Origin of the sequence: Bacillus sp. ISL-39 (assembly GCF_018613295.1) — a bacterium.
GTDB lineage: Bacteria > Bacillota > Bacilli > Bacillales > Cytobacillaceae > Mesobacillus.
In genome coordinates this window covers 57,672-115,342 of record NZ_JAGGQM010000010.1, presented here as the reverse complement: position 1 = coordinate 115,342, position 57,671 = coordinate 57,672, and the positions used below count along the sequence as shown (strand labels likewise).

The 57,671-nt window shown below is 39.1% G+C and carries 61 protein-coding genes, 1 tRNA gene and 1 pseudogene (2 of these 63 cut by a window edge); 18 read left to right on the top strand and 45 right to left on the bottom strand.

The window, feature by feature from the left end; genetic code table 11:
• Positions 1-596 (top strand): annotated as a pseudogene (locus tag J7E37_RS10185) (aldo/keto reductase); it begins 323 nt to the left of the window's first position.
• A 52-nt stretch (positions 597-648) separates the two neighbouring features.
• Here J7E37_RS10185 and J7E37_RS10180 read toward each other — a convergent pair.
• The gene (locus J7E37_RS10180) at positions 649-1,248 is read right to left on the bottom strand and encodes a methyltransferase (RefSeq protein WP_215023802.1); all 600 of its coding nucleotides are present in this window, start codon (positions 1,246-1,248) and stop codon (positions 649-651) included.
• Between the two features lie 254 nt (positions 1,249-1,502).
• Here J7E37_RS10180 and J7E37_RS10175 point away from each other — a divergent pair, with 254 nt between their 5' ends.
• The 3 genes from J7E37_RS10175 (at position 1,503) to J7E37_RS10165 (ending at position 2,991) form a co-directional block, all read left to right on the top strand.
• The gene (locus tag J7E37_RS10175; RefSeq protein ID WP_215023800.1) at positions 1,503-1,640 is read left to right on the top strand and encodes a hypothetical protein; all 138 of its coding nucleotides are present in this window, start codon (positions 1,503-1,505) and stop codon (positions 1,638-1,640) included.
• Positions 1,641-1,908: 268 nt separating this feature from the next.
• Positions 1,909-2,307: a hypothetical protein gene (locus J7E37_RS10170; protein WP_215023798.1), complete on the top strand. Its 399-nt coding sequence runs from the start codon at positions 1,909-1,911 to the stop codon at positions 2,305-2,307.
• Positions 2,308-2,625: 318 nt separating this feature from the next.
• The gene (locus J7E37_RS10165; protein ID WP_214779233.1) at positions 2,626-2,991 is read left to right on the top strand and encodes a cyclic-phosphate processing receiver domain-containing protein; all 366 of its coding nucleotides are present in this window, start codon (positions 2,626-2,628) and stop codon (positions 2,989-2,991) included.
• A gap of 79 nt (positions 2,992-3,070) precedes the next feature.
• On the opposite strand, the gene J7E37_RS10160 is transcribed toward J7E37_RS10165, so the two are convergent.
• The 6 genes from J7E37_RS10160 to J7E37_RS10135 all read right to left on the bottom strand — a co-directional run bounded on the left by J7E37_RS10160 (position 3,071) and on the right by J7E37_RS10135 (position 7,872).
• Positions 3,071-3,769 carry an aspartate/glutamate racemase family protein gene (locus J7E37_RS10160; RefSeq protein ID WP_214779371.1) on the bottom strand — a complete coding sequence of 233 codons (699 nt, stop codon included), beginning with the start codon at positions 3,767-3,769 and terminating at the stop codon, positions 3,071-3,073.
• A gap of 179 nt (positions 3,770-3,948) precedes the next feature.
• Entirely contained in the window at positions 3,949-4,554 is a 606-nt protein-coding gene (locus tag J7E37_RS10155) for an alpha/beta hydrolase (RefSeq protein WP_214779235.1), read from the bottom strand.
• A gap of 52 nt (positions 4,555-4,606) precedes the next feature.
• Positions 4,607-5,548, bottom strand: coding sequence for a ring-cleaving dioxygenase (locus tag J7E37_RS10150; RefSeq protein WP_215023796.1), 942 nt, complete (start codon positions 5,546-5,548; stop codon positions 4,607-4,609).
• 181 nt (positions 5,549-5,729) lie between these two features.
• Positions 5,730-6,107 carry a DUF454 family protein gene (locus J7E37_RS10145; RefSeq protein ID WP_353050006.1) on the bottom strand — a complete coding sequence of 126 codons (378 nt, stop codon included), beginning with the start codon at positions 6,105-6,107 and terminating at the stop codon, positions 5,730-5,732.
• A 48-nt stretch (positions 6,108-6,155) separates the two neighbouring features.
• Positions 6,156-6,551, bottom strand: a complete 396-nt coding sequence (locus tag J7E37_RS10140; RefSeq protein ID WP_214779238.1) for a flavoprotein — start codon at positions 6,549-6,551, stop codon at positions 6,156-6,158.
• A gap of 637 nt (positions 6,552-7,188) precedes the next feature.
• The gene (locus J7E37_RS10135; RefSeq protein ID WP_214779239.1) at positions 7,189-7,872 is read right to left on the bottom strand and encodes a Na-translocating system protein MpsC family protein; all 684 of its coding nucleotides are present in this window, start codon (positions 7,870-7,872) and stop codon (positions 7,189-7,191) included.
• Positions 7,873-8,236: 364 nt separating this feature from the next.
• Between J7E37_RS10135 and J7E37_RS22075 the strand changes: the two genes are divergently transcribed.
• Both J7E37_RS22075 and J7E37_RS22070 read left to right on the top strand, forming a co-directional pair.
• The gene (locus J7E37_RS22075; RefSeq protein ID WP_251009598.1) at positions 8,237-8,602 is read left to right on the top strand and encodes a DUF3231 family protein; all 366 of its coding nucleotides are present in this window, start codon (positions 8,237-8,239) and stop codon (positions 8,600-8,602) included.
• A gap of 31 nt (positions 8,603-8,633) precedes the next feature.
• Positions 8,634-9,242: a DUF3231 family protein gene (locus J7E37_RS22070; RefSeq protein ID WP_251009597.1), complete on the top strand. Its 609-nt coding sequence runs from the start codon at positions 8,634-8,636 to the stop codon at positions 9,240-9,242.
• A gap of 69 nt (positions 9,243-9,311) precedes the next feature.
• Here the strand turns inward: J7E37_RS22070 and J7E37_RS10125 are convergent, their stop codons facing one another.
• The 3 genes from J7E37_RS10125 to J7E37_RS10115 all read right to left on the bottom strand — a co-directional run bounded on the left by J7E37_RS10125 (position 9,312) and on the right by J7E37_RS10115 (position 10,822).
• Positions 9,312-9,632: an MGMT family protein gene (locus J7E37_RS10125; RefSeq protein WP_214779240.1), complete on the bottom strand. Its 321-nt coding sequence runs from the start codon at positions 9,630-9,632 to the stop codon at positions 9,312-9,314.
• A gap of 244 nt (positions 9,633-9,876) precedes the next feature.
• Positions 9,877-10,482 carry a CBO0543 family protein gene (locus tag J7E37_RS10120; protein ID WP_214779242.1) on the bottom strand — a complete coding sequence of 202 codons (606 nt, stop codon included), beginning with the start codon at positions 10,480-10,482 and terminating at the stop codon, positions 9,877-9,879.
• A gap of 58 nt (positions 10,483-10,540) precedes the next feature.
• The gene (locus J7E37_RS10115) at positions 10,541-10,822 is read right to left on the bottom strand and encodes a hypothetical protein (protein WP_214779245.1); all 282 of its coding nucleotides are present in this window, start codon (positions 10,820-10,822) and stop codon (positions 10,541-10,543) included.
• A gap of 117 nt (positions 10,823-10,939) precedes the next feature.
• Between J7E37_RS10115 and J7E37_RS10110 the strand changes: the two genes are divergently transcribed.
• The gene (locus J7E37_RS10110; protein WP_214779247.1) at positions 10,940-11,401 is read left to right on the top strand and encodes a hypothetical protein; all 462 of its coding nucleotides are present in this window, start codon (positions 10,940-10,942) and stop codon (positions 11,399-11,401) included.
• A 179-nt stretch (positions 11,402-11,580) separates the two neighbouring features.
• Here J7E37_RS10110 and ppc read toward each other — a convergent pair whose 3' ends face one another.
• On the bottom strand, positions 11,581-14,343 hold the full coding sequence (gene ppc / locus J7E37_RS10105) for a phosphoenolpyruvate carboxylase (protein WP_214779249.1): 2,763 nt from the start codon (positions 14,341-14,343) through the stop codon (positions 11,581-11,583).
• A gap of 723 nt (positions 14,344-15,066) precedes the next feature.
• On the opposite strand from ppc, the gene J7E37_RS10100 reads away from it, so the two are divergent.
• Positions 15,067-16,443 carry a metallophosphoesterase family protein gene (locus J7E37_RS10100; protein WP_214779250.1) on the top strand — a complete coding sequence of 459 codons (1,377 nt, stop codon included), beginning with the start codon at positions 15,067-15,069 and terminating at the stop codon, positions 16,441-16,443.
• A 153-nt stretch (positions 16,444-16,596) separates the two neighbouring features.
• On the opposite strand, the gene J7E37_RS10095 is transcribed toward J7E37_RS10100, so the two are convergent.
• The 5 genes from J7E37_RS10095 to J7E37_RS10075 form a co-directional block, all read right to left on the bottom strand.
• Positions 16,597-17,436 (bottom strand): GNAT family N-acetyltransferase, encoded by an 840-nt coding sequence (locus J7E37_RS10095; protein ID WP_214779252.1) that lies wholly within the window; start codon positions 17,434-17,436, stop codon positions 16,597-16,599.
• 99 nt (positions 17,437-17,535) lie between these two features.
• Positions 17,536-18,501 carry a DMT family transporter gene (locus J7E37_RS10090; RefSeq protein WP_215023791.1) on the bottom strand — a complete coding sequence of 322 codons (966 nt, stop codon included), beginning with the start codon at positions 18,499-18,501 and terminating at the stop codon, positions 17,536-17,538.
• A gap of 134 nt (positions 18,502-18,635) precedes the next feature.
• A complete protein-coding gene (locus tag J7E37_RS10085; protein WP_214779256.1) occupies positions 18,636-19,049 on the bottom strand; it encodes an RDD family protein in 414 nt (137 codons plus the stop codon).
• 216 nt (positions 19,050-19,265) lie between these two features.
• Entirely contained in the window at positions 19,266-20,639 is a 1,374-nt protein-coding gene (locus tag J7E37_RS10080; protein ID WP_215023789.1) for a M48 family metallopeptidase, read from the bottom strand.
• Between the two features lie 128 nt (positions 20,640-20,767).
• A complete protein-coding gene (locus J7E37_RS10075; RefSeq protein ID WP_251009596.1) occupies positions 20,768-21,850 on the bottom strand; it encodes an FUSC family protein in 1,083 nt (360 codons plus the stop codon).
• Positions 21,851-22,034: 184 nt separating this feature from the next.
• Between J7E37_RS10075 and J7E37_RS10070 the strand changes: the two genes are divergently transcribed.
• Entirely contained in the window at positions 22,035-23,723 is a 1,689-nt protein-coding gene (locus tag J7E37_RS10070) for a glycosyl hydrolase family 28-related protein (RefSeq protein WP_215023787.1), read from the top strand.
• Between the two features lie 41 nt (positions 23,724-23,764).
• On the opposite strand, the gene J7E37_RS10065 is transcribed toward J7E37_RS10070, so the two are convergent.
• The 3 genes from J7E37_RS10065 to J7E37_RS10055 all read right to left on the bottom strand — a co-directional run bounded on the left by J7E37_RS10065 (position 23,765) and on the right by J7E37_RS10055 (position 26,381).
• The gene (locus tag J7E37_RS10065; protein ID WP_214779375.1) at positions 23,765-24,514 is read right to left on the bottom strand and encodes a Cof-type HAD-IIB family hydrolase; all 750 of its coding nucleotides are present in this window, start codon (positions 24,512-24,514) and stop codon (positions 23,765-23,767) included.
• A 9-nt stretch (positions 24,515-24,523) separates the two neighbouring features.
• Positions 24,524-25,357 carry an STAS domain-containing protein gene (locus J7E37_RS22480; RefSeq protein ID WP_353050005.1) on the bottom strand — a complete coding sequence of 278 codons (834 nt, stop codon included), beginning with the start codon at positions 25,355-25,357 and terminating at the stop codon, positions 24,524-24,526.
• Positions 25,358-25,664: 307 nt separating this feature from the next.
• The gene (locus J7E37_RS10055) at positions 25,665-26,381 is read right to left on the bottom strand and encodes a hypothetical protein (protein ID WP_215023785.1); all 717 of its coding nucleotides are present in this window, start codon (positions 26,379-26,381) and stop codon (positions 25,665-25,667) included.
• 466 nt (positions 26,382-26,847) lie between these two features.
• Here J7E37_RS10055 and J7E37_RS10050 point away from each other — a divergent pair, with 466 nt between their 5' ends.
• On the top strand, positions 26,848-27,054 hold the full coding sequence (locus J7E37_RS10050) for a YwbE family protein (RefSeq protein ID WP_214779260.1): 207 nt from the start codon (positions 26,848-26,850) through the stop codon (positions 27,052-27,054).
• A gap of 91 nt (positions 27,055-27,145) precedes the next feature.
• Here the strand turns inward: J7E37_RS10050 and J7E37_RS10045 are convergent, their stop codons facing one another.
• Positions 27,146-28,291 (bottom strand): cation:proton antiporter, encoded by a 1,146-nt coding sequence (locus tag J7E37_RS10045; protein ID WP_214779262.1) that lies wholly within the window; start codon positions 28,289-28,291, stop codon positions 27,146-27,148.
• Between the two features lie 178 nt (positions 28,292-28,469).
• On the opposite strand from J7E37_RS10045, the gene J7E37_RS10040 reads away from it, so the two are divergent.
• Positions 28,470-29,363: a YitT family protein gene (locus J7E37_RS10040; protein WP_214779264.1), complete on the top strand. Its 894-nt coding sequence runs from the start codon at positions 28,470-28,472 to the stop codon at positions 29,361-29,363.
• A gap of 121 nt (positions 29,364-29,484) precedes the next feature.
• Here the strand turns inward: J7E37_RS10040 and J7E37_RS10035 are convergent, their stop codons facing one another.
• On the bottom strand, positions 29,485-30,018 hold the full coding sequence (locus tag J7E37_RS10035; protein ID WP_214779266.1) for a GNAT family N-acetyltransferase: 534 nt from the start codon (positions 30,016-30,018) through the stop codon (positions 29,485-29,487).
• Positions 30,019-30,111: 93 nt separating this feature from the next.
• Entirely contained in the window at positions 30,112-30,396 is a 285-nt protein-coding gene (locus tag J7E37_RS10030) for a DUF1292 domain-containing protein (protein WP_251009595.1), read from the bottom strand.
• Between the two features lie 155 nt (positions 30,397-30,551).
• On the opposite strand from J7E37_RS10030, the gene J7E37_RS10025 reads away from it, so the two are divergent.
• The 3 genes from J7E37_RS10025 (at position 30,552) to J7E37_RS10015 (ending at position 32,779) form a co-directional block, all read left to right on the top strand.
• Positions 30,552-31,364, top strand: coding sequence for a YitT family protein (locus tag J7E37_RS10025; protein WP_214779268.1), 813 nt, complete (start codon positions 30,552-30,554; stop codon positions 31,362-31,364).
• A gap of 342 nt (positions 31,365-31,706) precedes the next feature.
• A tRNA-Arg gene (locus J7E37_RS10020) sits at positions 31,707-31,780 on the top strand.
• A 354-nt stretch (positions 31,781-32,134) separates the two neighbouring features.
• Positions 32,135-32,779: a phosphatase PAP2 family protein gene (locus tag J7E37_RS10015; protein ID WP_214779270.1), complete on the top strand. Its 645-nt coding sequence runs from the start codon at positions 32,135-32,137 to the stop codon at positions 32,777-32,779.
• A gap of 123 nt (positions 32,780-32,902) precedes the next feature.
• Here the strand turns inward: J7E37_RS10015 and J7E37_RS10010 are convergent, their stop codons facing one another.
• The 11 genes from J7E37_RS10010 to J7E37_RS09960 form a co-directional block, all read right to left on the bottom strand.
• Positions 32,903-33,355, bottom strand: a complete 453-nt coding sequence (locus J7E37_RS10010) for a YndM family protein (RefSeq protein WP_215023783.1) — start codon at positions 33,353-33,355, stop codon at positions 32,903-32,905.
• A gap of 32 nt (positions 33,356-33,387) precedes the next feature.
• Entirely contained in the window at positions 33,388-34,755 is a 1,368-nt protein-coding gene (locus J7E37_RS10005; RefSeq protein WP_214779274.1) for an amino acid permease, read from the bottom strand.
• Between the two features lie 113 nt (positions 34,756-34,868).
• The gene (locus tag J7E37_RS10000; protein WP_192471625.1) at positions 34,869-35,216 is read right to left on the bottom strand and encodes a hypothetical protein; all 348 of its coding nucleotides are present in this window, start codon (positions 35,214-35,216) and stop codon (positions 34,869-34,871) included.
• 134 nt (positions 35,217-35,350) lie between these two features.
• The gene (locus J7E37_RS09995; protein WP_214779276.1) at positions 35,351-36,181 is read right to left on the bottom strand and encodes an ABC transporter permease subunit; all 831 of its coding nucleotides are present in this window, start codon (positions 36,179-36,181) and stop codon (positions 35,351-35,353) included.
• Positions 36,174-37,085, bottom strand: coding sequence for an ABC transporter ATP-binding protein (locus tag J7E37_RS09990; RefSeq protein WP_214779278.1), 912 nt, complete (start codon positions 37,083-37,085; stop codon positions 36,174-36,176). The genes J7E37_RS09995 and J7E37_RS09990 overlap by 8 nt, the downstream gene beginning before the upstream one ends.
• Before the next feature lie 308 nt (positions 37,086-37,393).
• Positions 37,394-38,740 carry an ABC transporter permease gene (locus J7E37_RS09985; protein WP_215023781.1) on the bottom strand — a complete coding sequence of 449 codons (1,347 nt, stop codon included), beginning with the start codon at positions 38,738-38,740 and terminating at the stop codon, positions 37,394-37,396.
• Positions 38,730-39,428, bottom strand: coding sequence for an ABC transporter ATP-binding protein (locus J7E37_RS09980; RefSeq protein ID WP_214779282.1), 699 nt, complete (start codon positions 39,426-39,428; stop codon positions 38,730-38,732). The genes J7E37_RS09985 and J7E37_RS09980 overlap by 11 nt, the downstream gene beginning before the upstream one ends.
• Before the next feature lie 99 nt (positions 39,429-39,527).
• Complete coding sequence (locus J7E37_RS09975) at positions 39,528-40,049, bottom strand: RNA polymerase sigma factor (protein WP_251009594.1); 522 nt, start codon at positions 40,047-40,049, stop codon at positions 39,528-39,530.
• Positions 40,050-40,297: 248 nt separating this feature from the next.
• A complete protein-coding gene (locus J7E37_RS09970; RefSeq protein ID WP_215023779.1) occupies positions 40,298-42,253 on the bottom strand; it encodes a DUF6449 domain-containing protein in 1,956 nt (651 codons plus the stop codon).
• Entirely contained in the window at positions 42,228-43,127 is a 900-nt protein-coding gene (locus J7E37_RS09965; RefSeq protein ID WP_214779285.1) for an ABC transporter ATP-binding protein, read from the bottom strand. Before J7E37_RS09965 ends, J7E37_RS09970 begins: the two co-directional genes overlap by 26 nt.
• A complete protein-coding gene (locus tag J7E37_RS09960; RefSeq protein WP_214779287.1) occupies positions 43,111-43,509 on the bottom strand; it encodes a GntR family transcriptional regulator in 399 nt (132 codons plus the stop codon). Before J7E37_RS09960 ends, J7E37_RS09965 begins: the two co-directional genes overlap by 17 nt.
• A 461-nt stretch (positions 43,510-43,970) precedes the next feature.
• On the opposite strand from J7E37_RS09960, the gene J7E37_RS09955 reads away from it, so the two are divergent.
• The gene (locus tag J7E37_RS09955) at positions 43,971-44,879 is read left to right on the top strand and encodes a VanW family protein (RefSeq protein WP_251009593.1); all 909 of its coding nucleotides are present in this window, start codon (positions 43,971-43,973) and stop codon (positions 44,877-44,879) included.
• A 128-nt stretch (positions 44,880-45,007) separates the two neighbouring features.
• Positions 45,008-47,092: a peptidoglycan D,D-transpeptidase FtsI family protein gene (locus J7E37_RS09950; RefSeq protein WP_251009592.1), complete on the top strand. Its 2,085-nt coding sequence runs from the start codon at positions 45,008-45,010 to the stop codon at positions 47,090-47,092.
• A gap of 77 nt (positions 47,093-47,169) precedes the next feature.
• On the opposite strand, the gene J7E37_RS09945 is transcribed toward J7E37_RS09950, so the two are convergent.
• Complete coding sequence (locus tag J7E37_RS09945; protein WP_214779289.1) at positions 47,170-47,679, bottom strand: hypothetical protein; 510 nt, start codon at positions 47,677-47,679, stop codon at positions 47,170-47,172.
• 159 nt (positions 47,680-47,838) lie between these two features.
• Positions 47,839-48,309 carry a GNAT family N-acetyltransferase gene (locus tag J7E37_RS09940; protein WP_214779290.1) on the bottom strand — a complete coding sequence of 157 codons (471 nt, stop codon included), beginning with the start codon at positions 48,307-48,309 and terminating at the stop codon, positions 47,839-47,841.
• Positions 48,310-48,678: 369 nt separating this feature from the next.
• On the opposite strand from J7E37_RS09940, the gene J7E37_RS09935 reads away from it, so the two are divergent.
• Positions 48,679-49,242 (top strand): GNAT family N-acetyltransferase, encoded by a 564-nt coding sequence (locus J7E37_RS09935; protein WP_214779292.1) that lies wholly within the window; start codon positions 48,679-48,681, stop codon positions 49,240-49,242.
• 130 nt (positions 49,243-49,372) lie between these two features.
• Here the strand turns inward: J7E37_RS09935 and J7E37_RS09930 are convergent, their stop codons facing one another.
• The 5 genes from J7E37_RS09930 to J7E37_RS09910 form a co-directional block, all read right to left on the bottom strand.
• Positions 49,373-49,870, bottom strand: coding sequence for a GNAT family N-acetyltransferase (locus tag J7E37_RS09930; RefSeq protein ID WP_214779294.1), 498 nt, complete (start codon positions 49,868-49,870; stop codon positions 49,373-49,375).
• A gap of 65 nt (positions 49,871-49,935) precedes the next feature.
• The gene (locus tag J7E37_RS09925) at positions 49,936-50,856 is read right to left on the bottom strand and encodes a DUF1002 domain-containing protein (protein WP_214779387.1); all 921 of its coding nucleotides are present in this window, start codon (positions 50,854-50,856) and stop codon (positions 49,936-49,938) included.
• A 215-nt stretch (positions 50,857-51,071) separates the two neighbouring features.
• On the bottom strand, positions 51,072-51,812 hold the full coding sequence (locus J7E37_RS09920) for a hypothetical protein (RefSeq protein ID WP_215023775.1): 741 nt from the start codon (positions 51,810-51,812) through the stop codon (positions 51,072-51,074).
• Between the two features lie 4 nt (positions 51,813-51,816).
• Positions 51,817-52,521 (bottom strand): hypothetical protein, encoded by a 705-nt coding sequence (locus J7E37_RS09915; RefSeq protein ID WP_215023773.1) that lies wholly within the window; start codon positions 52,519-52,521, stop codon positions 51,817-51,819.
• Positions 52,522-52,554: 33 nt separating this feature from the next.
• On the bottom strand, positions 52,555-53,139 hold the full coding sequence (locus J7E37_RS09910) for a YdcF family protein (protein ID WP_215023771.1): 585 nt from the start codon (positions 53,137-53,139) through the stop codon (positions 52,555-52,557).
• A gap of 444 nt (positions 53,140-53,583) precedes the next feature.
• Between J7E37_RS09910 and J7E37_RS09905 the strand changes: the two genes are divergently transcribed.
• Positions 53,584-54,105 (top strand): MerR family transcriptional regulator, encoded by a 522-nt coding sequence (locus J7E37_RS09905; RefSeq protein WP_214779303.1) that lies wholly within the window; start codon positions 53,584-53,586, stop codon positions 54,103-54,105.
• A 252-nt stretch (positions 54,106-54,357) separates the two neighbouring features.
• Here J7E37_RS09905 and J7E37_RS09900 read toward each other — a convergent pair whose 3' ends face one another.
• The 5 genes from J7E37_RS09900 to J7E37_RS09880 form a co-directional block, all read right to left on the bottom strand.
• Positions 54,358-54,558, bottom strand: a complete 201-nt coding sequence (locus J7E37_RS09900) for a cold-shock protein (RefSeq protein WP_101641882.1) — start codon at positions 54,556-54,558, stop codon at positions 54,358-54,360.
• Positions 54,559-54,664: 106 nt separating this feature from the next.
• The gene (locus tag J7E37_RS09895; RefSeq protein WP_214779305.1) at positions 54,665-55,696 is read right to left on the bottom strand and encodes an ion channel; all 1,032 of its coding nucleotides are present in this window, start codon (positions 55,694-55,696) and stop codon (positions 54,665-54,667) included.
• A 19-nt stretch (positions 55,697-55,715) separates the two neighbouring features.
• Complete coding sequence (locus J7E37_RS09890) at positions 55,716-56,945, bottom strand: glutathionylspermidine synthase family protein (protein ID WP_214779306.1); 1,230 nt, start codon at positions 56,943-56,945, stop codon at positions 55,716-55,718.
• Positions 56,946-56,955: 10 nt separating this feature from the next.
• Positions 56,956-57,420 (bottom strand): RNA helicase, encoded by a 465-nt coding sequence (locus tag J7E37_RS09885; RefSeq protein ID WP_214779308.1) that lies wholly within the window; start codon positions 57,418-57,420, stop codon positions 56,956-56,958.
• A 15-nt stretch (positions 57,421-57,435) separates the two neighbouring features.
• Positions 57,436-57,671: the 3' portion of a DUF350 domain-containing protein gene (locus J7E37_RS09880; protein ID WP_192471644.1), read on the bottom strand. 163 nt of this gene lie beyond the right edge of the window; only the last 236 of its 399 coding nucleotides appear in the window; its start codon lies beyond the right edge, outside the window; it ends in the stop codon at positions 57,436-57,438.

Below are 57,671 nucleotides of genomic sequence, written 5' to 3'. Positions count from 1 at the left end.
TTCCTCACTAAAAGCTCTAAAAACAGATTACATAGACTTATATCAGGCCCATTCATGTACAGATGAAGAATTCAACAACGACGAGTTATGGACAATGCTCGATAAGCAAGTGGAAAAAGGAAAAAATCCGCAGCCTCGGGATCTCACTGCGATCGAATGAAGAAAGTTATCAAACGGATCACGCAACTGACGTAAACGCAGGTGCCATTCAGGTTGTATACAATCGCCTTGACCGGAAGCCAGAAGAACACATCTTCCCTTCAAGCCAAAATCAAAATCTCGGGGTACTAGCAAGGGTGCCCCTGGCAAGCGGATATTTGAGCGGTAAATATAAACCAGGTGCGTCCTTCAGCGCCGACGATGTTCGCTCAAAACATGACAGCGAGGAAACAGCGAGATTACTCAAACAGGTTGAAGAGATACAAAAAAACGAAGTCCCGGAAAATGTTTCAATGGCTACCTGGGCATTATCCTGGGTCTTAAAACACCCTGCAATAACTGCCGTCATTCCAGGCTGCAAGACACCAGAACAAGTGGAACTCAATGCAAAAGCAGCACAACTGGCCGAGGATCACCATCCTCAGAGTATAAAATAGATAATTTTTGCCCCGGCAATTACCGGGGCATTTAAAGTTGAACGATTAAATATCAATTATTCAATCTATAAACTAAAAATCTCTCATTTGGGTTATTTTCCGGCAGGTTCATTTCACTTACAAGTACAAACGGAGTCTGATTCTCCAAATAAAATATATAATCTTCAGATGGATAATATAGAATGAGGTCAATCTCCCTTTGATGTTTTTCAAAAGAAATCATAATGTTCATTATTACTCTCATTAGGATTTGAACCGTAAAAGGGTTAAAGAAATAGAACTTGTTTTCATTAGGAAAAATATCGTATTCCTCTGCCAACACACAATAAAAGTTGATCCTATCTCCCTTGTTTCGAAAGGACTTTAAGTAACTCTGTTTGTTTTCGAGGGCTTCCATGTAGAATGTTGCATTCATTTCAATACCCGTGACATTGGTATTAAAATGATGATTCAGATAAAAATTCAAACGCCCTTTTCCACATCCAAAATCAACTACATGATCATGACGGCTCAATTTGTATTCATTGAAAAATAACTCAAGAGCACTATAGGGAGTGGGTTCATACCGATGATAGTGCAAAGAAGTCAAGAATCCTTTTTGTTCACCAATTGTTCTGACATTCAGCAATTTATCAAATTGTGTTTCATTCATAATGATCGAACTCCATTCATTAACAGTTCGTGTAAAATCATATTCCATGCTCTTGGCTTAGTGATCGGAAATGATTTGCGAGACCATTTCTCTATGGCAGTCCCATGTAAATGCTTGTAACTCTTTCATTTCCCCACCTCTTTAGGTAAAATTACCGTGTTGTGCTTTCAGCATACATAAGATTATTTTAACTTATTCAATTCAACATAACTATTATTATGAGGGGAATCGGAGCAAGGATGTTTTCTAAAAAAATGAACAGAAATAGAGCTGTGGTGGTAGGTGGCAGCATTGCTGGCAAGCTGGCTGCAAGAGTGCTTTCTGAGTTTTTCAAGGAAGTGATAGTAATTGAAAAAGATAAGGTGCTGCCGCACTCCATAACCAATGGCTAAGGGACTCAGGTTACGGCATTCCAGCCAAAACAGAAATCAGGGTGAATTTATTTTATGCTAGCATGGCTTTTAAGGAACTCTCTCATGTATCAATGGATTGGCATAGTCTGCTCGCCTACCCTAATCCACCGGTAACTGATTGTGGAGGTATGATTTCTCCCGTTGAAGGAAATCGTTCGTTAGTTACCCTGATTGGATACGGATCGAAGGAAATTCCTAAAGATATAGACAGTTTTAAGGAATATGCAGAGAAACTTGAACAACCGAATTGTATGAAGCAATTACAAATGCAGTACCACTCTCCGGGAAAGTAAAAGTCTACCGATTTCCTGCCCTGCGCCGGTATCACTTTGAGAAAATGAAAGACAGCCCCTCTGGATTGCTGGTGATTGGATATGCTTTTTGCCGGATTGATCCTGTTTTTGCACAGGGGATGAGCCTTGCTGCAATGGAAGCCAAGGCATTAAGGGGTCTATTAATGAAGGGGTTAAACAAGAAACAGTTAGCAAATACCTATCATAAAAATGTAAGCAAGATTATCGAAATACCTTGGCTAATCGCTATATCAGAAGACTTTCGTTTTCAGACAACGACCGGAAGAAAACCAATAGGCCTTCCGATATTGCAATGGATATGTAAAAAAAGTTGTGGCGGCTTGCTCACATGAAGAAAATGTTTACTCCCAGTTCATCCAGGTCCTTCATCTAAAAGCACATCCAATCAGCCTGGCCCGTCCCAGTATTCTTGCTAAAGTACTTAAATCTTCTGATTGATCAAAAAAATCAAACCCCCAAACAGCTAATGTTCGGGGTGTTTTTATTTGTCCCAAATACGTATCATCGGCACTTCCGGCAGATACTTGAATAATTTCCCAAGCTGAAATTGTCCTTTTAAGTCATAATGTGTGTTAGGCTCTAGATAGTGGGAACTTAATTCGGGCGATCGACTTTTCTTAGTCACCCCCTTTTTGAAAGGAGTGCGGGAAATGGAGAAAATCAATGTTTTCCTGGATGATTACCGTAAACCCCCAGAAGGTTATGTTTTGGTAGAAACTATTGATGAGTGTCTATTCTTCCTAAATAATTATGATATTGATCATCTGTCACTGGATCATGATCTAACCAGCCATGTAAGAAATGGCTTAATGCTTGTCAAGATTATGATCAATAAACAACTTTATGCCAAACGGATCACGATTCACTCTGCAAATTCTACTGGCGGCAAGGCTATGTATCATTCTTTAAAACAAGCTCAACTTGACTACCTTATGCCTCAGTCTATTAATATTCATTTACGTCCTATGCCCTTACGTCCTTTTACTTCTCGAATGCTATCGATTTATAATAAATAAATTGCCCATCTGAATAATTTATCTTTAAATCACGGGAATCTGGGTAAGCTCAGGAGATGTCTCCTTCTGGCAGCAGAATTTATATACTGGGATCGAGCGCCTTTTCTACAGCCCCATGTGCATGTATTAAAGTGGTGTCAAACATTGGAATTGTTGTATCCTCCTGCTTTATCAATAGGCCGATCTCTGTACAGCCCAGAATGATTCCTTCTGCCCCTTCTGCAGCGAGGCCCTCAATAACCCTCTTAAAGGAATCCTTTGAGGAAGGCAAAATCGTTCCGAGACATAATTCATGGAAAATCGTTTTATTAATTAGGTCCCGATCCTTTTCGTCCGGGATCAGCACCTCAATATTTTCTGATTGTATTCTTGATTTGTAGAAATCCTGCTCCATCGTGTACTTGGTCCCAAGCAAGCCTACTTTTTTAATCCCGAGCTTTTTGATTTGTGCTGCAGTCTCCTCTGCTATATGAAGAATTGGCAGGCTTGTCTTCTGTGATATTTGGTCAATCACTTTATGCATCGTATTGGTGCATATCACGATAAAGTCCGCTCCTGCCTTTTCCAGTGAATAAGCCGCTTCGCCTAATATCTCCCCCGCGTCATCCCACCTGCCCTCTGTTTGGCATCTTTCGATTTCATTAAAATCAACACTGAAAAGAATAATTTTGGCAGAATGCAAACCTCCAAGCCGCCGCTTTACTTCCTCATTGAATATCCGGTAATACTCAGCTGATGATTCCCAGCTCATACCGCCGATCATTCCAATCGTTTTTATATTGATCAATCCTTTAATTTTATTTTTCCCGTTATGCTAATAGTTCCATGAACATATGAAAAAGACATTATAAATATGAAGTTTTTTAAAAGAGACAGAAATAATAAAAAGACTATAAACAAAATCCAATCAGAAAAGTTTGTTTACAGTCTAAAGGTATTTCCCTTTAATGTCTAAAATTAAAATCTGCCTTTATACCAGTCCCTGGCAGCCTCTACCTCACTTAGTGTCAATTGATGTCCGCTGCTCTCCCAATGCATTTCTATATTGGCATTGGCGGTAGACAATAGGATATTCAGTTCCTCTGACTCATGAGCGGAGCAAATTGGATCATTTTTGCCGGCAGCTAAAAACACCTCTGTACCTGACAAATTTGGCAGCTCAATCCCTCTTCTCGGCACCATAGGGTGGTGAAGGATTGCTCCTCTAAGGGCATTCTTATAATGGAAAAGCAGACTGGCAGCAATATTGGCACCATTTGAATAACCAATCGAAACAATGTTATCGCGGTCAAAATCATATTTTTCCGATGCTTCAGCCAAAAACTCATGCAACTCCTGCGTACGGAATATCAAGTCCTTTTCATCGAATATCCCCTCAGCAAGCCTCCTGAAAAAACGCGGCATCCCATTTTCTAGGATATTCCCACGAACACTCAACACAGATGCTTCCGGGTCAATCATATTCGCCAAAGGGAGCAGGTCATTTTCATTTCCACCTGTTCCGTGCAGCAATAATAAAGTTGGTTTGGATGTATTACTTCCTCTTTTATAAATATGTTTCATATCAACTCTCCTTACATTTTAATATGGCCAAAAGTCACTAAAGTGTACATTACTATATATCTAACTCGTTTACTTCAATTGGAACTAATGACTTTTCAAGCTCTGGACGATTTGTCTCATATTTTGGTGGAAGCATGAGCCTTTCACCCATCCTATCATGAGGTTCATCAATGGCAAAGCCTGGAGGGTCAGTGGCTATTTCGAATAGAATTTCGCCGTGCTCCCTGAAATAAATAGCATTGAAATAATTCCTGTCCTGGACTGGTGTTACTCTATAACCATGTACCTCTAAATGCTCTTTCCAAACAAGCTGATCTTTATCGTCAGCAGCTCTCCAGGCAATATGGTGTACTGTCCCGATTCCCATCAATCCACGGACGCCCGTACTTGATTTTAAGTCAATGATATTCCCGAATTCTCCTGTGGAATTAAACCTGATGAAGTCCTCTTCTTCACTTACACGTTCAAAGCCCATTACATCTTCAAGCAATGTTGCTGTTTGCTGCGGATTGGAAGAAAAAAGTACAGCGCCTCCAAACCCCTTAATCGCTTCATTTCTTGAAACTCCGTTAAACTCCCAGGTATTCTCGTGTGCGCCATCGCGTTCTACAAGCTCCAGCTTTAGACCGTGCGGATCCTCGAATCGCAAGTATTGTTCGCCAAAACGGTCCATTTTTACCCAATCAATACCGAAGGCCGTCAACCTTTTTTCCCAAAAGCCAAAAGCTCCTGAAGGCACTATATAGGTGGTGATTCCAACCTGACCATCGCCAATTCTCCCTTTATATGAACCTGACCATGGAAAGAATGTCATGATGGTTCCTGGTGTTCCATGCTCATTTCCAAAATATAAGTGATAGGTCTCAGGGTCATCGAAATTCACTGTTTTCTTCACTAAACGCAGGCCCAGTATACTCGCATAAAAATCAACATTTTCTTGTGGATTCCCTACAATTGCTGAAATATGATGGATGCCGGCAGTCATTTTCTTCATTGTGTTGTACACCAGCCTTTCTGTTAACCGCTTATGCTGACAAAATATCTCGAATTCAAGATAATTGTATAAATTAAAAGTGCTTATGTCAAGAATCTGAGATTAAGCAAGCTTGCCATACGATACAGATTTTACTTTGGTTATCTATACGATTGAAGCAAATAATACAAAAGGGTGAAGCCTATCTGCTTGAAATAGTATCAAAAGATAAAATATAGGCGCTTACCGTAACAGCAATGACAATCAGGACAGCCGCAAGCCAAAAATTGACCTCAAAAAATAATATCGTTCCCAATATGGAAATCCACATCAGGCTAAGACTTAACACCTTATTTTTTAAGGTAATTCCGTTTTTCTCCCGAAAATCCTTTATATAACCGCCTAACCATTTATTTCTGATTAGCTTTTGGTAAAGTTCGTCTGACGCCTTTACATAACAGGCTGCACCAAGCAGGATCAACGGTGTGGTCGGCAAGAGAGGAACCACGATTCCGATCACTCCCACGATTATTGAAAGTGTCCCTATGATGATAAATATAGCCTTTACTGCGATGTTCACCGTGTATCCCCCTAGAGTTTTTTCATTAAGCATTATACAAGATGTTGTCTACTCAAACTGGCTGACAGGAATTCCAGCCTCTATATAACTTCGTATAAGCTTCCATCCAAAGTCATACGTAAATGTCTGAAAAAAGAGATTACTAGTCTCCATGCTTTTCCCGTCGAGGACCAGCCTGGCAAGGATAATTGCCATTACCTCATGCTCCCTAATCTTTATGCTGTCTATAACTGTTAGGTCCCAGCTTCCCTTATTTCCTATGACAAAATTAAAACCCTGCTCCCAGCCTCTGATCGATTCATCATACCCAAAATCAGATATTTTACCATTTGTAATTTCCCTTGCCTGGTATTCACCAGAAATCATCATCTGTAATTCTGGCAAGGAAGAATTTTTCCAAACATCTAGATATTCATCAAGAAAACGATTAAATGTCTCTTCCATTTCCATCCCCCTTTAACAACAATGACAAAATTATCCTATAATATTATGATGAAAGCAATACCTCCGATTGCAAAGAACTAAAAAAGCTGCTCCCCGGGGAACAGCAGAATTATTTAAGAGTTATGGAATGTCTAGTATAGTAATGGCTATACCTATAGAAAAATTCCACAATCGTCTCTCTTCCTTCGACGGTAATGGTGTAAATAGTTTTGGTAGACTCCGACTTTTTATCGAAGTCAATTCCATGTTCTACAGCATATTCTTCTATATACGACTCGATTTCTTTCTTCTTAATAGTATTAGGAGTTTCCGAGCGGAATTGATGCTTTTTTTGTACAAAAGCATCAATATATGAACCTATTTCATGTTTGCTTGTACTCATATTAATATGATCATTCCCTTCCAATCATTTTATCCAATAATTGGCAATAAAAAAAGTCAGAAAAGGATTAATCCACGTTAATCCTTTTCTGACTTATGGTTTGGTTCTATGCCCATCCATTGCTATCAGATTTATATATTTAGTTATTCATTATAAAATACGTTCTGGTTCCGAATAAGCAAGGTTAAGAGTTTTAACCTTTACCCTATTGAGTATGATAGCATTTTATCATCAGTAAATCAATAGTCTCCTCATTCAGGACTTTAGTATAAACAAAGTGTAACTTTTGTCTTTATCAAAATTCCAGTCAACAAAGTAATCTGTTATTTTTGCGTTTAGGTACCTTTCATATGAACTTTGATGCTGGGTAATCACTTTCTTTTCCAGCTTCCTTTTTGCAATCTTCAGCGTTTCTTGAAACCCTAATTGAATAAATTCTTTTTCCAGGCTAATTAGTATGCCGTGGCGTATGATTATCAGAGTCCGCTCATTAAGCAACTTAGAGTGGGTTTCTTCTGGGGCTTTCTGAATTTCCATGCTTAATTCTATTGTTTCTTCCTCAACCAGGTTTTTATTGTCGTATACATCGAAATTATATGGCTGGTCATTTTCAAAAATGAATAATAACATTCCTGATTTTTCGTCTAGATTCCAGTCATAGTAAAATTCTTTTATTTTATCTTGTGTATTCAATTCGATATAGGATTTGATTTCTTCTTCAAGGGTTTCCATCATCAAATCTCTTGTCTTTTGGACATATACGCTTTGGTGATTAGTTAGTAGAGTATTCTCCATCGGGGACAAAAAGTTGGTAATATAGATGGATGCGAAAGGCTTCGAGATGGTACAAAACACATTACCCGGCCCACGGCCAAAATTCTCCCTTAACATCTTCCCAATATATCCGCTGATTTCTTTTTCAAGCATTGCTATTTCCATAATATACCTCACTATGTAATTTACTCCTCTTTATCTCTTCCCTAATCCAGTACTGGCAAAACCATGAATACGTCGTACTTAATTTAGAACTAAACTGCAGATTTATGTATTAAACATTAAAGGTTTATCGTTATATTCAAAGCTGGCTTCGGGCATATTATCTTTAAGTAAGGCTCTTGTCTCAAACTTTGTTGCTGTTTGACTACAAAATAGGATTGAACTTCGTAAAGTTGACTCTTTTATGAGAAAAGAGCAGACAAACTTAATACCGACCTGCAAAATGCCTTATATTACGTTAAAATCGGCCTTAGGATTTTAATAACAATCTTTAGGTAAACAGCCTAAAGTAAAGGGGCTCAATATCTTGGATAGCACTCATAATTCCATTAAGATGACAGCTGCAGAGATTTCATACCTTTGGACAACCTATCTGTCAGATACGATGTCTATTTGCGTTTTAAGGTATTTCCTACAGCATATAGACGATTCTGAAGTAAAAGGGCTGGTAAAGCATGCACTTGATTTGTCTTATCAGCATGTGGAGATTATTAAAGAATTATTTGTTCATGAGCGAATAGCGGTTCCTTATGGTTTTACTGATCAGGATGTAAATCTTAAAGCTGAGAGATTGTTTTCTGATATTCTTTACTTAAAATACATAAAAAACATGGCTGGCGGCGGTTTATCTGGTTACAGCAGGATGCTGCCAAATATATATCAAAAGACATAAAAAGCTTTTACTCAAGGCATTAACCTCCTCAATGGAGCTGGAAAATAAGGCTACATTGATCCTTCTGGACAAGGGACTGGCTACACGTCCTCCCTTCAATCCTTATCCGGATAAGGTGGAATTCATCCAAAAACAATCCTTTTTCCTTGAGAGTCTGGGCCGCAGAGGAGCATTATCTGGCACAGAAGTAACTCATCTTCACTTTAATATTGAAACGGATCAATTAGGAGCCGCACTGTCAACAGGTTTCATTCAGACAGCCCAAAACAAGCAAGCACGTAATTATTTTATTAGAGGAAAGGAAATAGCTCTAAAACACACTAAGGTCTTTAGGGATTATTTAGAAAAGCATTCCCTTCCGGCGCCTGGCGGAATTGAACCAGAAGTCACAGAATCAACTGTACCAGTTTTCTCAGATAAATTAATGATGTTTCATTTCAGCGTAATGATTTATGCTGGTATAGGCAATTATGGCGTTGCCATTTCAGAGAGTCAAAGAAGCGACCTTGTGATTGATTATTCGCGATTGAACGCAGAGATCCTTAAATATTCCGAAGACGGGATCAATATCTTGGTTGCTAATGAATGGCTTGAACAACCGCCTTTATCAATTGACAGACAAAATTTTTCAAAAAACTAATTGCAAAAAAAAACACCCAATGGATGTTTTTTCTATATATGCATTGAATAACTTATCCAATTCTTTACGTTAATAAAGCTCTGAATCTATAGGCCATAAATAGCTCTTAAGTGGCAGGGATCTTTCTGTATTAAAGTGGATTCCTTCAGATTCCAGCAACAGTTTCTGTGTAATGAACATTTCTTCATCCCGGAAGCCAATTTCGCCTTTTGAATTAATTACCCTATGCCACGGAAGACCATGTTTTTCTGACATCGAATGGAGTATTCGGACAACTTGTCTTGCGGATCTTGGGCTTCCAGCCGCTTTTGCTATTTGCCCATATGTCATAACTTTCCCATTTGGGATTGCCTGAATGATTCTTATAACGTTATTAGTAAAGCTGGTCATTATTCCACTTCCTTTTCTACAAAGGCTGTTTTCGTAAAGATTGTTTAACGTGATCAAAAGCCATTTTGCAGGTCGGTATTAAGTATGCAAGCTCTTTTCTCATAATTAGCTTTAATTTTGTGAAGAAACATAGGTTTTTCAATCCAATTTAGTATTCAATAGCAACAAAGTTTGAGAAATGAGCCTCTTCAAAACAAATATATCATAAAAATCCCTAACCTTAAGCCAGGGATTTTTATTTTTATCATATAGAAGAATAAGATTTAAATTTTTTTATGATTGCCCAGCAAATTAGTCCTATTAACCAGTAAATCGGAAATGAATAAATGTGTTTCCAGGTAATTTCTTTATAAATCCCCAGGTACACCATGAAAGGTTCTGCAACAAAAGCCAGGAAAAGGGATAACACACCTGTAGCGAAAAAAAACTTTTTAAATGACATACTGAATTTTTGATAGACCATCATAAAAGGGATTATCACGACCCCCACATCATATGGATATAGCTGCGGATTTAAATACGGAGTGAGCCTGACCGGATATGTCCATACCATAGCGTTGCTTCCGATTGAATCCAGGAAGATGGCTGTAACACCATAGAATAAGCCGTAGGCTGTATTTTCAATCAGACTCGTTTTATCAACTTGTACCCACCAGACAATTGCCGGGACGATGGAAAGAACCACCAAAAACCACCATTTATAGGTTAGGAAATTATTTTCATACCAGTACGTCCTTAATACTTTATGAAATTTCTCCTCAGCATCCAATAGTTCCTGGAGCGAGATAGAGCTTATAATCATATAATCATTCAATTGGTATCCAATTGCGCAAAAAACTAATGAAAGCATAAAATCACACCCTTTGTATATAGAGTGTGATTTTTGCTCTTTAATATGTAGATTTCAACTAATTTTGATGCTTTATTTCTTTATATAACTCGATAAACTGATCAGGCTTTGTATTCGTAAAATAGGAATACACTCCTCTTGTTGTATGCAGATAAAGAAACCCTTTCATCCCTGACATTTTCTTGAATGTAATATCTAAAATGTCATGTAGATGAAAAATGTCAGAAGCAGTGGTGATCCTGTCATGATACATCCGTATGAATTGTTCGTTTTCAATATAAACTTGCTCATTATCCTCAATTCTGCGATCCACTTTTAAGTATCTATGTGAACAGAGCATTCACAGCTTCCTCCCTTCTGATCATTTTTCTTCCTTTTTTTATTTTACTCATGTTGTTTAACAATACCAAATATATTTAACAATAATAACAGGTGTTTCATATTGAGGAGGATATTTTTGAAGTGCATCGGTGAACTTTTAGATCAGGAGAAGTACTCGGTCAATGGGAGAATTGCGATTATCGAAAATAAGGAAGCCGTATTAAATGTGTTTGGATTCAGGAGTGCCAAATGGCTTGATTTATGGGATATCGACTCACGGATTCTGACACTTTTTTATAAATCATTTGAAGCTGATTTCGATTGGTTCATCGTGGTATATGACTATCCAAATTTCTGTGCAGACAAAGATATAAAAGAAGCGATTATCTGGCATGAACTGGGTCATATTGATTTCCCGGTTCTTGAGCAGCAGCTTAATATAGAAAATGAAATACAATGTGATGGTCTAGCTATCAAAAATGGGCACCAGGAAGGCATCCGAAAAATACTGAATCTTACCATGAAGATGGCTAAAACACTTAACCATGAAATTTTAACTCATATTACGTTCGAACGGCAACTGAAACTGCCTGGCTGAAAAATGATCTTAAGACTTGAAGAATTTTAATTTACGATTTCACGCTTTAAATTCCCTTCATCTTATTAAAAAACCTGATTTTAGCAGGAGACAAGCTCCTGGCTCGACCTTCTAAAATGGTTCCACAAAATAAAGATAAAGAAGTCCCAAAAAATCACTTTTGGGACTTCTTCTTTACATCAACCAGTATTCCTTAGTCCAGCAGCAACGCCGCTGATTGTTAATAAAACCTGAGTCAATAATTCATCATCCGGATTCTCATCCTTGCGAAGCTCTTTAATCAATTCCACCTGAATGAAGTTTAGGGGATCGACATATGGATTTCGTCTATGGACTGAATCTTTGATATTTGGTGTATGGTCAAGAAGTTCCTCATCCTCTGTAATCTGCAGAAGGATGTTCTTGGTTCGTTCATATTCCTCCAGAATATTGCCAAAGATACGGTCAGCAATTGCTTTATCTTCCACAAGTGAAGTGTATTCCTGTGCAGTAGTTATATCCGCTTTCATTAAAGCCATTTGAAGATTATCAACCGTACTTCGGAAAAATGGCCATTCTTCATACATTTCCTGTAAGACTTTCAAATTCTCTGGATTTTTCTGTACGAAGCTCTGCAAGCCTGTTCCAGCCGCATACCAGGCCGGGAAAAGCTGTCTGCTTTGTGTCCAGGCGAATACCCAAGGAATCGCACGAAGATTTTCGAACTTGGCACTGTTTTTACGGCTCATCGGACGTGAACCGATATTCAATTCAGCAAGCTCTTTCAATGGTGTAGCCTGATTGAAATAGGAGATGAAATCAGGATCCTCGAACACTAACGCCTGATATTTCCTTAAAGAAACGGCAGAAATCTGCTCGATGGCATCTACCCATCTTTGGTCACGCAGGTGGCCTTGCTCTGATTCTTTCAATACATTGGCTGCTGCCTTCATCATAGTTGAGGTTGCCTGTTCGAGACTTCTATAGGCAATATCCTTCAACAGATAACGAGAAGATAAGACTTCACCTTGCTCGGTAATTTTGACTCCCTGTCCAAGTGTCTCGACAGGCTGGGAAAGCAGGCTCTTGTTCAATGGACCGCCTCCACGGCCGAGAGAACCCCCTCTGCCATGGAAGAACTTAAGGCCGATTTGATATTTCTTCGCCATTTCATTGATCTCCAGCTGGGCTTTGTAAAGCTTCCAGTTGGCTGTCAATGTTCCCCCATCCTTGCTTCCATCTGAGTACCCAAGCATGATTTCCTGCTCGTCGCCCATTTTTTCCAAATGGTTGCGGTAAATTGGCAGTTTGAATAAGGTTTCCATGATTTTAGGGCCAGCTGTCAAATCATCGATTGTTTCGAGTAATGGAGCGACGTTCAGATCGGTCTCGAATGTACCATCGGCATGGAGTCTGTATATACCGGCCTCCTTTGCAAGGACTAGCACTTCTAGCAGGTCGCTCGCTGATTGAGTCATACTCACTAGATAAACGGAGATTGAACGTTTCCCGAATTCATTGTGCGCACGCTTGATCATCTCAAAAACTTGAAGCATTTCCTGCGTCTCTTTTGAATAATCCTCATGAAGGAGGAGCAATGAACGTGGATCTTCAAGAATTTTGACAAGTAATTCCTGTTTTTCATCTTCAGTAAGTGATGGGTAATGCTGAGCGATTCCGACCTTTTTCAGTATTTCTGCGATTGCTGCTTCATGTTCACCGCTGTGGTTTCGGATATCCAGTGTAGCAAGATGGAATCCGAACAGCTGTACTTGCCGAATCAGCTTTTGCAAAGTTTTAAGCTCATGGTGCACTGGATGGTGCTGATAGATGCTTCGTTTGATCACAAGAAGATCCTCAAGCATTTCCTCTGATGATTTATAGCCGATATCTGATTTTCCAGCTTCCTTAAGCCTTTGAATGATAACAGCAAATTTACGGCGATAGACCTCGCCCTCAATATTCCACTTTTGATCATTTGTTAAATATTTTCCCTCATCTTTAATGACAGATGCCATTAGCTCATCACTGACAGCTGCTCTTGTTGTTGAATGGCTGAAGCGCTTCATCAAATCAACCAGAACAGCTTTATATTTTTTAAGCACCAGGCGTCTCTGTCTTTGCAATGTCTCCCACGTAATATCCGGAGTCACATTTGGGTTTCCATCCCTGTCGCCGCCGATCCATGATCCAAAACGGAGGAAGTGAGGTACTTTCCATTCATGTTCTGGATAATGATCCTTAAGGCTGGTTTCTACTTCCTGATGGATTTCAGGCAGCACATCGAATAGGGTCTGGTCAAAATAATAAAGTCCGTTCCTGACTTCATCAATTACAGTAGGTTTGCGGTCTCTTAATTCATCAGTCTGCCACAGGACAGAAACCTCATTGAACAGGCTTTCCTCAATCCTTTCACGCTCTTTCCGGGATAGGATAGGATTGTCCAGACTTTTAAGGATATCTGCAATCCTTTTTTGGATTTCCAAGATTGAACGCTTGGTGGCTTCCGTAGGATGGGCTGTAATAATCAATTCTAAAGAAATGGTATTTAGTACATTTTGGATGATATCAGAGGATATATAATTGTCTTTCAATGAAAGGATGGCTGCTTCGATAGAGCCTGGCTGTGCGCTGATTTCAGACTTAAGCAGATAGTCGCGGCGCCTGCGGATCCGATGATTTTGTTCTGCTGCGTTGATTAAATGAAAATATACTGAAAAAGCTCTGATAACATTTTTTCTCATTGGAACGGACAAACCTGCGATCTCCTCTTTTAAAGCAGGATATGTATCGCGATCATGTTCATTTCTGAGCGTTTTGCACATCGCACGTATTTTTTCTACTTTTTCAAATAACTCCACTCCGCCATGATATACGAGAATATCTCCAAGGATGTTTCCAAGCATCTTCACATCCCTGCGTAATGGCATACTGCTGTCATTCACTTCAATTCCTGATGTCATTTTGTCACCTTCCTATTACTTGTAAGAATATTTTAAATATTAATATATCATAAAAGTACCTAGAATGTGAAATAATAAGCATATTAAATGGTATTATCCGTTTTTTTCTTTTTGGTTAAGGCTGTTTTCGTAAAGTTTGTTGTTAAAATCCTAAAGTCGATTTTAACGTGTTATAAACTTCATTCGCAGGTCGGTATTAAGTTTGCCTGCTCTTTTCTCACAAAAGAGTCTACTTTGCGAAGAAAAATAGGTCATTCAATCCTATTTTGCAGCCAATTGCTACAATGTTTGAGAAAAGACCCTTGGTAAATAACTAATTATAAGTGTAAGTATTCCTTACTTCTTTTTCCACCTAAACGCTCCAGAAATATACTCTTATTTAAAAAACGCTTCCCAAAAGGGGAGCCTTTTTCATTTCATGACTCCTTTGGTTGGCTTGAATAGTCTTTACTTTACTTTCAATGCTTCACTCTCTTGTTTTACCCGTTATACAAAAAATGGGTCACTTACCCAGGTTCAAATGCCCTCATTGTAATAAAAGATAGTTTTTAAAATAAAACATCCTTAGTCGCTTGGCTTTACAGCTATGGCTGTAAAAGGGCTCCCGCTTACTTTTAATCCCCGCGACTGTCCATTCTTTTTTCATTTTCAAGCATATACATATAAAAAACTCTTTTAGTCAGCCATATCTTTTTTGTTGATATGTCCATGGAGTAAAAGGATGTGAAAAAAATGATTATTCTTATTAGTGATCTCCACTTGATGGATGGGACTGCGGGAAGGCATCAGCTTGATGCGGAGGTCTTCATGGATACCTTTGTTGAGCTCGCCCGGCAAGCAACGGCAGCTGTAAAGCATTTAAATGAAAAGGATCAAGATATTAAAATTGTTCTTTTAGGAGATATTTTTGATGTGATCAGGACAGAAAGGTGGTTCCTGGAAAAAAGCAAAAATAAAATAGTTGAAGTTCCTTTGTCAGACCGGCCTTGGGGAGGTCCTGAGGATGAAAAAACAGAGATAATAGCTGTTGATATTCTTAAAAATATTATGAAAACAAATAGAGAAATAGTATCCATTCTATCTGGACGGGCTTGGCAAAGTATGGGCTTTCCAAAAAAGCCTGATATCGTCTATATACCAGGAAATCATGATCGATTATGTAATGTGTATCCATCAATGAGGAGACTGGTGATTGATGAACTCGATCTGCAAGATTTGTCGTATATAGATAAATTCCCAAACTACTATCTAAACGAACAGCATGGAATTTTAGCACGTCATGGCCATGAATGGGACCCATTCAATTTTGAAGGTGACCATCAAAATCCACAGAGTTACATGGCAATCCCAATAGGTGATGTAATTGCTTCAGAGATTGCCTCAAAACTTCCTGTCCTTGTTGGTACGAAACTGAAAGATATTAACCTTCCAGAAGAAGATATCAATCAAATTTGTGATAATTTCAGGAACCTATTCGACGTCCGTCCAATGTCAGCTATCATTCCTTGGCTATCTTTCCAAGTCAAGCGGTATGAACAATATGGCAGACTCGTTCAGGATGCAATCAACTCAGCTTTTAGACAAGTTGGAGATGAATTTATGGAAATTCCATTTGTTAAAGGCTGGATAAAGGAACATGATCGCTTCTGGCATCCCCTGGATAACGGTGATAAGGTACAGCTGTTGGGAACCCTATTGAGAACATTTGATATAACCAATTCAGAATGGAAGCTCAAGCTAGTTGACAAATTTAATATAATCAAAGAACTTTGGACAGATGATAAATATTTAAAGGGAGCAAAAAAAGATTTTGAAGCCCTTCCTAAAACATTCCAATACGTACTATATGGCCACACGCACAACCCGTTTAAAGGTACTGTAGAAATTATTAAAGAAAAAAATAAATCAAAACAAAAAGAAAGGGTTTATTTAAATACAGGTACTTGGAGACCAAGATATCATCATTCCATAAAGGAAAATGGTTTTTCAAAGTGGAATAACCTTACCTATACAATTATATATAAACCTGGGGAGATGTTTGCCGGCATACCTGTAAAACATCCCGTATTTGAACATTGGACAGGTACAATAAATAACTGAATATAGTTATAAACTATACAAGATAATATAAAACGAAGCATACTCAAAAGACCAAATATGGTCTATTTTTTAAGTGCTTTTCTTGGAAAAGGTGGAAGACTCCTTCTTATTAAGTTCATTAGGGTTATCTCTTCACACCTCTGGATGGATAAGTTACAGTTTATTTATCGGAATTACTTGAGCATTGCATGCTCTTTCGTAAAATTCGATTGGGCCAGCCTGGTCAATTATCACTTCCTTAAAACCTATAAGCCTCATCTCATCAAGGCAGGAATGGAGAAGCGCTTCCCCTATCCCTTCGGACCTTCTGCTAAGAGCAACTCCCATCGGTCCAAAATATCCATTCGTTTTATAAGCGGCAAATCCGACAATTTTGTCCGATGAATCCGTTGCAATAAAAATTGCAGGCTGGGTGTGGGAAAGGGCGGTTTTAATTGATTGAACCCATTTTCCGGAGAATTCATCTTCTATAAATCGAAGTAAGTTTTTTCCATCATCATTAGTCACTTTCCTGATATTCTGATAAAGTAATGAACGCATGGTATAGCCGGATAGCGTCATCCGCATATCTCGTGATACCACTGCTATACTTAACAGAGCTTGCTGTTGTTCCTCCGTCAGCAGCCCGGATGCATGGCCTGCAGCCATTAAAGACTTAAGTACATGACCTTCATTTAAATAAACTTGATTATAAGAATTCATATAACCAATGGATACCTCCATCACCTGCTTCGTTTCCGCACTCACAGGAAAATGAAAAGGTTCATAGGATACTCCCTTAACATCTTGAGGTTTAGCGGCACTCCTTATAGAATCAATACCAATCCCGCTTTTATCTTTAGATTCTTTAACAGGAAATGAACCGTCATCCAAACAACCGATCAACAAATGAACTGGCAGCAAACATTTACTTCTCGTCCTTGCACATTCCTGTTCAGCAATCCATAAAGCCCTGGCCATTTGTTTTGTAAGCTTCACATTCTTTAAGTCCATAGACTTCCCTCTTCCTTGATCATTCATTATATGAATGTTACCAAAAAACATTTAGGTTACTGATAATTTTGCCGCAGAATTCATTCTTTCCTTCTACCATCAGGCACTTACTCTTAGCTTCTCATCTTTTCTCCTGAAAGTCGTATAGCTGTGAAGAGCCATTCCGAGCATAACGAGGATGATTCCGACCCAGGATAATGGAGTTGGCAGCGGCAGTGATAAGATTAAAAATTCTCCTGCCAGGGCAAAAAGCACCTCCATTGCCTGGGTTGCTTCTACGGCAGCGAGTTTCTGCATATTGCCCCTCACTAAATCTGTTGCCTTAAAAAATAAAACAGTCGCTATTACGCCAGAGGTGATGGCTACTAAAAGGGACTGTAAGCTTTGGTTCATTGTAGGAGGACCCTCCGTCAAAAGACCATATAAAGCTAAGAGCAGCCAAAAAGGCAGACTGGCCAGAGTCATTCCCAAGACACGCTGATACGCATCAAGACTGCCGTTGGTAACTTCCATCATTTTTCTATTTCCCAATGGATAAGCGAAAGAAGCGATTAATACTGGGATCACTCCAAGTAAAACCATTTCGATCGGAATTTGCCTGGCGTGTTCAAATTGCATAAGCAGTATCCCTGCTAGGATGATTACGGACATCCCGAGCCCCTTAAAAGGAATTTTAGCCCTGACAGAAACTAAACCTTGGTTGGTCATTGTTGCTTCATAAAACAATGGACTGAGCAAAGCACCCGATATGATTGTGATTTGCCATGTACCAGCAATCAGCCAGCCAGGAGAAAAGGCTGCGGCATATGTAAGCGGCGCATAGAACAAGACAAAGCCAACGAAACTCCAAATAAACCATGGATACGGGTTTTGTTTGATATTCTTGATTAATGGCTTCAAATTCTTCCTTGCTGCCACTATGGCCACTAGAAATGGAACCATGAAAATGTATCTAAGTGAGGCACTCCATATCCAGCTTCCCCCTGATAATTCCATAGATTGATTCAGGACAAAGGTGAACGCAAAAAAGAAGGCTGCTAAAACTCCTAATAAAATAGGTCCCATTAACTCTATCCCCCCTTTGAATTAGGCTCTATTTGTAACTTTATTTAAACAATATACCATATGCAGAGTATAGTTTTCACCAAGTTTTCCCATAAAAAAACACCTGGCATGCCAGGTGTCCGAACTTTATTGTTCTACTGTATTTCATTTGGTTTTTCATAAGTTACATATGTTCCTGCAATGAAATCATGGATCGCTCTTTTATCCTGACGGATTCCTACCATGAACGCACTGACGATAACACCAAGCCCCAATGTTAGTACATAAACGAGACCTGCCACAATTGTACGCATTAGCATCGTACCAAATCCAAGTTTCTCTCCATTGACCTTTGCGATTCTTACACCGACAATTTTCTTGCCTACTGTATATCCTGACCACACTACAGGAACAAGCAAAGTGTATAGCAAGTTCAGTGAGGAAGTAAAAGCATTTTCTTCCGCACTTCCTGTTACTAAGTAGCTAATGATCGAGAGCGGGACACCGATAATTAATCCATCTAAAATGGCTGCACCCAGTCTTACCCAAAAACCTGCAGGTCTGTTCATTGATTTACCTCCTAGTTGCACAATTATTTATTTTGGCTGTTTTCGTAACGATTTTTGTTAAAATCCTAAAGCCGATTTTAACGTGATAAAAAGCCATTTTGTAGTTCGGTATTAAGTGTGCAGCTCTTTTCTCATTAAGCTTTAATTTTGTGAAGAAACATAGGTCATCCAATCCTATTTTGTAGTCAATAGCAACAAAGTATGAGAAAAGAGCCTTTATTTTAATAAATCTGCGATTTCCTGCTCACCTGATTGCAAAGCGTGCATCCTCGCAGTCATACCCGAATAATCTGTTAGCCCGATCTCTGCACCTAGCTCTATCAGTAGTTTTACTTTGTCGGTTTCACCACTGAATATTGCGTAAGTCATTGCTGTATAACCCGAGCCCATTTCTTGATAGTTTGGATCTCCGCCCGCATCATACAGTATGTCGATCATTGAGACATTCCCTCTTTCAGCAGCAGTCATGAAAGGGGTCATGCCATAATCGGATTCGTAATTCGGATCGGCCTTTAAGTCCAACAGCAATTGAACCATCTCGACATTATCATCCATAACAGCCCAATCCAATGATGTGTACCCATTATAGTCTATTTGATGGATATCTTCCCCATTTTCTATCAAACTTTCAACCTTCTTCGGATTTCCATTGATAACAGCTTCTATTAAGGGAGGAACTTCTATAGCTTCATCATTTTCTGAAGAGAAAGTCGTATTCACCTTATTATAGAGGATGAGTCCACCAACCATGGCCAAACCAGTAAGCATAAATGAAGCAGCCACAAAAGCTATAAGCGCTTTTGAGTTTTTGGAAGGAACAATGACTGAATCTTTTCCACCAAAAAAGAGGCTGATTTCATTCATTCTTTTTGGAAGCGGTGGGTGCGTTGATAGGATCTCTGCAAGCCAGACCACCAATCCTTTTTCCTTATTGATTTGGTCAAGGTATTCAGTTTTGTTCACCCTTCTAAATAAAACTTTTCCGATGGCCAGCATGGTAAGCCCGTTTTTCGCAGCAGCAGGGTTTCCTATATAGAAAGCTGCATAGCGGTCACAAGTATACTCACAGGCACGCAAATACATTTCTGCAATTCCTGGTATCCACATGGATGGAAGGATAAACATCAATTTGCCTAGGTGATTCCGTTTTATATGGGCCAGTTCATGGGCAAGGACAAATTGAAGCTCTTCCTCAGCATTTTGTTCAATAAGTTCGAAAATCTCGGAGTAAACTACGACCATATTCCTGCCGAAAAAGCGCGTCGCAAAAGCGTTCATTATTCCGCCAGACTGCAGAACGTATATATCAGGGGTGCGTTTTATTCCCATTTTGATACACAGTTCTTCGACGGTTGAATGAATAAGCGGAAACTGATTTCCGCCTATTTTCACTGCATTGAGCCGTATCTGGCCAATCATCAAAGCATGAAGTACTAATGACATTATCAAGAATGCTGCAATTATCAATATCCCTGCAATGGATAAAGCAAACAGAATGTAAGAAGCAATACTTATACTTAATACAATCCAGAAATATTTATTCTCATTTTTATGTACCAGTTTTTTCTCGTTGAAGGTTCCCTCTGTCATTCCCGCTATCTCCTTAATCACAATTAAATAGATTATAGGAGATTTTTATTAATTGGAATAGATGTTTTTTATAGGAATATAACCCTTAATTTACCTGTTTTTCAAAGGGTCCTTTACAACAGACGGCCTTATTTGTCTTTAAAAAAGATGTTCCATTTTAAAATACTTTTTTTGCTGTTAGTTTCAGTATCTGCCTTTCTATTTTGATATTGGTCAATCAGTTCACTCAGTCGGTCAAGCTGAAATGCATAATCATAAATCGCAGAACCAATGATTGTGAGTCGAAGTCGATCATTCCGTTCGATGGACCTATCCTCGATGATAGTTTCAAGGAATAACCCGCTATTATTAAGAATATTGTCCCTATCAATTCCCCGGATTTTCCCCGAATATTTTAGGAGAATCATCTCATGGTATTGGATCAGTTGTTCGAATTGAGCATCAAATTCGTCTGTCTCATGCGGTTCAGGACGGCTTTGAAAAAAATGGTCCTCGACGATATCCAAAAGTCTCAAACCTTGATGAAGGCAGGCAAGCATTTGCTTGAACACTACCAGTTCCCTCACTTCAAGAGGTTTCACCTTTGATATTTTTTCTCTTTCCTCATCGAGTATTTTATAGAGATCTTCAAGCTTGGCTATGTCCTTTCTCAGCTGGCTCCATTGACCCTGAAAAGTTTTCTCTGTCAGTTCATTGGATATGGCTGTCCTGATCAGCAAGGACATGGTTCTAAAGCTATTATCCATTTTTTCGGTAAAATTCTTGTTGAAATTTGGAGGTGAGACGATTAGATTAACAAGGAAAGCAGACCCCATCCCAACAAGGACAATGACAAATTTGTTTGCTGCTGTTAAAATTCCGTTGAATTCATGTGAACTCATCATGATTAAAACAGTGATTAGTGTTAAGGATATTGAACTTTCCATTTTGAGCTTTAAGCTTATGATAATGACAATAACTGTAACTAACCCTATGACAATCGGGTTGTTTCCGAATAGATATATTGCTGCGATTGCTATGATCGCACCAAGCGTATTTGCCTGGAACTGCTCCAATACTTGTTTCCATGATCGATAAATCGATGGCTGAATCGTAAAGGTTGCTGCGATTGCAGCAAAGACCGGAGGCTCCAATCCAATCCATTTTGTTATGTATAAAGCGAGTGCAACGGCCACTCCTGTTTTTAAAACTCTTGGACCTAAAGTTATCATTTAAATCACTCACTCCCTAATGAGAACGCTTATATTTTAACATACCTTCCTTGTTGGAATAAAACATATATCAATTATACTTTTGATGAATCAAAGATTGGTTTTTTTAGAAGACAAAAAGATTAGCATTTCCTCAAGCGGGAAATAATATTCAAGCAGCTTTTTTAAAAAAGGTGGGGATAAGATGGTAATGCTGGATAAAAATCATGACCCGAGAATAAATGCTGAACTGATTGGACAATTATCAGGAAAAACTTTAAAAATACAGGAACTGGTTGAGGAGACAAACGAATTATTCGAAGAAGCAAGTGAGCATTACAAACCTTTAAAAATGAAAACAAATTCAGGTATTTCTTCTTTTTTCAGTAATTTCACTGCTAGTTTACGCAGAGTCATCCAGACAAAATCTGCTTTCGATAACGCTTTATCCTATGAAACCGTTGTTGATAAAAACGGCAATGTCTTTCCTGAATGGATGGAAAGATTGAATGAGCAGTATCAAACTTTACTCAAGGAAATTGATCGCGAGGTCAATATGGAGGATTTTGGTGCGCTTGGGGATGGAAAAACGGATTGTACAGAAGCTTTCAGAATGGCTCTTGGCAAAGGGCGGGTAAAAATATATATACCTGAAGGTGTTTATATCGTCAGAGAGATGAAACTCCCCTCCTTCACCTATCTGGTCGGTGCCGGAAAAGGAAAAACGGTTATCAAACTGCATGATTCCGCACCAAAAAGCAGAAGACTCATAACAAATAGAAACCACCGCACTGGGAATCGAAATTTATATGTGAAAGGATTGACTCTGGATTGGAATGTTGAACGTTTGGGGAAGGTCGAAAAAACCAGTACTTGGGGTAACCATTCCAGCTGTCTGCTTTATGCCAATGTAAAATATGGCTGGGTAAAGGATGTAGAAGGCGTTAACCCTGGACTTCACTGTTTTGATGTTTCTTCTCCTCAATATAATTATTATGGTGATGGTTATCGAGCCCGTGGAGGAAGTGAGTTTATCTGGCTCGATAACCTCAATGGCCATGGTTTCGGTGATGACGGAATTACAACTCACCATAGTGATAATATCTTCATTTCAAATTGCCATATGAGTGATCCAAGTGGCAAAACTCATAAAAAAGGATTTTCAAATTCAAACGGAATCGAGATAGATGATGGTTCGCGAAATGTCTGGCTATTGAACAACTCCTCCGCAAGATGCTTTGGCGGAATTGAAATCAAAGCCCACCATACGTCTTCTGCAGCCAATAATGTCGTCATCATAGGCCATCTCTCTGTAAATGACAATCGATCTTATAATTTCAGGCATATAGGCCACCACAAGGAAAATGATCCTGAATCAAAAACTGCTATCAACATACGAGCAGCAAATATCATATCATATAAACCGATTCATACTGGGTTATATGCAAACTCTTCACCAAGAGCAATGGTAGTGTCAGCTTATAAAAATGTGGCTGTGAACCAATTTACTGCTATTGGGGATCCTTCCTATGACTATGGTGGTGAACCTGCAATTGCCATTCAGTATCGTTCAAGAAATGTGGTTTTAAAAAATGTGGCAATAAGCGGCTTTTCAAATGCAGGCAGCGATATAAAGGTATTTGGAGGCAGCAACCACGCTGATAATGTTAGAATTCGAAATGTCCTTTCTAGACATTCGGCACCCAAAGCCATTCAAATAGGGAAAGGTGTCTCCATGGCTATAGTTGAAAAGGTCTTCGCTGAAGCTGTCAATGGACAGACTGTAGTGGAACTTGCAGAAAATCAAAATAAAGCCCTGGTAAAGGAAATTGACTCAAAAGGATTCAAAGAGGTAATTTGGGGAGGTTCTCCCAGAAATCAGACAACCGTTTAAATTATATGGCAAAAGGAAGCAGTTCAATCTGCTTCCTTGATTTATGAGAGCACCCATTTTTCAATTGCCTGTGCAACTCCGCTATTCTGATTAGTACCTGTTATATCATCCGCAGCTTCCTTTACTGTTTCCTGGGCATTGCCCATCGCGATTCCAAGACCCGCTTCAGTAATCATGGCAATGTCATTCAGACTATCTCCCACCGCCATTACATTGCCCATTGATATTCCCAATAGTTCGCAAACCTTCTGCAACCCCACAGCCTTATTGATGCCTAGGGCATTGACTTCGATATTTTTGAGGCTTGAATTGCTAATTTCGAATAAACCTTTATCTTGTAATTCTTTGAGTACACTTTCTCTTATTTCATCTTCTTCTATATGGAAGCCAAATTTAATCCATTCTTGGGAAAATATGTCCTCTGGCATATTATTCCTCCAGACGTTTTCACTGCTTGTCGCCCAAAACCCCGTCTTATGCTTTTGGGACAGTTCAAACATCCATTGGATATGCTCGGTATCCACCTTACTTCTTTGTACCAGTTCCCCATTCGGCCCCCATATCTCTCCGCCGTTAACCGTCACGAGATAAGAAGACAGTTTAAGGGATAATAAGTAATCCCTTGCTGTTTTGAGACTGCGGCCAGTACTGAGTACAACACGCACCCCTCTATTTTCGGCTTCTTTAATCGCTCGTCTATTATTCTCTGTAACCTCATGCCTGTCATCTAGAAGTGTTCCATCCATATCCAGTGCAATCAGTTTGATATCAGGCTTTTTATTAATCAAGATGAACCTCCTTTAGTTGCTTTTATCTTTTTTATTGAGACTATCAATGGCCTGCTTTACTGTAGCGAAGGTTTTGATGTTTGAAAAATCTACTCCACCCTCCACCGCAGCCTGCGCAAGCTCTGGTCTCATTCCAGTAGCAATTGAACTTACACCCAACAGCCGTAAAACATTGTGGATATCAAAAATGTGCTTGGCAATCGTTGCATCAATTGTAACGATTCCTGAAAAATCAATTATTAAAGACTGTACTTTTTGGTTTGCAACCAAAGGTATTGCCCTTTCCAATATCAATCTGGCACGGTCATGATCCAGTTTTCCTACTAAAGGGAGTACCGCTACGTTTTCTTGTACTGGTACGACTGGAGTGGATAGGATATCCACTTCAGCCTGGACTTCTTTCATCAATTTTGAGGTTTGCCTTTCAAATGCAAATACGGTTTCATTTATGCTAATATCAAGCATACTGTTCACTCTTTTATTGATCCAAATTAAATCTTCCATGTTAACGCCATGCCTCAGACTAATTTCCGCCATTTTATCGATAAAAACAACCCTCGTAGGAGGATACCTAAAAAGGATGTCAGAAATCCTGCCTCCTTTGGCTGCTTCCCGTTCTCCATTTTGTTTGCTCCATTCAAGAAGTCTCTTAGAAGTTGTTTCATCTTTATTCTTGATAGAGTCACCAAGAAAACTAAGATACTCCGTATATACTATGATTGCCTGGTCAACTTCCTGCTTTGGTATCTCCACACCAATCAGTTCAATTATGGAATTAACCATTTCCTTTGCGATGAATTCGGAATTTTGCTGAAGTTCATTTGCTACTGCTGAAGTTGGATTCACAAAGGTCACTTCCTTTTTCACTTAAGTTATTTCGTAATTATTGCGGATTTTACAAAAAAGATTATGAGTAATCCTGTATTAGCTGTTCAAAAATCCCTGGATAAGCTCGGTTGCAAGGAAATCTTTGTTTGGCACAGCAATTCGGCAATGGCCTATTTATTAATATTAGGATACATCTTTAACATAAATTAATCTTCTTTAAACCTGTTAAAACCTTCTTTAGTTATAAAAATGATCTTGTTGACCTAGGTATATAATACTCCTGGTGTATATGGAATCCAAACCAATGAGTGTTTCGTTCCATAACTCAATATTCCTTGGATATTCTCGTCAGTTCAAAAAACTCTTTCTCTGGTTTCATCCATTTCGTTCCTTTATCAGAAACGAAATAAATCCCTTCTTCCAAATCGTAGTATACTTCAACTGTTAAGCCGCCAAAATCAATTACGCTTTTCCCGGTATAATAAACCTGTTTTCGGTCTGCTTCCAAAGCTCCATTTATCATACTGATTACCTGTGGAATTGCTTGCTTATCCTTCATTTTGTAGCACTCGTCGCTACGGTCCGGCTGTTCGTTAATACAAATTTCTGAAACCTCCGCCTCGATCCATCTGTCAGAATTCAGTCCTTCTCTTTTATCAAAAATGACTTCTGTTTGATTAAGGTTCTTATAATAGGCCGCACTTATTGATAGTACCCAGGTTGTGTTATCTTTTTCCCAAAAAGAAGTAAATCCCGCTCCATCTTCTGTGTTAGTTTTGGAGGATTGTGACATAGTTAATCTCCATCCATTGTTTGGGAGTTCCTTCTCGTAAAACTGCTTGATTTCTTCCCACTGATCCCCTTCGGCTCTATAAATCGGACTGGCTGGCTTCAATTCACTATAAAGTGGAATATCTTCTGTCCGCTCTGGTATTATTGCAAGCCCGTCATATTTCTCTTCCTGTTTTATTTGAAAATAAAAAAGTCCGCCAAGAAATGATAAAATGATTAAAATTAATACACCCGGTTTCCAAAATTTCAAGTCGATCCCTCTTTGCCTTATTACTATATATTTTAGAATTAATTGCTGCTTGTCAAATAATCATCCAAGTCGAATGCCGAATCATTAACGCTGTTCAAGTCGATCCACACATGACTCAAAATCACTTTTTGCTTTTGCAGGGAAAGACAGCAACAAATTTACGAAAAGATCCCTACTTTATAATAATGTAAAAAATGGTAGAATTGAATACTCATTGGGTGCTTTATATTATATAAAAGATTATATTTAAAAAGGGCTGTTTTCGTAAAGATTGTTGTTAAAATCCTAAAGCCGATTTTAACGTATATAAAGCCATTTTTATGGTCGGTATTATGTATGCATGCTCTTTTCTCATTATAAAGAGTCAAATTTGCAAAGGAAAAAAGGTCATTCAATCTTATTTTGCTATCAATAGCAACAAAGTTTGAGAAATGAGCCTTATAAATAAAACTGTGGAGGGTTATGTATGTCGAATAGAAAAGATGGCAAAAACCGAAATGAAATCAAACCCGGCTCTAAAGTAAATATTGTCCTAAAAGCTGACCAGAAAACCGGTAAGCTCACTCCAGGAATCGTGAAAGATCTCCTCACTAAATCCAGCTCACATCCTCATGGCATTAAGGTCAGGCTGGAGGACGGACAGGTAGGCCGTGTAAAGGAAATACTGGAGTAAGACTTTACCTTGCCAATCCTGACTCGTATGGAGTTCCAGGCAAGGCTTCATAGACAATAAATTAAGCATTAAAGGGCAGTCCCTTTAATGCTTAATTAGTCTTTTCCTTTACTTTTTCAACAATCATTTTATTCAACCTCGGCGCCAACTGGAACATGATCGTTCCTATGATGGCAATCACCAAAATATAAATGCTGGCAAAGATCTTTAGCTCTCCGGTTGCCAGCGCAGCTATGATCACCGAGAATTCCCCTCTTTGTGTAAGGGATAGCCCTGCCTTCAATGAATCACTTCTTGAAAGGCCATACCATTGCCCTCCAATATAACCTACGATTAATTTATGGATCAGTGACCACAGAACGAGAACAATCAATAGTCCTAAATAAGGGATGTCGCTTGTCATTTCAATATGAAGGCCAAAATTCAGGAAGAAAAAGGGAAGAAAAATATTCCTTACTGGCAATGCAGCTTTTTCTATCTTGTCCTTAATTGAAAGCTCAGACAGCATCATTCCGGCAAGAAAAGCTCCGATAACCTCTGATAACCCAAGAAGCATCGCAATCCCGCCGTATGTTAACGCAATACCCGTAATCAACACAATAAAAATATCATCCTGGTCAATTTCTCTTAAAATAGACTCTGCCTTTTTGAAAACCACCCTGGCAAAGAACATGGCAACCCCCGCGAGAAGTACTATTTTCAAAATAATTAACAGAAAATCAATTAACGTAAAACCTTTCCCGGAGAGACCAATCAATACGGTTACAAGAATAGGAGCAATCAAATCCTCGAAAACCAGGATCAGGAGCATGAATTCGGATTCATTGTTTTCAGTCCTGTTTTTATCTTCAAGCAATTTCGCTGTGATAGAGGAACTGGTAGCGTAGACAATACCTCCGACAATTAATGATGAAACCCAATCCAGACCGAACAGCAGGGCTATTCCCGCAGTTACAAATATCCCAAGTACAGCATCCAGGAGGCCGCCTCTCCATACCTTCGCACTGTTCGAAACCAACCTGTTAACCGGGAATTTCAATCCTAGAATAAAGAACAACAGGACCAGACCGATCTCCCCTGCCACTTCAATTACCTTTGATTCTTTAATAACCAAGGATAAAACGAGGCCAAGCAAAATATATAATAATATATCCGGTATTTTTATTAATTTGATGCCGATTATACCAATCAAAAAAAGCACTAATAAAAAAAGTCCAATGACTAAAGTCAGATTCAACCCGCAACAACACCTTTTCAATTTTTTAAAGCAATAACCTGTCCTAATTACTACCCACTTTCCATGAAATCAACACTAGAAAATTAAATTCAGAAGGGCCTTTCTTTTAATTTGTCAGAAAAGCTGTGGTAAAATTAGTTATAAAAGTCATATGGAAGAATCTATTAAGGGGGAAGAAATGAACAGCATTCCAGAACAAGCCCTTGTTCAGCAGCAGCATAAGGGCATCACGAAGACTAAACTCGCAAAGAGAATTTTTTTCATCATTTTCGGTGCTGTCCTGATGGGCGTTGGAATTGAAGAATTCCTGGTCCCCAATAAAATTCTTGATGGCGGTATTGTCGGTATCTCAATCATCCTCTCACATCTAACGGGCTGGCGCCTCGGCCTCTTTATATTTATCCTGAACATCCCTTTCTTTTTCATTGGCTATAAACAAATTGGCAAAACATTTGCGCTATCAACCGTATTGGGGATCACTGTTTTATCTTTAACGACCAGCTTCCTCCATGATTGGCCTGTTTTTACAGAAGATTTACTCCTGGCTACTGTTTTCGGAGGAATCGTTCTCGGTGCTGGAGTAGGAATCGTCATTCGGTACGGCGGTTCTTTGGACGGTACGGAAATACTTGCGATTCTGGCAAACAGAAGACTGCCATTTTCAGTCGGGGAAGTAATCATGTTCTTTAACATCTTCATCTTTGGTACCGCAGGCTTTGTCTTTGGTTGGGACCGGGCAATGTATTCCATCCTTGCCTATTTCATTGCCTTTAAAACGATTGATATAGTCATCGCAGGACTCGATGAATCAAAAGCAGCCTGGATTATTAGTGAACAGCACAAGGAAATCGGTGATGCAATCATGGCTCGTCTTGGCAGGGGAGTCACATATTTGACTGGCGAGGGAGCATATACAGGTGATGACAAGAAAGTCATCTTTTGTGTTATCACTCGTCTTGAGGAAGCGAAATTGAAATCCATTGTCGAAGAATTGGATGAGTCAGCGTTTCTTGCTGTAGGCAATATTGCAGAAGTGCGTGGCGGCAGGTTTAAAAAACGGAATATACACTAGAATACAGCGAATAAAAAAAGCTCAGAAATCTGAGCTTTTTGTTTTCAAACAGGTCTTTTAAGCTTGCTGATCAATTGGATCAGTCAGTTAAAAGGGTTGAAATAAAATGACATTTCCAAGCTCAATAAGGAGCTACTAATGAATACACATTAGTATCATAGGAAAGTCCGCCTTGAATCATATAACTCCTCAGAACCCCTTCTTTTTGAAAACCGAGTTTTAGGAGCAATTCATTCGAATTTTTATTTTCAAGAAATACAACGGCCCCAATCCTTAATAATCCCATTTCTTTCAACCCATACTCTATAGCCATCCTGATCGCTTCCTTAGCAAGGCCTTGACCCCAATACTCTTGGTTAAGCTCATAGCCAATCTCTGCTCTTCTATGTTTTGATGACACGGCATGAAAACCCACAGTACCTATGAGGGTTTTTTGGTTTTTTAATTGAATGCCCCATCTTATCCCTTTATTTTCAATAAAGCCTGCCTTGAAAGAATGAACCAGACCTCGTGCTTCTTCAATATTATCAACCGGTTCTGATCCATAATGCTTCATAACTTCAGCGTTCGAAAAATTGATAAATAAATCCTCAGCATCCTCTTCTGTAATTCCCCTAAGAATGAGCCGATCTGTTTCTAAAATTGGAAATTTCATATGTCCCCCAAATTAAATAAAATGATCTTTTTTATTTCTATATCAGATACAAAAAATCCTTCAAAGAAAGCCGCCCTATTTGGGCGGCTCTACTCAATCTTCCGCAGGTGCGGCGTCAACAGCAATTTGATAGGCATCCAGCAAATGCGACTTTTCAATGTCGCTATCCAGGCCAACGAGATATTGTTCGCCACCCTGCTCTTCTACTTTCATTAACATTGTTCCTTCTTCATCCCTAAGCATCGCGTAAGATTCTCCGTTCATATCAAATAACGCTTCTACTTCGAATTGTCTTTCCCTGCCCCTATCATCTGTTACAGTCACCAGGTCCCTGATTGAATCATTCTCCATAACTGCTTCACCTCCAAATATCGTCATTATATCTTCCCCTTCCTTGCCGGAAATATGATTCTTCCAAAGAAGGGCATCGCAAATCGAAATACTTAATGAATTTTAAATAAACTTTTAAATTCACTTCTTTATTTTCATCTATATAATATTTTTTAACACACTGTTTTTTGGAGGCGGCGTTTTTGAAGTCAGCAGGAATTATCTTTGGCTCAATCATTGTTTCATTTGCATTCAACCTTTTCCTGATCCCCCACGGAATCATGAGCAGCGGGATTAGCGGTCTATCCATCATTTTATCAATGCTCACATCTATCAATACTGGCGTTTACAATTTCCTTTTAAACTTCCCCCTGCTAGTTTTAGGATATTTAAAACTGGGACGGAATTTCATCTTTTATACGATTCTTTCCGTCATCACAATTTCTATCGCTCTTTATGTTATACCGGTGTTTAAGCTTGCAGAGGATCCGATATTATCCTCGATTTTTGGCGGTGCGATCGTTGGTTTGGGGATAGGGATAATCTTCCGTTCATCAGGATCTTCGGGCGGCTTCGATATTATCGGGATGCTTCTGGCAAGACGCAAAGACTTCCCTATGGGAACACTATTGTTCGCGATGAATTCAGTCGTTATCTTATTATCAGGTTTTTTGTTTAGCTGGGATGCAGCTTTGAATACGCTTGTTTCCATTTTTGTCCTTGGCAAAGTGATCGATAAGGTACATACACATCACGTTAAGCTAACTTTGATGATCATCACTAGAAAAGGGGAGGAAGTAAAGCAGCATCTACTTGGAAATGTTTATCGTGGTGTAACGGTGATGGACTCTGTTGGAGGTTTTTCGAATGAGAGGAGCAACGTCATCATTACAGTCATATCCCGTTATGAACTTACAGAAGTTAAAACACTAATAGAAGAAATAGATCCAGAAGCATTTGTCAATATCACTGAAACCCTGGAAGTGATGGGGCTATTTCATAAAAAGCAGCATTAATGACATTCAAGAAGCTGGAAATACAGCTTCTTGGTGCTTTCCGAATTTTTATAGGGAAATTTCTCTTGAATTTTTCACAGATTCATCGTATAATAATTGAGTCGCTGTAATTAGTGAATGATCATGTATTTACTTTCTCAATTTATAACTTTAATTCGATTCACTTTCTAATACTTCATCTTAATTCTAATCATGTCCCAGTAGCTCAGCATCGACGAATTCGCATCTTTGAAATTGCTTCAGCGTACTCATCGAGATGCCTCTTGGTTTACTTTCTGAGATGAGGACGGGATATAACACTAATCGATTCACTTTCTAATACTTCATCTTAATTCTAATCATGTCCCAGTAGCTCAGCAGGATAGAGCAACAGTTTCCTAAACTGTAGGTCGGGAGTTCGAATCTCTTCTGGGACGCTTAAAACCTTGATTTTGAATCAAGGTTTTTTTATTTTTCGCAAGATGTTTCATTCCCCCTCTTTGCATCTTTCTTCTTCCTGAGAAATGCGAAATGAAGCCGAAATATACCTCTTCGAAGGATTATTTAATGACACTACTCATAGCCCCCTTTTAATAGAATTTACTACTTTAAATTTTGGTGAAAATGGCCAAAAAAAGTTAGTTCAATGGAACTAATTACATTTTTAATACGTCTATTATATTTGAAGCTCAATCTTATTCTATTAATATACCAATATTTTGTTTTTGGATTAAATAAGTTTGTTTGTGGTATTTATATTCCATAAGCAATTAAGCAAAAGGGGTAGTAACATGAAAAACAAAATAAAAGATTTGCCATATTTATTGTTTTTGCTGGTTATGCCAGTACTGGGCTTGATTTATAAGATCTTGAATAACAACCCTCGGGAAGCTGTAATCCTTTCAACTGATCTTGACGATAAGATACCTTTCCTTTCAATTTTCATTATACCGTATATCATTTGGTACGCCTTCATATTAGGTTATCTGATTTATTTTTGGTATAAGGATACACGGATCTATTTAAAGACATTGACTTTAATTGTTATTGGAGAGTTAGTTTGTTTCGTCATTTACTTCTTCTTCCAGACTACTGTTCCTCGTCCAAACCTGGTTGGTGACGGAATCCTTATAGAGCTTGTCGGCATGATATACAGTCATGATCAACCATACAATGCTTTCCCCAGCATTCATGTATTAACTACATTTGCCATAATTCTTGGCAATATCAACATCCGAAATAAACATATCATCCATTCAATCTTCGTTCCAGTAATGGGTTCGTTGATTATTATTTCTACACTGTTTGTTAAACAGCATTATATACTAGATATGTTCGCATCCATGTTTTTAACTTCATTTATTTATGGGATTGTCTTTGAATTATTTGAAGTTAAAGTTGCCAAAAAAGCCGATACAGTTTATGTAAAAGACTGAACAAGTATCTTTATAACGAAAGTGAAGAAACATAGGTCATTCAATCCCTATTTTGTAGTCAATAGCATCAAAGGTTGAGAAAAGAGCCTTTAAAAAAGAGCTGCGTCTGCAGCTCTTTTTTCGTTATTTATCGGTATCCTCTTCGCTTCTTACATCCGGTTTAACAGGGTATAGTTCTTCAGAAGCTTCTGTTTGGTACTGATAGTTTGTATTTCGATGTTCCCTCCCGCCATCTTCGAAAACATTCCCAGCCATATACTTATGAAAGAAGTACTCAAACAAAGCGATTCCAGCGGCTGATATTAGAGATGCCAGCAGTAAACTCTCTCCGTATGTCAAACTTTCTCCCAAAATCCAGATGATCATAAAGGCAAGTCCAAAATCTGCTAATGTTGCGATTGTATTGTTCGTTTTTGGCAAGAGGAACAAGTCTCCAATTACATAAGACGCTAACCCAAGCACCAAGGATATCAAAAAAACATTGGTAAAAGACATATCGTACATCAGGCCAAGAATGACATATAGGAGTACCAGGCTGGCAAGGAACTTTATTGCCAGTGCTCTAAGATGTTTCATTAAAATCCCTCCATAAACTTTTACTGTATCCGTTATGTTGCTCCACTTGCTTTATTCCATACTTTTTTCTGTAAAAAAAGAGAAATCATCCCTATAAGCAAGACAACGACTACACTAATGAAAAAACCCATTCGAATGCTCTTTTCCATGATCGTCCCGCTCACAGCTGCCAGGATAAGAGTTATCCCAATAAAAGAAATGATTTTCCCCCATGCTTTTAATTCAAGCAATTTTAGAGCTGAGATAATGATAAACGCCCAATTGAATAAAATCAGGATGCCTGCGGCTGTAGTGATATACTCATAAATTTTGCCCGGAAGAAGCAAGGCTGTAATGATTGATGCAATTAAGCCAACCACCGCCAATCCCAGCGATGGAAGGGGAAGCTCTTTCAACTTTTTAATTTTCTTGGCGAAGACCTTTGGAGCATCTCCATCATCCGCTAACGTAACGAGCAAGGTGGTCACTCCAAACAACGAAGCTGTCATGGTTGAAAAGCCTGCCACGATGATCGCTGCGTTGAACACATGAGGAAAAAAGGCCAGTTTATATGGGTCAAGTGCTGTAACAAATGGACTTTCCTTATGGTGAAAGGCACCGTGCGCGGCCATAATGACCGCAAACCCCAAAGCAAGTACGTAAATGATAACCAGCAAAATAAGCATGATTACCCCCGCTTTTGGAGCATCTTCTTTATTTTTCAGCCTCGTTGCCATTAAGCCGATTACCTCTATGCCTCCATATGCATAAAATGCGTAAATCAAGGATGACCAGAACCCCTTAAAGCCTTCAGGAAACAGTTTTTGAGTTGAATTTGGCACAATCACCTGTTTTGTTTCAAAGTTGAACAAGCCAAAAAGAGCTGCTGCAGCTATTAATATAAACATGATGATTGCTGCAGTTTTAATGATGGCTAATAAATCTTCTACCTTGTCAAATCCCTTATTCCCGGTAAGTACGACACCGATCGAGAGGATGGCATAACCGGTAGCGAAAAGCCACAAAGGGATATTAGGAAACCAGAATTGTGACAGAATTGAAAGAGCCGTAAGCTGGCTTCCCATGATCAAGATATTGGAACTCCAGTAATTCCAGCCACAGCTGAACCCGGCCCATTGACCATAAGCTTTTTTGGCATAATAGCAAAACGAGCCATCCTGGGGATCCTGAGCTGTCATTTTTGCCAATAAATTATAAACGACGTATGTGCCAAAAGCGGCAAGGATGAAAGAAAAGACGATGGATGGACCGGTAATTTTAATCCCAATAGCGGATCCAAGAAAAAAACCAGTCCCTATCGTACATCCAACACCAATCAGTGACAGTTGCCACCATTTTAAATCTCCTTCATTTGCGCTATTTCCACTTCCCGCCTTTGATGATGGCAGAAAATAATCCATTGCTGTACCCCCTTCCTCAACAAGTATTATCATTCGAGAATCAACTGCATTTTATGTATTGGCCATTCAGGTATGAAAAAAGTCGAGTCCCGAGGGATTCGACTTTCCACATACTATTTCTTATCTTTTTCTGATTCGGAGTCACTGCTCAGACCAGTCATCGTGCGATACATTTGAGTGTACATGCTTCCTTGCACGATATTTTCCAAAAAGAACTCACCGATGAGCTTTTTATATTCCTCATCCTCAAACATTTTTTTGTTTTGCAGCTCCATTTCAGCCAGACCTTCATATGTGGATATCAATGCATAAGTATGGTCTTCACCAGAAATCGGCGATAAGAGCTCTACCCTGTGGTCATATTGCTCGTTCCTGAAATTTTGGATTAGTCGTAAATTTTTGATGCCATCAGGAAACTTATCCTGTTTCATTTCAAAAGTTTGAATAACAATAACTGACATATCCTATCCCCCTGTAATGTAATGGATAGGATTAATTTTTCCAATGTTAGATAATCTATACATTTACAATTCCAGCTGCTAAATGCTGTCATATTTCCTCATCCTACACTGGTAACACTTAGCACATATAAAAGCTATATTTGCTTTTCGAATAAGGTATTACGATCATTATATTTGGTCATCATTTTTAATAAAATGAAATTTAAAATTAAAAGGATAACACCTATCAAAGCAAGTAAATAAGGGTTAATGATAAGAAAGCCCGTTGCCTGGCCTATGAAGAGAGCCATGATTGGAAGAATCAGGATGCCTCCGAGCTGCTGTGCCTCCTGAAAGCCTTTTGCCCTGGCGGAAACGAAGACATTCACCAGGATTGTGAGGATAGTAATCATTGGGACAACCAATAACATCAGAACGAGCCAATTAGAATTTGGAAAAATGAAATACCCAAACATTTTGTAAGTTAAGCTTGCAGTGATAACTCCAAACAGGAAGAAGCTCACCCAAGTGATAATAATTGAAGGAATTAATGCTGCAAGTACTTTGCCAATAAATAATTCCTTCACAGTTATAGGAGAAAACAAAAGTGTTTCCATGGTCCGTTTTTCTTTTTCGCCAACAAAGCTATGGAGAGCAATCATCATTGCATTAATGGTCGGTATAAGTAAGAAGATCGAACCAAGCAGGTAATTCACAATGACGAAAATAATTTGGTGTTTCATGCTTGGAAGGCTTCCTATCATATCTCCGCTCTTTGTACCACTAAGCCCCTCTATCACTTTCTCCACTAAGTTGATCAAGTCTGGGGATGAAATTGGTACATTCTTTACCAAAAGAATAAAAGCTAACGGAAAGATGACCGAAAAAATCAGCGGCAATAAGATTAAACCTAGCCATACCTGAACCGAGCTGGTTATTCCTCTGATATCTTTAGCAGCTATAAGCCATATCAGTTTTTTATTCATTGATCCCACTCCTGATTTTAAAATATAAGGATTCCAAATCGTTATTTTCAATCTCCACATGATGCACCCAAGAATCAGTGATGATTTTTTGAAGCAGTGGCGTTATATGCTCACTTGAAGGCAGTAGAAATTGCAATGTATTTTTATTTTTTCTTAAAACCGGGTAACCTCCCCACTGAGGTTCAGTTGGTAACAGATTAGTAGTAACTTTCAATTTAATTTGGCTCACATATTTTTTTTGAAGTTCATTTATTGTGCCAAAGTCAGTTATTTTCCCGTCATTTAGGAAATAGTATTCTTTACATACATGTTCAAGCTGGTGCAAAATATGTGAACAAAGAAATATTGTCGTTCCTTCCCGCTCATTTAAATCCTTGAGAAATGCAAGCACCAAATTTATCCCTTCTGGATCCAGCCCGTTCGTAGGTTCATCGAGAAAAAGGAGTTTTGGCTTATGCAGGATCGCCTTGATGATTCCTAACCTTCGTTTCATCCCTGTACTATAAGTCCCTACTTTTTTATGCATATGCTCGTCAAGTTCAAATTCCTCCAGGTAAAGGTGGATTCGCTTTAAATCAAAGTTTCCATATAGCTTGGAAAAAAAGATTAGATTCTCTAATCCAGACATTTCATGATACAGACCGGCATTTTCTGTTAGAATTCCTGCTGCTTTCCTAACTGTATCTCCTTCGATTCCCGGGTCCATGCCAAGAATTGACAACTTTCCGTCTGTCGGGTTGATGACACCGTTCATAAGGCGGATCATAGTTGTTTTCCCAGAACCATTTGGCCCAAGAAGACCTACAACATCTCCTTCTTTTACGCTCATAGATACGTTGCTAAGTACGACTTGATCACCGAAATGCTTTGAAACTGCATCCAGTTTGATTACACTCTGCGACATATTGTTCCCCCTCTATTTGCTTACCGCTTTTTCATAAGACGGCCGATAACTGAAAAACGTTCAATCAACTTTTAGTTTGTTATTGGGGAGGCGAAAAGGAAGAAGACGCTGGTCGTTGTTCACTAGACTTACATACCAACACTTGCTCTTTTAATGACCATAAAAAAGGACCAGTAGTCGCGACTGGTCCTTAACATTATCTTCTATAATAAACTCTATTGGTGACCTGTTTTACCACAATCTAGATTTCTCAGGCACCAACCGGCTTCTATTAGTTACCCGATCCCTAGTTTATCAAAAGTTGCTTCTTATACTTCCCTTCTCATTGCCTGTAGAACATCTACTTTAGTGGCACGCTGTGCAGGACGCAGGCCGGACAGAATCGTGACAAGGTAGCAGATGATAAAACTGATGATTGGCAAGGTATATGGGATATGGCTGAAGATCAGCCCTTCTGGAGGTTCTTCGCCGAATGCCTGCTTGATGATCATCGGCAGTCCAAAATTCACGATAAAACTGATGGCATAAGCAACAAGGGTTCCGACCGCTGCCCCGATTAGTCCGATATAGCTGCTTTCGAGCAGGAAGATTTTTTTGATTGTCTTTGGGTTAGCCCCAATTGCCTTCATGATACCGATGTCAGGTGCCCTTTCTGTAACGGCCATAGTCATTGTGTTATAAATTCCTATCGAAGCAATAATGATTGCAATTGTGCCTATAAAAATCAATCCTGCTTTAACAATCGTGAACATGACGTTTACATCCTTGAGCTCATTTATGACCGAGTAAGAGGGGTAATTATTTTCCTCTAATTCAGCAGTGATGTCTTTCACTGATTCCATATCTTTGGCATATAGTTTCACTTGATCATATTGGTCTAAAGGGATATCTGGCAGTTCCATGTCAGGATTATTTGGATCCTTCATCATTCCGCGGGGAGTACCCGTAAATTCTTCAACCTGCTCAAGAACTCCTTCAGAAACAAATACAATACTATCGTACTCCCACTCCTTGGTTGGTTTCTTCCGGATTCCGACCACTGCCACTTCTAGCGGTTCTGTTATCTCTTTGCCGTCCTCAAACTTAATGACATTCATAGTTATTTTCTTGCCGATCAAACTCTCTTTATAGCGGAATTCTTCTTTTATTTGTCCCTTCTCATCATAGATCTCCTCAGACAATTCTCTATTTGGACGAAGATTTTCTACAAAATGGTACCCAACGACCACTTCATTTTCTGCTTTTGGCAGCCGTCCTTCCGAAAGTTCGAGCCCTGCTTTTGTTTCAGATGGCATATGGGCAACTATCGCCTTTGCATCGGTCAGGTGGTCGTCCACTTCAAACATATATTGTTGCAGGCTTTTTCGTCTTGTTACAGCCTTTACATCGTCCATTTCTTCAAAGTAGGAAATATCCTCATCCGTCAGCTGTCTGAAGCCATTATTCGGCTCCTCTTTTCCAGGGACCTCAATTTCTGTCACAATCCTTCTTTCCAGCGTTTCTTTTACGATCGATTTATGGAGACCAAACCCCACTGAAGCAAGCACAATCAGGAATGCTACGCTCATAGCCGTGGCTAGTATGGTCATGAACAACCGTGTCCGGTTCTTTTTCATATTTTGCCTGACGAATTGAAATTGATCTTTAAGCCTCATTTGCTAGTACCTCCTCAACAACTTTGCCATCCCTTAATTCAATGGTACGATGGCCAATTTCGGCAACCTTGTCATCATGGGTAATGATTAAGAAGGTAAGGCCAAGCTCTCTGTTTAATTTTATGATGAATTTGAGTAAATCTTCTTCTGTTTCCGAGTCCAGACTGCCGGTGGGTTCATCAGCAAGAATGATTGGCGGATTGACAATAAGTGCACGGGCGATGCTCACCCTTTGCTGCTGCCCTCCTGAAAGTTCGCCAGGATAATGATCTCGATAGGCAGATAATCCCACCATATCAAGGATTTCATTGGTTCTAAGTTTCCTTTCCTCTTCTTTCACACCCTTAAAAATTAGAGGAAGCTCAACGTTCTGATAGGCCGTCATACTTGGGATCAATTGGAAGCTTTGAAAAATGAAACCCAGATGCTCAATCCGGAAATCGGCAAATTTCGTTTCGTTTAGAGTAGATGTTTTAATCCCATTAATTGTGATTTCTCCCTCTTTTGGCCTTATAAATCCGCTGACAAGGTTGAGTAGTGTCGATTTACCAGAACCGCTCCTGCCTACAATCGTCACGATCTCTCCTTTGTTCACTTTTAATGAAACATTCTTCAACACAGGAATTATTGTTTTTCTCCCTTTTTTGCCGATTTCAAACTCGTGACTCAAATTGTTGATGGTAATCATTGACGCACCTCTACTTCAAAATATTTGAATAAATTATATATTTTCCCAGTAAATAAGTTGAAAAAAATAGGCGATTGGTTAATCGCCCAAATAGAACTTTTAGGCTGGGTACTTCTCTGACATAACTTTTTTCAATTGTTTCCGAGCTCTGTGGAGACGTGTTTTGACTGTGCCTGATTTAATATTCAACCTGCACGCGATTTCATCTTCTTTTAATCCGTATTGGAACCTCAATACCAGCACCTGCTGGTACTCTCTTGTCAGTAAGTAGAGCATATGCTGAATTTCCTCTTTAAACAGGATGATTTCAACTTCCTTTTCAAGCGATTGATTTGTATCATAATCACTGAAAATTTGCTCCATGATGCTCTGGTCAGATGGAAGCCATTTTCTTCTTTTCTCTGCCCGCAGATAATCAATGGCGGTTCTTGCTGCGATTGCCGCTAACCATGCCCCTAATTTATGCGTATCAATGATCGTATCTGCTTTTTTATATGCCTTTATGAAAGTCTCCTGGACAACATCTTCTGCAAGATGTTTGTCTTTAGTAATACTGAAAGCAATTTGACAAAGCTTTTTACCGTGGATTCTGTAAAGCTCGTCAAAATCAATCTTAGCCATATCCATCCCCCTTGCCCTGTTACTAATCTTGCAAGCTTCGCTGCTTACAATCTTTGTCTGTTTTTTTACTTATTACTGTTTTCTAATTGATTGTTGCTCTTCGTACACATCCACTAACCCGCATTGTGAAAGGTTTCGAGACTCTTTTCGAAGGTGGTGCAGAATCGGATAGGCAAACGATTCATAAAAACCCAGAAGCCGTTTTTTTTAATACAGGTGTGTAAGCAGCAAAGTTTACGAAAAGAGCCTTACTTAAAATGCTCCTTGATGAACGGTGGTACATCTTTATCGCTAAATGTTCGAATCTCTTTGTGATTCCCTGTTTTGTATACGAAAATAGCGGTGTACGGTGCTTCATTAAACCAGCCATAGCCAGCATTCTCAATCGCTGAAAGCACTTGGTCATGTTCAATCAGTTTAAGGGCGTTTTTATCGTTCATAATACGATTAATTATTTCTTCTTCAGGGTATTCTTTGAATTGTTCCTGTTCTATTGAATCATTTGTTACGACAATATAGTCTATATCATCAGGAGTCACAATCGCTTCTTTCAGCATGTCGTTTTCCTCCAGCCATGTGATGAAGCTTTTATATGAATGCTTTAATTCAATATGGTCGTAATCGTTTATACCTGACATAATTTCAATTGATGATGTATTCCCTTTTGAATAAAAATCAACGGAAAAAGGTTCTCGCTCAATTTCCTTTTTCAGTATTTCAATAGCCTGGTTAATTTTCTCCTCATCGGTTATCGTCAACGGGCTTTCGGTTATGTGTTTGTTTATTCTAATGGAGGTAATTTCCTCGGTATTCACTTTAAAAATAGGCTGGTGTGCATGCTTATACTCAAGTGATTCAAAAATTTTCTTCATTTGCGGTACATAATCGAATCGATCGATTGTGTACTGACGAACCAGTTTATCTCCATTTTTCAATTCATAGATAAAGAGAGCAAATTCCTGGGATTCCATTCTTATTTCATTCGTTTTTTCATTCTTAATGATACTTTCATGGAACTTTCGGACTGCCTCAATATTTTCTTGCTGGGATAGAGGTTTAGGAGCAAATCGATCATTCGGATCCATATAAACTTGGTTCGCGTAAGTAACACTTTTGATTTCATCCAGTTCAGGCACCTTTTTTTCATATGGAGCAAACGCTTGAGTTATCAAGATCAAGACCGCCATCGTAACCGCAAAGGATCCAAGACCTTTAACCCTTCCAAAAACCCTCCATGTTTTCTGAAGAAGCATTTCGGCAGCGAAGTATCCGATGATCCCGCCGGCTGCGTATCCAAATATCAGCCAGGCAAATTTATTCTGCATTGCATCGAAATACATGCCGCCCAGAAGCATCGTGCAGAAAGCCACACCGTATTTAAAAACAACCTTTAATGCTCTAAAAGCAATTGCTTCCGAAGCTGCTTCTATTTTCCTTTTTTTATAGATTAGCAGGGACAGCACATATGAGATCAACACAAACACTATATACAAGAGGACTGCTTTTGCAGATATTGCCTGGCCCTCTAAAATAGTCAAATGGGAAATAGGTGAAAGATATTCTATATTCCTAATCTGATAATAATCACTAGGAAACCCATACAGCATTAATCCAAGATTATAAATGACCAGCAGAGTGAACCCAGCCGGAAACAGGAGCATGATGTATGTCAGGACCCCCTGGACCACAGAGATTCCGGTCACCATTGCTATAAATACTCCTGACAGGTAAAATACAGCATTAAACAGAATGACGATACCTGTCCACCGGAAGATATCCTCAAGCTGAAAATAAAGATTCAAGTCATATGCACTGTGTATAATGGCAGTAATCATCGCAATCAAAATGACTGGGATAATTTGAAACACAAAGCCTGTTAGTGTATAAAAGTGAAAGATATGCTGCCGTTTCAGTGGCAAACTATGAATTAAATCAGCTGCCTGCTTGACGTGCAGGAAACGATAAAGAAAGATTGCCATAATAACTGGTACTGTAATGAACATAATGAACTGTATTGAAAAATTGAAATCAAACAATCTTTGCACCGGCATGAAATCACGGTAGTTCTCACCAGAATAAAGCATCAAAATCCTTAATGGGATAGCAAAAAATAAAACAAGGAAGTAAATGACAGAAATCCAGCCAATGTTTCTTCCGACCTGGAGGATCATTTCTTTGTTAAACAATGATATTTTTGATTGCATAGCCGATATCCCCCATCTCATATATAAAAATTTCTTCTAATGTCAATGGTAGGATATCAAAAATAACGGGCTCGGTCTCATTGATAACCTTCTCGATTTCTTCCTCTTTCCCCCTTATGATGCATACCATGACACTCCCCCTTCTTTCGCAGTGGAGCATTGTCAGTTGATTTTCCAAATGTTTTGGTGTTTCTCCTCTATAAGCTACCTGGACCTTATGTATATCAGATTTGAGATCATCAAGATCTTTTTCCAGTAGGAGTGATCCATGATGCAAAATTCCAATATGGTCGCAAATATCTTCAATTTCCCGCAAGTTATGCGAGGATATCAAAATCGTCATCTCCCTGTCGGCGACATCCTGTATCAAGAGGTTCTTTACTTTCTTCCTGGCCACAGGATCCAATCCATCCATAGGCTCATCAAGGATCAAAACCTCTGGCATCGTAGATAAGGCAAGCCAGAATGCAGCCTGTCTTTGAATGCCCTTTGAAAAAGTGTGTAATTTTTTGTTCATGCTGAAACCGAACACTTCGGCTAATTTTAAGAATCTATCTTCATTCCAGGACTGGTAAATGCTTTTATAAAACTTAGCCATCTGCTTGACTGTGTACTGCGGAAAGAAATATGGCTGGTCGGATATGTAAAAGATTTTCTCTTTTAAAACCTGGTTTTCAAAAATCTGCGAGCCATCCAAAAGCACCTTTCCAGAGTCTTGTTTGTATATTCCAGCCAGCAATTTAATGATGGTTGTCTTCCCTGCGCCATTGGATCCAATCAGCCCATATATTGAGCCTTTTTTTATCGACATATTGACGTTTTTTACAGCCTCATGTTTTTCAAATGTTTTATTTATCTCAATCATTTGAATCATCTTGCCCGCTTCCCCCTTTCGAACCATCAAAGCTTCTAATCATCTCATGCAAATCTGCTGCAGGAATGCCCAGATACAATGCCTCCTGCAGCATCTTCTCAAGATCCTGCTTCACTTGCAGAATTTTATCAGCATCTTTGTCAGGATCCATAGGATTGACAAAGCTCCCTTTGCCCTTTAAGGAATAAATGAATCCCTGTACCTCGAGCTCCCTGTATGCCTTTTGAATTGTATTTGGGTTTATTGTCAATTGCTGTGCCATCTGACGCACGGAAGGCAATTGTTCATCAGGTTTGAGCACTTCATTTATGATCAGCTCTTTCATCTTATCTACCAGCTGTTCGTATATCGGTTTTCGGCTCCTCAGGTCAAGCTCAAACATAATGACCCCCTATCTGTACTAAGTGTACTATTATTATTAATACAGTTTAATTATATGACAGGTTATTCCAAAATAATAGGGGGTAAATTCTTAATAATTTCTTAAGGAAAATTAAGAATCGATTTCCATATGGCACTTATGGATAATTTATCTATTTAGTGTAATTTTACACAAAAACAAAATCAAATGACAGTTTTTTAATAAAAAAACCAATAAAAAAGCACCCTAGATTGAACTAGAGTGCTAATTTATAAGTACAAATCCATACTTTTCCCCTATTATAATGTGGTAATTTTCTTAAAATCCTTCTTACATTGTCTGAAAACCAATTAACACTATTCCTACCCAAACATAGTTACTATTCGACAACTCAACCCGAAAACCTTTCCAATAAACACCATCAAATCCAAAATACATTAAACATGACCAGCTTAACCATAATAAAACGGGAGGTGAAGAAGTTGAAATGGTTACTGGCAATTGGACTTATTCTTTCGAGCAGTACAGCAGATCATCATGATGAAATAGATTTAGTTTGGAATGGGGAATCAATTGTAGAAGTTCAGCGGTCAGACTTTTCGATTCCATGGTTTGGATATCCAATTCTTAACCATACGATGCTGGAAACATTAAATAAACAGCTGTCTCTCCAGATCATGAAAGAACCAACAAACGCAGGTTTGGATGATTACGGTAAAATCATACCTGAAGATGTAGGATATATTCTTGATGAGAAAAAGTTCAAGAAAGAATTCACGGCAAGTTTTTTTGAGGACGATCATACCAGAATCCAAGTTCCTACTTTACCTGTTTATCCCAAGGTTGACAGTGAGATCATCGCCAATATTCGAACAAATCTAATTGGCCATTATATAACCTATTTCAATAGCAGAAACAAAGAACGTACGCATAACATTAGCCTTGCCGCAGAAGCAATCAATAACCATGTCGTTTTTCCCGGTGAAACCTTCTCCTTCAATAAGGTTGTCGGCAAACGTACCGCCTCACGCGGCTATCAGCCTGCACCCATCATTGTCAGAGGAGAGCTTTCAGAGGGAATTGGCGGAGGTATTTGCCAGGTATCATCCACCCTTTTTAATGCTGCTGACCGTTCTGGTATGAAAATCCTTGAGCGATACTCCCATAGCAAACAGGTTCCCTACGTTCCTCCAGGCAGGGACGCGACAGTCAGTTGGTATGGTCCGGATTTTACATTTAAAAACAAATACAAACAGCCCATTCTCATCAGGGCAAAAACATATCCTGGAAAAATGGTTGTGATGATTTACTCATCTGATGAAATCAATATAGAAAAACGAAACATCCCGAGTACAGACAGCAATATCACCATACCCGAAAAAGCATTTTGATTTTCTAAGGAATCCTTGCAAACTAAGGATTCCTTTTATTTTACAGGAAAACCTTTACAATGATGTGAATCTTTACGTACACTATTGGTAATAGATGGTTATGATACTTTCATAGGATGTGAGATAACTTGCCTAAAAAAAAGAATACAACACCTGTCCGGGTTAATATTTTGTTTTTTTCAGTCTTTATTCTCTTTTCATTGCTGGTCCTCCGCCTCGGAATCGTGCAAATTGTCCATGGCGAAGATTATAAACGCGAAATTAACCGGAAAGAAGATGTGACAGTCAATAACCCTGTCCCGCGAGGAAAAATGATTGACAGAAACCATAAGGTTATTGTCGATAATAAGCCTCTGAATGCAATTACTTATACGAATGATGGAGATTCCCAGAAGGAAATGCTCGAGGTGGCCGCAAAGTTGGCCCGAATCATAGACAAAGATACAGACAAAGTCCGGGAAAGAGACATGAAGGATTTCTGGATGATCAAGTTTCCCGAAGAGGCAAAAAAACTAATAAAAGCGAAAGAAATGGAGCTTTTTAAAAATAAAAAGCTAAAAAATAAAGATTTATATAAGCTCCAAATTAAAAGAATTACAGATAAGCACCTTAGTCAGCTAACTAAGCAGGATATAGAAGAACTGGCCATTTTCAGCATCATGAACAGCGGCTATAAATTTGTTCCGCAAATCATCAAAAACAAGGATGTCACACGGAAAGAATTTGCTGTGGTAAATGAAAATCTGGCATTGCTTCCTGGCGTCAATGCTGCCACAGACTGGGACCGGGAATATAAGTATGAAGACACCTTCAAGCCTGTACTAGGCAGGATTACAACCAGCAGTGAAGGTCTACCGGCTGAGAGACTCGATTATTTCATGTCACGGGGCTATACAAGAAATGATCGTGTAGGAAAAAGCTATCTCGAACTGGAATATGAGGATGTACTTCAAGGTAAAAAAGAAAAAGTTGTGAATGTGACTGATAAATCCGGTGAGCTTTTGGAAAAGGAATTAGTTTCAGAAGGCCAGCGTGGAAAAGATTTAGTACTTAGCATCGATATGGATCTTCAGCTTGCTGTAGAGGAAATCATCGAGAAGGAACTCTGGGCAGCAAAAAGTTCTCCAGGGACAGGATTACTTGATAGCGCTTATGTTGTATTGATGAACCCAAATACGGGTGAAATATTGACAATGGCAGGGAAGAGAATCGTAAAAGATAAAAAGACAAAAGAAGTATTCCTCGAAGATGATGCTCTGGGCAACATATCCAAAACCTTTAACGTTGGTTCTGTAGTAAAGGGTGCAACTGTTTTGACAGGCTATAAAGCAGGTGCAATCAATTCATCTACCATATTTGATGATAGAGCACTTGATATAAAAGGTACTCCGATTAAAAAATCATATACCTATTTAGGGACCCCTAATGATATTGAGGCATTGAAGTTATCATCCAATGTCTTTATGTTCCACACAGCCATACGGATTGGAAATGGTGTCTATCGATATCAGCAATCATTGAATCTAGACCCGAAAGTTTGGGATACGATCCGCAATTCCTTCGCCACTTTCGGCCTTGGCATCCGGACAGGCATTGACCTGCCAAATGAACAAACCGGGGCAAAAGGGGGAAATTATCCAGTTGGTAAAGTACTCGATTTAGTGATTGGGCAATATGATACGTATTCAAATATGCAGCTTGTCCAGTATATCTCTACGATAGCCAATGGAGGCTACCGTATGCAGCCAAGGATCGTAAAGGAAATCCGGGAGCCTTCAAATAATGGCGAAGAGCTCGGTCCAATCTATAAATCTTTTCCTCCAAATGTACTCAACAATATTGACATAAAGGATCAGTGGCTTGAACGTGTCCATACCGGTTTCAAAAAAGTTATGCAGGAGCCCGGCGGTACGGCATATAGGTACTTCAGCACAGCAACTTACTCGCCCGCTGGGAAAACCGGAACTGCTGAGGCGTTCTACGATGGCCAATACCGGGTAAAAGGTGAGCAGCTGATTCAAACAATGAATCTTAGCCTTGTTGGCTATGCACCATCCGACAAGCCCGAAATCGCCATGGCTGTAATCGTACCATGGGCCTACCAGGGCAATGTTGACCACGGAGCCAATAAAAAAATCGGCCGTGCTGTGATGGATGCATACTTTAGCATGAAAAATGGAGCGAAAGAACATGCTGATGATACTGATGAATAATTAAGGCTCCTCTCGCAGGACAAAGAAAAGCTGTGCCAATATGGCACAGCTTTCAGCTAATTTCCCAATTATTTCATTTACAATTCTTTCGCAAGAGAAGGCCTGTTCATATCAAGGCTTTCAAATGCAGCGCCAATCTTTTCTTCACCTTGTGCGAATTTTTCATCGGCAGTATCAAGAGCTGGAGCATCTTTCTTTAGCTCTTCTGCTTTTAACTTGTATGATTCTGCAATATCTGAAAGTGCAGCTTCAAGATCCGCTTTTTGATCTTCTAATTCTGCAGGTACTTCCAGGCCTTCAACTTTAGCAGCAACTGCAGCTGCTGATTCACTTGCTGCTGCTTTCAATTCAGCTTGAGCCTTGGAATCTTCTTCTCCTTCATATGCATTAAGTTCAGCATCAGCCTCGTTGATAGAGCTCACAAGGTTCATGTAGAATTTGTACATAACACTCTTAGGATTAGCAGCTGGCTCAGCAGCCTCTTCTGTTTCTTTCTTTTCAGGTTTTGCTTCTTCTTTTTCAGCTGAACATGCAGTCAGCCCAATTGCGAATGTAATCGCTAAAAGTAAAACCAAAAACTTCTTCATACTTATACTCCCCTTCAATCTATATATATCGCTAAATGTGAAACCAGAATTTCACACAGCTTTTTCATTATAAAAGGATTATTTAACAAACTCAAATAATTTATGGTCCACTTTATGAAAAAGTCCCCACTTGCTAAAACGCAATAACGAATTACTTTTTCACCACTTTACCATGATAATGAATTCGGTAATATCCGTTTTGAAATGATACTTATCTCTAAAACCCACTTTTTCATATAGCTTAATTGCCCTTTTATTAAACCCAGCAACAGTAAGCCTGAAAATCGCATGTGAGCCTAATGCCGCCAGCTCATTTAATACAAATGATAAAAATAAATAACCATTCCCCTTTCCTGTTAACTTAGGGTGTATTCCAATTCCAACGTCAATTGCCGGCTCAGTATATGCACCAAGCATTCTTCCCTTAGGAACCTGGGCAGAATGGCCACTGCAATAAAACCCGATTAAATTCCCTTCTTCGTCTTCTACCGCGGTATATCCCTCATTAAGTAATTCATATATAGCATCATTGTTAACCTCATTGTTATAAAAATCATACGGCGGGTCATAATGCCAGCTTAGAATATCCATTGCAAGCTCTTTCGTCATTTCTCTGCTATATAAATTCAAGACTTTTCCTCCATTAACTATTTTGTCATTTTTTCGTAATAATATGTTTACTAGATTCCTCTGCGGGAATATTAGTAGTAACAAAACAAAAAACAACTAATGACAGGAGCGATTACATAATGATCACTACATTCGCATTACTTGGAGGAGCTTTCGCAATCGCCGCTGGACTCAATTTCTTCGCAGTTAATGAAAATGCATTTATAGATGACGAGGCAACTAACTAAGAGACGCTGATTGCAGCGTCTCTTTTTCTGTGATTTAGAACATTTTTTTTATTTTTAATCTGTCGCAGGAAATACTAGAATGAAAGAGAATTAGTAAAGCATAAGTGTCTAGCCTCATATCTATTAAGGAGGTACGGAAAAAATGCAGACACCAGAAATATTATCAGGCGAACAGGTCATATTGTCCAAGATTAAAAATCAAGATTTAGACACATGGTGGGGTCTGATCCACAATGATGAGCATCCTGAATGGAAAAAATGGGATGCACCCTACTATCCTCTTAGGCGGATAAGCCTTGATAAGTTTAAAGAACAAATGACGAACCTTATCCATCAGGGATATGACAGAAAGTACCTTATTAAGGTAGACGACGAAATCATCGGAATGGTGACATATTATTGGGAACATGAATCTTCACAATGGCTGGAAATCGGAATAGTCATTTATCTTCCAGAATATTGGAATGGCGGCTATGGGACAGATGCATTAAAAATATGGATTGCACACCTTTTTGAAACCTTCCCTATTCCAAGAATCGGATTTACAACCTGGTCCGGCAATTCAAGGATGCTTACGGTCGGCAAAAAACTGGGAATGGTTGAAGAGGCTAGAATCAGAAAATGCCGGCTTTATAACGGGAAATACTATGATTCAATAAAAATGGGATTATTAAGGGAAGAGTGGGAAGCCCAGCAACATTCATGAATTGAATGTGTAAGTAACTTCACAGGATAAAAAACTTAAATCATTTCAAAAAAAGGCTAAAATGGCTTGGAACCCCAAGCTTATTCAGCCTTTTTATTATGTCTCTTAACTGTCACCCCAGATTACTGTATCACAGAATTCTAGCCATATAGAACTCATCTTTATATTGGCCATCGACAAGCAATGAATCTTGCTTCACTCCTTCAACTTCAAAGCCCATCTTTTTGTATAAAGTGATTCCTGCCCTGTTCTCTGACATCACTGTTAATTCCAGCCTGCGAATTCCAGCTTCTTTCCCCCAGCTAAAAAGCTCTTCAAAGAGCTTTGTGCCAATCCCGGCACCGCGGAAATCTTCCTTTATTCCAATAACAAGATAAGCTGTATGCTTATTTCGGCTTGCACTCCCTCCTTTTGCAATTAAATAACCTGCGAGTTCGTTTTCAGATTCAGCCAGGAAAATATTCGAGTTTTTTTCAGCCGTAAAAACCTTTATCATCTTCCTTTGAGCTTCAGGATTGAATTTCCTTTCACCAGGCCCAAAAAGCATAAAATTCGTAGTATTTTCAACCTCTCGAATGAGAGTGGCAAAACTCTCTGTATCTCGACCTTCCGCTTGTCGTATTATCAATTAGATCTCCTCACTTCACTCAATATCTATACTCTATTCAAAAAAACAGAGGGCAGTCCTCTGTTTTAAGAAAAGATGCTCTTAATGCTATCAATTAACTCTTTAAAGAAGTTAGAGACTGATTCCAGGAACCCTTTGTCTCCAACTGCTTCCTCGATTCTCTTTTGGATATCAGTTGAAAGATTTTCCAACTGAGTTTTAACATTATCAAAATTGATATTCAAGTCCCGCATCTTATTGAACAAGTCAACTAGAAGCTGTCTGTCTTCAGGGCTAAGCTGTATCTCAAGGGATTTTAGCTTTTCATCAATAATCTTCTCGATTTCTTCTTTTGTTGCCGGGTTTTGAGCAGCAATCTCTTTTTTGATTTCTGTCAGGAGCTCGCTCACTTTATCTTGATCAAGCCCCTCTTTTTTTGCCAGTTTTGTCGCCAGGTTCAATTCCTGGTTCGCAACTTCGGTTCGATCCTTATCCAGGGCAGTTCCTTCACCCTCATCATATGCCTTATAGATTCCCACTAGAGCCGAGTGGCCAGTAACCTTGACCGGTGAAGCGACATCTACAATAGCGTCCTCAATCCCAGCAGTCAACAACGCATTGGCATACATCTCGTCAGTAACTTCAGTAATATTCTCAGGAGTGACCTGGTTGATAACCAGTCCCTCTCCAGTATCCTTCCTGGTAATTTTGGCAGATGAATACATATTCGAATGTTCATCTCCGTTTATATAGGTTACAAGATCTTTTCCTGTTACGACGATTTCCTTAACCTTTGAAGAATCTTTGACTCCCAACAGCTTCCTGACCTCATCTTTTTGCTGATCAGAAAGTGCTTCCCCATACACAACAATGGGAGGACCGTATTTCTCGTTAATGACATCCTCGTCATTGTCATTGGAAGCAAATGCAGGAACAGCAGCATTCCCCAGTAAGATAACAAATAGGCTCAGTACTAGCGAGATTTTTATCAAGTGTTTAACTTTCATCATATGTTTCTCCTTCTTCTGCTTATTTCACCTACATATTTACCCTGCTTACACCATTTAGAACCTGAAAAATAATCCCGCTCATTTCAGCTCTTTTTTCAAAGGCTCCCTTATTAATACGAATATTTTCGCAAGAAAGTTTCATAAAAAAGAATAGCTCCTGAAAAGGAACAGGGAATTTCGTTTCACTTCAATTTCCACACAAGCATTTTGCCTTACTGAAATATATCATTTTCATTTAAAAATCTAAGATTCTCTGTTGATGAACCACCACTGCCAAACCCATTCATGTTAGGGTAAGAAGGGTACTCAGTGATACCTTCAGTTGTTGTCGATTGCCAGCCAAAGTAATATTGAGCTGGCGGAAAAAAATCAGCAAATAAAGAATCCGGTATCATTGATGCCATCAGTTTATTTTCTGCTTCCATATACTTTTGCCAATCTTCAGGAATAGAAGTATAGCCATATGACTTCTCTCCAACCTCTGCCCTGAAACCCATTTGTATACCGGGATCATAATGATGCTTCCCTTCACTGACAGAAAACCCGCGTTCTTTTATCAAATATAACGTCAAATAATCCAAATTATTCTCCGGATGAAAATTCCACATAATATAGTGTGATGCCGGGTCATCAGTATCAATCTTCCAGATTTGCGGCATGCTCCCGGTAGAAAAGCTTGATAATTGCCACTCATGCTTTTTCCACTCCCAAAAGCTTATACCATGACCTTCCTCTTCAGTAATGAAAGGAATATACACATGCTTGTCATCAAGAAAAATCCTGTCCTGTATTTCCGCAATTCCAACTCTATTATAAGGGTCATTCAAGGTTGCCTTTATTTTCTCCTGATCCGGAAGGGTTCCTGGAGACGCTAGATAATACCAATAAAAAACCCCGCCAGCAACCATTAACATCTGGATAAGCAAAAGCGGCACGAGCACCTTTTTGCGCATGAAGTTACTCCACCTTCTTCAGCAAAGATTTTTCTGCACGAAAGTATACTTGCTTTTGGCCAGTAGAAACCAGAATCCCTTTTCCATCTTGTTCTATAAATAGCATTGGTTCGATACCGCTGCCCCATTTTGCTGTGATTCCTGCCAGCTGATATGGAAACCTTTCTTCAGCTTTAGAAAGCTCACCTGCAAACTCAAAGGCATCGTAGTACCATTTTTCACTATATACAGCCTCTTCTTTGAAACTGTCTAATTGATCAAGAAGAGAGTCCCTGTCCAATACCTTGCTTCCAGCAGAGGGGTGCGTTTTAATGACCTTAGCTTTGTTGAGATCTGAAAGATAGGTTGATATTTCATTTGCAGGGAATATAGCCGAATGGATTAGAGGATTGATTAGCGAAACTGCCAAAAAGATAAAATTGGCCAAGAAACCTAACCAGGCATATTTACGATACTGATCCCAGCTTATGCCCTCATTTTTCCGCGAATAAATCCCATATAAAATCCAAACACCAAGAGGAAGAATGGCTAGTTTTATTTGCTGGTCCATGTATGGCAGGTTAATAGAGAAAGAGAATAAGCCAACAAAAAGAACAACTGCCAGTTTCCATATTATTGGTTTTACATCCTGCTTCCTATAAATCCGCCTTGCCAGAATAAAAATTGCACCCCAAGCCAATAAATTCAAAACAACACCCGGAGCGTGCATATGTACCACCTCATTTTCTTTTATTTCTTATTCTTAATTGAATAGACTGATGATAAAATATTTCGTCAACGCTAAATATTCCCTTGTATATGACTTGATTACTGCCTGAATTGGCGTCTTTGCAGGTAAACCATGTAAGGTCAATTCTTCATTGTCTGCAATCATCTTTGCTCGGTAAATATGGAAATCATTTGTCACTACTAAGCCGGCTTCTGCTCCTTCGGGTATGATTTCTTTTGAAAATCGGATATTTTCATATGTGTCAGTCGATCTATCTTCCAACAGCACTCTGGATTCTTCAATTCCATGCCCGATCAGTTCCCTTTTTATTGATTCGGCTTCAGATATATCCTCCCCTGGTCCTTTGCCGCCAGAGGCTATTGCAATAGTATCGGGGTTGTCTTTTAGATACATTGCTGCATGGTCAATTCTGTATTGCAATGCCAGGGATGGAACAGTTCCTTTCACACGTGCTCCCAGAATGATCATATAATCTGCATTCTCTGGCACATCCATTTTAGCGTTTTCAACTATTTTATAATGCAGGAAACCTACATAGAATAATGAAATGAGAAGGCATGCTGCCACAAGCTTTTTTAACAATGCTTTTTTTTTCATGAATTTCCCACCCTTCAAATTGCTAATCTAATATTACCATCGTTTACCATAGAAGGTTTGCAATTTTATTAAAAAAGGATAAAAAACATCAAAAATCGACTGTTAATCCGAATAAATTCACGGTCCTTTTCCCAAGAAGAAAATATGGTAGTGTTTCTTCACTTTCTTTGCCGAAAGCCAACTAGTTTTGTCACCAGGAAAGGAAAAGATAAAGAAAAAGCGAAATTTTATTAAAAGGCTGTTATTGTAAAGATCGGTGTTAAAATCCTAAAGCCGATTTTAACCTGATAAAAGCCATTTTGTATTTCGGTACTAAGTTTTTCAAGCTCTTTTCTCATAATAAGCGTTAATTTTGTGAAAAAACTTAGATATTTCAATCCTATTTTTGTAGTCAATAGCAACAAAGTTTCAGAAAAGAGCCTATTATAATGAGGAGGGATCAAGATGAATACTAGTGCAGTCGCAAAGCTGCTGGGGGTTTCACCGAGCACAATTCAACGCTGGGTGAAGCAGGCAAATCTTCAAATGGAGCGAACGGAGTTAGGTCATTATCAATTTTCTGAGGAAAGCATCGAGATCTTAAAAGACATCAAGGAACAGCTTAATAAAGGGGTTCTTTTGCAGGATTTGAAAATAAAAGGAAAAAAACACAGAAAAGCGGTTGTACCAGCTGTGAAGCGGGATTTCTCAGTGGATAAGCTGCTGAAGCGCATGGAGGAATTTGAAAGCAGGCTGGACAGGAAGGCAGATGAAGTAGTATCTTATCAAATTCTTCAGCATCGCAGGGAAATTGAGGAACTGCAAAATGAGGTAGCCAGGCTGAAAGAAGTGATTTCAGGCACGGAAGAAGCCGCAGCACAGCAGGAACACTTGGCCAAGGAGGAGAAACAACCATCTTTAACACCTATTTCTTCCTTAAGGAAATTAAGAAAGCGAAATATAATCAGTTCCTTTTTTGGATTTTAATTTGGCACATCAGGGATGTGTTCTTTTTTTTGCGAAGGCTCTTTTCGTAAACTTCGTTGATTTCACAATCAGAAGCTTATACTGGCTACTGGGTATTTTACGATTATTAATCCAATGTCCTGAATTCACCACAAGTACCGCATTTGTAAAAGCCAATAATAAACGATCCTTTTTCATTGATTAATACAGTTTCTGGAGAATCCAAAGAAAAAACAGACCCAGCAAATCTGAGTCTGTTTTAGATATCCTTAGTTAGACTTTCTGTACGTTTGTCGCTTGAGGGCCACGCTGGCCTTGTTCAACATCAAATGTAACTTCTTGTCCTTCATCTAAAGATTTGTAACCTTCGCCCTGGATCGCTGAGAAGTGTACAAATACATCTTCCCCGCCTTCACGTTCGATGAACCCAAAGCCTTTTTCGCTGTTAAACCATTTTACCTTACCACGTTCCACAATTGTTGCCTCCTAGCGATTAAGAAAATTGCAATTTAACCTTGCGTAATTATTATATCCTTTCCAAAGCATTTTAAACTTAAAAAAGAATATTTTTATCAAACATTTAGCTTCCGGCAATTTTTTTATATGTATCCTCATCGCATATGACAAACATCTGTGTACCTTCGGGAATTTGTTCATTATGTTTCCTGGCAATATCAAGCGCCTGTCCGTCTGAAATGAGTGTTGCACCCATGTCAAAGAGCTCCATTGCCGCTTGTTTGTAGTTGGTCCAATGCGGCTTCTTATCAATTTTGTAGAGATTTTCCCCCTCCATATTGCTGAGCAGCTGTTTAAACAATTTGCTCGATCCAGGATAGATTGCCGCCTGAGCCATCAATTTAGATACGGATTCGTTGGATAAAATAAATTCATCAATGTTGGCATGTTCGAACAAGGCAATATGCTTTTCCTTCATGATTTCTGCAATCGTATAAATATTTTTATTGGATTGTTTCGAGATATGCTCCACCCTTGATGCAATGAGAAGTGTTTTTCCATCAGCATATTCAGGAAGTTCAATACGATCATCCGTAAAGACTGCTACAGACTTGGACTTCAGGATGTTTGCCTGCATGAGTATTTCTTCTTCTGCAGGATTTCCACTGACAAAATGAACGCGGTCATGCTGCACTGGCGACTCATTGCTATGATCGACAATGACTATATCACACTTTTGATTGGAGTTCAGGATTTCCTCAACGACATTCTTCAGTTTATCCCTGGAGGAACCGATCAAAATATAGTGGTCCTTTCCTTTATAGGTCAACTTCCCTTCCTCCTTCATTCTTTTATATAAAGTCAAGCTATCAAAGATTTTTCCGATGATAATACCCATTGCCCCAATCCCGACTGTATAAAGCAGTACCATAGTAAAAATCCTGCCTAAATCGCTGCTGGGTGAGTAATCACCGTAACCAACCGTAACTACCGTTGTCATTGTCCACCAAACAGCATCGAGGTATCTTGGGAAAGTATCGGGTTCTAGTGTTTTAATTATCAAGCTGCTTAATAAAATCACACCAAGTACGATCAAGGTGAGTTTCAAAAGGCTGATTTTCAGCAATTTCGTAAACAACCTTTGTAAAATCCACATTGGATGGACCCCCTTTCTTTTAAGCCAATCCCACTGGTAAAAAGCAAGAAAGGTTGTTTGTAATTTCTCCTCCGACACGGTAACCGAGTGCGGAAGGTTTTCCGTAAACAAGAAAGCTTCCGGTCAGTATATGACCTTGTTTCTCCCCTTTTTCCGAAAAATAAGTAGTTGAAGGCATTTCGATATACTGCTGAAAAATGGATGGTACATCCTGGTAGTTCCTGTGTTCTTCTTCCATTATCAGGTTACCAGTCGAGCTGTAAATCTGTACTGTGTCTCCTTCTCTCCCGAAAATCGGCTTTTTAACAAAAGATAACTTTGCGTTGTAAAATCGCTCTGCTTCCAAATATGTTGGCAGGAAATATTCCTCAATCCACTGATGCTCTTCGGTTGTGAAAAAGGGATCCTTATTTTCGTGTAATCCCCATATGACCGCCTGTACGGCTTTATTCTGCAATAAGAAGGCAGATGGAGGATTGATCATCGCTAATTTCTTTGTTTTTACCAGCTCAAGCAGCCATAAACCGATTTTATTTCCTGATTTGTCTTCATCCCTGATAAGGCTTTCTACCGGGAATGTCTGACGATATAGGATGTCAATCTTGCGCCCCGTTTCATCATAGAGCCCAGTCTCTGGTATAATCTTTAATTTATCTAGTGAAATGAACCTGGAAGGCAGGCCATATAAATCCTGCAAATATAAGACTGTATTTCGGTCTTCAATATTGTCTTCATGCGCGGTGAAAACCACATATGGCTCTGTCTCCTCCAGCCATTTGGCTGATGAAGCGACAGCAGACCTGACAGCTCTGGCCAGCAGATCTTCCATTCCCTCATTAGGGTTCCCAAGACCAAATTGAGCAGCTACAGAACCATTTACATTAAATAATTCCTTAATGAATGTTGGAGTATCAGCATTTATCTCGATGCACTTATATGTATTTTCAGTTTTAATCAGATCAAGCCTTGCAATTACGCTTTCAATATTTAACGTCCTGAGCCGTATAAAATCGAGGGTTTCTTCCGGATACCCAAGTTCCCTTAAGGTATCCGGATGAACATTTCTAAGGAGCTCACTAACTTTGAAAAATATTTTACCGATCCTATTTGTACAGATCCTGATTGCTTCTGCTTCCCGCCCATCAATGGTCGAAATATCATACAATGCATATTCTTCACCATACAAATCTGGCCAAAAATTCTTGATTCCACGATAAAAATGTTCTCTCTTTGTTTTATAGTTTTTCATGGAATGCCTCCTATTCCATGTCGTTTTCACCAATGGCTTTCACATACAGAACGTAAACTCCCCGATCTTCATCCACTTCGGTAGAGGTAACAGCCATCTGGCCAAAGCCAGGAATATCAACAATATCCTTTATTAAATAGCGGATTACATCAAGGTGAGTTCTGCAAGGAACAGCTGAAAGCAACTTATAGTTCTCACTTTCTTTGTACCTGCGGAATTCCACGTGGATCCCCATTCCCCGATAACTTTTCTCATCAAGGACATAATTGTTCATGCCCCGGTCCTCAAGAACGAGTATCTCTTCATCCCCAACCATCTCATTGGATAACAGTTCATACTGGGTTCCTTTAATAATAAAATAAGTACAAAGCTGGCGGGCATAAAACTCATCTATCCCGACATTCGGGATCGTATATTCGTATAATGGTTCATAGTTGTCTTTTCCATCATGAATGAAGTAGGTTAGCTTTTTCATGGATGCATTGCCCTCCTAATACGACAGACTTTTCGCGACAATCCAGCCTACTGCAAGGGAAAGTGTGAAGAGAATGACACCCACCGAACGGTTATCTTCTTCAATCGCTTTTTGGAGACTATATCTAACCGTGACAACCTCAGCGACAAAGAATACAATGATCTGCGTAAAAATTCCTATGGAGCCCCAAATCGCCATATCGAGGAGGGAGATCGAATATTCAGCAGCTGCACCAAGCACAATGGCAAGTC

Excerpts from the sequence above, each read along its gene's own strand:
- J7E37_RS09910 (WP_215023771.1), bottom strand. The coding sequence starts at position 53,139 with ATGAAAAAAAAAGCATTGTTAAAAAAGCTTGTGGCAGCATGCCTTCTC.
- J7E37_RS10085 (WP_214779256.1), bottom strand. The coding sequence starts at position 19,049 with ATGAACAGACCTGCAGGTTTTTGGGTAAGACTGGGTGCAGCCATTTTA.
- J7E37_RS10120 (WP_214779242.1), bottom strand. The coding sequence starts at position 10,482 with ATGCTTTCATTAGTTTTTTGCGCAATTGGATACCAATTGAATGATTAT.
- J7E37_RS10070 (WP_215023787.1), top strand. The coding sequence starts at position 22,035 with ATGGTAATGCTGGATAAAAATCATGACCCGAGAATAAATGCTGAACTG.
- J7E37_RS09945 (WP_214779289.1), bottom strand. The coding sequence starts at position 47,679 with ATGAAGAAGTTTTTGGTTTTACTTTTAGCGATTACATTCGCAATTGGG.
- J7E37_RS09925 (WP_214779387.1), bottom strand. The coding sequence starts at position 50,856 with ATGAAAGTTAAACACTTGATAAAAATCTCGCTAGTACTGAGCCTATTT.
- J7E37_RS10000 (WP_192471625.1), bottom strand. The coding sequence starts at position 35,216 with ATGTCAGTTATTGTTATTCAAACTTTTGAAATGAAACAGGATAAGTTT.
- J7E37_RS10165 (WP_214779233.1), top strand. The coding sequence starts at position 2,626 with ATGGAGAAAATCAATGTTTTCCTGGATGATTACCGTAAACCCCCAGAA.
- J7E37_RS10125 (WP_214779240.1), bottom strand. The coding sequence starts at position 9,632 with ATGACCAGCTTTACTAATAACGTTATAAGAATCATTCAGGCAATCCCA.
- J7E37_RS09920 (WP_215023775.1), bottom strand. The coding sequence starts at position 51,812 with ATGCGCAAAAAGGTGCTCGTGCCGCTTTTGCTTATCCAGATGTTAATG.
- J7E37_RS09970 (WP_215023779.1), bottom strand. The coding sequence starts at position 42,253 with ATGCAATCAAAAATATCATTGTTTAACAAAGAAATGATCCTCCAGGTC.
- J7E37_RS09975 (WP_251009594.1), bottom strand. The coding sequence starts at position 40,049 with ATGGCTAAGATTGATTTTGACGAGCTTTACAGAATCCACGGTAAAAAG.
- J7E37_RS10175 (WP_215023800.1), top strand. The coding sequence starts at position 1,503 with ATGAACAGAAATAGAGCTGTGGTGGTAGGTGGCAGCATTGCTGGCAAG.
- J7E37_RS10010 (WP_215023783.1), bottom strand. The coding sequence starts at position 33,355 with ATGAAACATCTTAGAGCACTGGCAATAAAGTTCCTTGCCAGCCTGGTA.
- J7E37_RS10035 (WP_214779266.1), bottom strand. The coding sequence starts at position 30,018 with ATGAAATTTCCAATTTTAGAAACAGATCGGCTCATTCTTAGGGGAATT.
- J7E37_RS09995 (WP_214779276.1), bottom strand. The coding sequence starts at position 36,181 with ATGAATAAAAAACTGATATGGCTTATAGCTGCTAAAGATATCAGAGGA.
- J7E37_RS10140 (WP_214779238.1), bottom strand. The coding sequence starts at position 6,551 with ATGGAAGAGACATTTAATCGTTTTCTTGATGAATATCTAGATGTTTGG.
- J7E37_RS09905 (WP_214779303.1), top strand. The coding sequence starts at position 53,584 with ATGAATACTAGTGCAGTCGCAAAGCTGCTGGGGGTTTCACCGAGCACA.
- ppc (WP_214779249.1), bottom strand. The coding sequence starts at position 14,343 with ATGACATCAGGAATTGAAGTGAATGACAGCAGTATGCCATTACGCAGG.
- J7E37_RS09895 (WP_214779305.1), bottom strand. The coding sequence starts at position 55,696 with ATGTGGATTTTACAAAGGTTGTTTACGAAATTGCTGAAAATCAGCCTT.
- J7E37_RS09960 (WP_214779287.1), bottom strand. The coding sequence starts at position 43,509 with ATGTTTGAGCTTGACCTGAGGAGCCGAAAACCGATATACGAACAGCTG.
- J7E37_RS10015 (WP_214779270.1), top strand. The coding sequence starts at position 32,135 with ATGAAAAACAAAATAAAAGATTTGCCATATTTATTGTTTTTGCTGGTT.
- J7E37_RS09890 (WP_214779306.1), bottom strand. The coding sequence starts at position 56,945 with ATGAAAAACTATAAAACAAAGAGAGAACATTTTTATCGTGGAATCAAG.
- J7E37_RS10135 (WP_214779239.1), bottom strand. The coding sequence starts at position 7,872 with ATGGAAATAGCAATGCTTGAAAAAGAAATCAGCGGATATATTGGGAAG.
- J7E37_RS10075 (WP_251009596.1), bottom strand. The coding sequence starts at position 21,850 with ATGATAACTTTAGGTCCAAGAGTTTTAAAAACAGGAGTGGCCGTTGCA.
- J7E37_RS09965 (WP_214779285.1), bottom strand. The coding sequence starts at position 43,127 with ATGATTCAAATGATTGAGATAAATAAAACATTTGAAAAACATGAGGCT.
- J7E37_RS10155 (WP_214779235.1), bottom strand. The coding sequence starts at position 4,554 with ATGAAACATATTTATAAAAGAGGAAGTAATACATCCAAACCAACTTTA.
- J7E37_RS09985 (WP_215023781.1), bottom strand. The coding sequence starts at position 38,740 with ATGAGGCTTAAAGATCAATTTCAATTCGTCAGGCAAAATATGAAAAAG.
- J7E37_RS10080 (WP_215023789.1), bottom strand. The coding sequence starts at position 20,639 with ATGACAGAGGGAACCTTCAACGAGAAAAAACTGGTACATAAAAATGAG.
- J7E37_RS10040 (WP_214779264.1), top strand. The coding sequence starts at position 28,470 with ATGAACAGCATTCCAGAACAAGCCCTTGTTCAGCAGCAGCATAAGGGC.
- J7E37_RS10005 (WP_214779274.1), bottom strand. The coding sequence starts at position 34,755 with ATGGATTATTTTCTGCCATCATCAAAGGCGGGAAGTGGAAATAGCGCA.
- J7E37_RS10150 (WP_215023796.1), bottom strand. The coding sequence starts at position 5,548 with ATGAAGAAAATGACTGCCGGCATCCATCATATTTCAGCAATTGTAGGG.
- J7E37_RS22070 (WP_251009597.1), top strand. The coding sequence starts at position 8,634 with ATGGAGCTGGAAAATAAGGCTACATTGATCCTTCTGGACAAGGGACTG.
- J7E37_RS09990 (WP_214779278.1), bottom strand. The coding sequence starts at position 37,085 with ATGTCGCAGAGTGTAATCAAACTGGATGCAGTTTCAAAGCATTTCGGT.
- J7E37_RS10030 (WP_251009595.1), bottom strand. The coding sequence starts at position 30,396 with ATGACGATATTTGGAGGTGAAGCAGTTATGGAGAATGATTCAATCAGG.
- J7E37_RS09915 (WP_215023773.1), bottom strand. The coding sequence starts at position 52,521 with ATGCACGCTCCGGGTGTTGTTTTGAATTTATTGGCTTGGGGTGCAATT.
- J7E37_RS10095 (WP_214779252.1), bottom strand. The coding sequence starts at position 17,436 with ATGGACTTAAAGAATGTGAAGCTTACAAAACAAATGGCCAGGGCTTTA.
- J7E37_RS09980 (WP_214779282.1), bottom strand. The coding sequence starts at position 39,428 with ATGATTACCATCAACAATTTGAGTCACGAGTTTGAAATCGGCAAAAAA.
- J7E37_RS09885 (WP_214779308.1), bottom strand. The coding sequence starts at position 57,420 with ATGAAAAAGCTAACCTACTTCATTCATGATGGAAAAGACAACTATGAA.
- J7E37_RS09935 (WP_214779292.1), top strand. The coding sequence starts at position 48,679 with ATGCAGACACCAGAAATATTATCAGGCGAACAGGTCATATTGTCCAAG.
- J7E37_RS10090 (WP_215023791.1), bottom strand. The coding sequence starts at position 18,501 with ATGGGACCTATTTTATTAGGAGTTTTAGCAGCCTTCTTTTTTGCGTTC.
- J7E37_RS10115 (WP_214779245.1), bottom strand. The coding sequence starts at position 10,822 with ATGCTCTGTTCACATAGATACTTAAAAGTGGATCGCAGAATTGAGGAT.
- J7E37_RS10050 (WP_214779260.1), top strand. The coding sequence starts at position 26,848 with ATGTCGAATAGAAAAGATGGCAAAAACCGAAATGAAATCAAACCCGGC.
- J7E37_RS10180 (WP_215023802.1), bottom strand. The coding sequence starts at position 1,248 with ATGAATGAAACACAATTTGATAAATTGCTGAATGTCAGAACAATTGGT.